This is a genomic window from Paenibacillus sp. J5, from assembly GCF_054955055.1.
Map to the genome: position 1 here is coordinate 57,450 of NZ_JBUEDD010000002.1, position 57,671 is coordinate 115,120.

Here is a 57,671-nt window from a genome sequence, read left to right on the forward strand (position 1 = left end):
CCCCTCCTGCGTAAATCCCTACCAAAAGCAACAGACTGCTGATGAGTTGGTGGTCTGGCATAGAGAATCCCTCCTAATGCTTACTACAAGGATGCCACGTTTGGTCGAGGGCTATACCTGTCTGCTCTTTACAAGCTGCGCCCGACTCGTTATACTGATAAGGATGGTTTTAGTACATTTGGACAAGCTTGAACAACTCGATCATAATTCAATACGTAATTCATGGAGGAGCCTGCCACAAGCGGGCTCTTTTTGTGTATTTTTGTACCTTTAATCAACAATAATGGATAATATTACTTATCCAAGAGGAGGATTGGACTTGTCTTTGCTGCACTTATCTATTCTACTGCCGCTCGCGGGCTCGGCGTGTGTCTTATTGACGCGAAAATGGCGGACACTTCCTCATGCCGGTTGGCTCGTATTCCCAATACCGCTGTTGCTATTTGTCTATTTTTGTTCACAAATAGCATCGGTTCAGAGTGCGCCGACTACAGCTTCTATACCATGGCTGCCCTTCATCGACATTTCGTTTGCTGTTTATCTTGATGGGCTGTCCCTACTTTTTTCGCTGCTCATCAGCGGAATCGGCGCGCTGGTTACGTTGTACTCTATCTTTTATATGGATCGCAACAAGGAGGATGTTCATTCCTTTTATTCGTATTTGCTGTTATTTATGGGTGCGATGTTAGGTGTGGTGCTGTCTGATAATTTGATGATTCTCTACGGATTTTGGGAGCTGACGAGTATCGCTTCCTTTCTGCTGATCGGCTTCTGGCATCACCGCGACCGATCCCGCTATGGAGCGCAGAAGTCGCTGCTGATTACGGTATTTGGCGGTCTGGCGATGTTCGCCGGGTTTGTGCTGCTGTATGTGATGGCTGGCACGTTCAGCGTCCGCGAGATCATCGCTCAGCTTGGCTCGCTGCAGGGGGATGCCCTGTTTGTGCCTTCCCTGGTGCTCGTGCTGCTCGGCGCATGTACCAAGTCTGCCCAATTTCCGTTCCATATCTGGCTGCCGGACGCGATGGAGGCGCCGACGCCGGTTAGTGCCTATCTCCACTCGGCCACGATGGTCAAGGCAGGGCTATATCTGGTTGCCCGTCTCAGCCCGATCTATGCCGCGGAGGCGCTCTGGTTCTGGATCGTCACCACAACGGGGATGATCACGCTCATCCACGGCTCGTATCAGGCGATCAAGCAGAAGGACTTGAAGGCCATGCTCGCTTTCTCGACCATCAGCCAGCTCGGACTTGTCATGTGCCTGCTTGGCCTCGGATCAGCCTCGGCCTTCTTCGCAGATACTGCGACCGCGCTATTCTTCGCCAAGGCCACGACAGCGGGCCTGCTACATCTGTTGAACCATGCGCTGTTCAAGGGAGCGCTGTTCATGGTCGTCGGTATCATCGATCATGAGACCGGCACACGAGATGTACGCAAGCTAGGCGGCTTAATGACGATCATGCCGGTCACCTTCACGGTGGCGCTGCTCGGGACAGCATCTATGGCGGGCTTGCCTCCGCTGGGGGGATTTATAAGCAAGGAGATGTTCTTCACCTCTGTGCTGCAGATTCAGCAGCTCGGGCTGTGGAATATAAAGGGGTGGGGGCTGATCATTCCGGTGATCGCCTGGGTGGCCAGTGTGTTCACCTTCACCTATAGCATGCTCCTGCTCGTGAACACCTTCGGGGGGAAGCTGAAGCCGGACAAGCTGGAGACGCAGCCGCACGAGGCGCCAGCCGGCATGCTGGCTGCCCCGGTCATCCTCGGTCTGCTCGCCCTCATGGCAGGCTTGTTCCCGAATGTGCTGGGCGGGTCGCTTGTGGCACCGGCGATGGCTGCGATTCATCCGTACCTGCTGGCGGCAGGCGAGCAATATGAGGTGCAACTGTCACTGTGGCATGGCCTGACCGCAGAGGTGTGGATGACACTTGGTGTAGTTGCGGCAGGCTCGGCAATCGTCTGGCTGTATCGGAGAAGGCGGCTTGAGTATAAGGAGTGGACGCTGCTTCTCGATCTGAACCGAGGGTATGATAAGGGGCTGGAGCGCTTGCATTCCGCTTCAAGCAAGGTCACCGGCCTCTATATGACCGGCTCGCTGCGGGCGTACTTGCTCTACATTTTCCTATTCATTGCTGCATCGCTTGGCATCACCATGCTAGCTACCTATGGGCTGCCACGGCAGATGGATGATCTGGCTCCGATCTCAATCTATGAAGCAGCCGTTGCGATCGGCCTTGCGCTGCTTGCGCTGGCGATTCCGCTGCTTCGCGGTCGTGTTGCCGCTATCTTGGCAACGGGCGGGGTAGGATACCTGGTTACACTGTTGTTCGTGCTCTACCGCGCTCCCGATCTGGCCTTGACACAGATGATCATTGAGACCGTGTCGGTCGCTTTATTCTTGCTCTGCTTCTATCACCTGCCCAAGCGCAGCATGGAGAAGCCAACAAGGAGCTTCAGGTTCACCAATGCGCTTATTGCAGGAGCGGTAGGGCTAATCGTCACCTTGCTGGCGATTGGCGCGAGCGATGCGCGTCCTTTCGCATCGATCTCGGAATTTTTCATTGCGGAGAGCTACCGACTCGCTGGCGGGAGCAATATGGTCAATGTCATTTTGGTCGATTTTCGCGGCTTTGATACGATGCTGGAGATTACGGTGCTTGGCATTGCCTCGCTCGGTATCTACGCGATGATCCGGCTGCGTCTCGACGAGCAGAGAGCCGCTGGCACGGTGGGACAGAGCGGGAATGGAGCAGGGCGGTATATTCGATTGCCCGACCGATCCAATGATGTGATTTTGAAGACGGTCTCCAAGGTAGCCATTTTTATTATTGTTGCCTTCTCTCTATACCTGTTCTTCGCGGGGCATAACAGTCCGGGAGGCGGCTTTATCGGGGGCCTGATGACCTCGGCGGCTATCGTGCTGCTGGCACTTGCCTTCGGACTGGATGTCATCGAGCAGGTGCTGCCGATCGATTTTACGCGCCTGACGGCGGCGGGGCTGCTCATCGCCGTCTTAACCGGAGCGGGCTCGTTCCTGCTGGGCGCTCCGTTCCTCAGTCATGCCTTTGGCCATTTCTACTTGCCGCTGCTCGGGGATACGGAGCTGGCGACCGCCGTAATATTTGATCTGGGCGTCTATCTCGCTGTCGTAGGCGTGACGATGACCATTATATTATCAATCGGGAGGGAGAAATAAGATGGAACTGCTCATGGCTCTCGTAATTGGCGTTCTGTTCGCAGTAGCGGTCTATCTTATGCTATCCAGAACATTGCTGCGGATCATTATCGGCACGGTAATCTTGTCTCATGGGGTTCACCTGCTGCTCATGACCATGTCACGCCTGAAGCGTGGCGCGGCCCCCATCCTGGAGGAGGGCAATCTGGCCTATACAGATCCGCTGCCGCAGGCACTGATCCTGACCTCGATCGTGATCAGCTTCGGCGTTACCGCGTTTATGCTGGTGCTGGCCTATCGCGCCTATCAATCGCTTGGCACCGATCAGATGGATGAGCTGAAAGGGGAGAAGGAGCATGAATAATGGACTTGTCCTCCCATTGCTGCTGCCGCTGCTGACCGCGATCCTGCTCATCCTCTGCCGTCAGCATCTGAAGCTGCAGCGAATCATTAGCGCTGTAGGCGCCGCGCTGGGTCTAGGTGCGGCGTGCCTGCTGATCTGGCAAGTGAATAAGCATGGCATTCAGACGCTCTATATGGGCGGCTGGGCGCCGCCTTTCGGAATTGTATTTGTTGCTGATATGCTGGCGGCCTTGCTCGTGCTTGTAACATCGCTCATAAGCCTAGCCTGTCTCATCTTCTCCTTCCACAGCATCGGGCGCAAACGTGAGGAAATGTATTATTATCCGCTGTTTCAGTTTTTGTTAACGGGCATCAACGGCTCCTTTTTGACAGGCGATCTATTCAATCTGTTCGTATGCTTTGAGGTGATGCTGATTGCCTCCTATGCACTGCTTGTGCTTGGCGGCACCAGGCTGCAATTGCGCGAGACATTAAAATATGTCATCGTCAACATCTTGTCCTCCGCACTATTCGTAGCGGCCATGGCCTACTTGTATAGTGTAGTCGGGACGCTGAACATGGCGCATCTATCCCAGCGTGTCGCCGAGGTCGGTCAAGGGGGGATGCTGACGACCATCGCGGTGCTGCTGCTGATCGTCTTCTCGCTGAAGGCGGGGCTATTCCTGTTCTTCTGGTTGCCCGGCGCTTACAGCGCGCCTCCGGCGGCGATTCGCGCCCTATTCGGCGGCTTGCTGACGAAGGTCGGACTGTATGCCATCATCCGGGTATTCAGCCTCATATTCTATCATGAGCCTGAAGTGACGCATCTATGGATCGCCGTCATGGCGGGGCTAACGATGGTGCTGGGCAGCATCGGTGCGGTCGCGTATCAGGATGTGACGCGAATCATGAACTATAATGTCATCATCGGTGTCGGATTTATCGCACTCGGCATTGCCACCGCTACTGCAGAAGCATGGGATGGCGTCGTCCTCTACCTACTGCATGATATGGCGGCCAAAGCCTTGTTATTTATATTAGGCGGCCTGCTCATTGTCAGAGCAGGGAGTGATCAGCTCTCCGCCATGGGCGGGCTGATTCACCGCTATCCGTTACTGGGCTGGCTGTTCTTCGGCACGACACTCGCACTTGTGGGCATTCCGCCGCTAAGCGGATTTCCTGGTAAGCTGCTCATTCTGCGTAGCGGCATGGAGGCTCATCATTATGGGCTTGCCGCGATTGGCCTGGCCTCCAGCTTGTTCGTGCTCTACTCGTTAATGAATGTGTATCGCCAGGCCTTCTGGGGCGTTAAGCCGGAAGCTGAAGGAGAGCCATCATCGCCTGGCCGCGGGATGAGTGCTGTGCTGCTGGGGCTGTTCGCTATACTTCTGGGTATGGGCATCGGGGGCGAGTGGCTGTATGGGCTGGTGCAGCAGGCGGGTGAGGTGCTTAGCAACCCGTCAATCTATATTGAAGCCGTAATGAAAGGGTAGATGCAGATGGCCTTCCAAATTGTATTAAATCTCCTATTGTCCATCACCTGGATGTTCCTGAACAACGACTGGAGTATGGCCGGATGGATCATCGGCTATCTGCTCGGATTGTTGATTCTGCTGGCGTTCCGCCGTTTCTTTGCCAGGCCGCTCTATATCCGCAAGCTATGGGCTGTTATCCTGCTTATGCTGCTGTTTGTGAAGGAGCTGTTCCTCTCCAGCTTCGCGGTCGCCAAGCATACGGTATCGCCTCGGCTCTCGTTCCGTCCAGGGATATTCACCTATCGGACGGAGCTGCAGTCAGACTGGGAAATTACGATTCTGGCTTGCCTGATCTGTCTGACACCGGGGACGCTAACACTGGAGGTCTCGCCTGATCAACGGGAGCTGTTCATTCATGCGATGGACATTGAAGATGCGCAGGAGCTGAGCCGCCAGATTCGGACAAGCTTTGAACGAGCGATTGTGGAGGTGAGAGAAGCGTGATGGATTATATTTGGAGCGGTTGCCTCATTGCGCTGGCGGCAGGGATGCTCGCCTGTCTGTACCGGCTGCTGGCTGGACCATCGGTATCTGACCGTATTGCTGCGCTGGATACGCTCGGTATTCATATTCTCGCCGCAATCGCGGTGTACAGTCTGCTCTATCGGACGCAAGTCTATCTGGAGCTCATATTGGTGATCGGCATATTAACCTTTATCGGTACAGCAATGTTTGCGCGTTACATGGAGAGAGGGGTGGTGTTGGAGCATGGAGATCGTGAGTCGGATCGGTGAATATGCACTTGCGGCAGTTATTGTGTTTGGAACGGTGTTCTGTCTGCTCGGCGCCTTCGGGCTGGTCAGATTGCCGGATGTATACCTGCGCTCTCACGCGGCAACCAAAAGCGCGACCTTGGGGGTGCTCTGCGTCTTGACAGGCGTCTTCCTATATATGATGCTCTTCGAACATCATGTTAGCGCCAAGCTGCTCCTGGGCATTGTATTCGTCTTCCTCACCTCCCCTGTAGCCGGTCATCTGAACGGCAGAGCCGCCTACCGCAGTGGCGTTCCCTTGTGGCGGGGAAGCGTGCAGGATGACTTGCAGGATCATATCAAGATTAAGGAAGAACAGAATTGAGAGTACTGCTGCAGGCAGTAGAGGCCGCGCAGGCAGACCTGCGCCTACTGCCTGGAGGCTCGAATCATCGAGATGATGTACACCAGCGTCGTCAGCCCGCCTTCAATGGATAAAGCGATAAAGGGAAACCACATTCCTAAGTATTTGGTAACAAACGGACTTTCATGACCTAATGGCCATGCAGGGCTCAGTAGAATGACGATGCCCAGCGGAACAACCCATTTTCTAGCTGTCGTCGTTCCAAAATACTGTGTGCAGCCCTCTGCGAGGGAGTGGTAGAGTACAGAAATGGTAATGAAGGAGCCGGAGATGAAGATGAGCAGCAACAGCACCTCTACCCGCTCAAATATAATAATCTGCGTGATTCTTGAAAACACATAGATCGGATTCTCGAACCGTCCCGCCATATCCGGTCCCATGACTGCAAGGCTATAGAGCAGATATAGCGTCATAATAAAGGAGCCGAGTACAACAGCGCTGCTCTTGAGCCGGAAGATGCGGCTCGGATTCGTCATGTGCGGCATGAGCATGCCCATCGTGATACAGATGCCGAACCAACTTCCGGGATAGATAGAGCCTCGAATGGCTGGCATCCATCCATCCTCCAGTTGCGGCAGCAGATTCGGCAGATGGACATAGGGGATGGAGCTGATAAACAGGATGATAGATGTGATCAGAATCAGAGCTCCGATCAGTTGGCTGAGCCTTGCAATCGCCTCGATGCCGAACCAGGTTGCAAGTCCGGCACATACCGTCATCGTGATCGACAGGGCGAGCTGTGGCGTCTCCGGCAACAAGGAGCGCGATAGAAAGTCACAATAGACCCACATGGAGGTAATCAGCACCATCAGAAAAAATAATAGAAAGCAAAACCCGGCTACCTTGCCCAGCGCCTTGCCCAAGACGGAGTTGCTATATTGGACAAGCGTCTGGCCTGGATGCTGCAAGCCTAGCTTCGCCAGCAAGAAGGCGACGTAGACATCGATCAGGGTTCCGAGCACCATGGATATCCATAAATCCTGCTTCACTTGCGAGGCCAACTGGTTGGGAACCGAGAAAAAGGTGAGACAGGTGATCGAGACGAAGATTATGAAGAAGAACTGCCGGCCGGTAATTTGCTGCTTGTTCATATTTCATCATCATCCTTTGTTAGAATGCCTTCAATAAGCAAGCCGGACTTGACCAGATCAATGGAAATCTCGGCTGCAATCTCAATCTGAGGCATTTGCTCGGCCCACTCTTGTTTGAGCGACTTCCAGCGGGACGGCGCCTTGCGGTGGATCACCTCCCCGAATCCGATCGCATCCGAACGATAGGTACGGTATAGCTTGGACACCGTCTGCTCGATCTGCTTCTTGAGGCTAGATTGCAGGTTGGAGCGAAGCGCCTGATGAGTGGCTCCATCTGATAAATCCAGCGAATGAGTAGAAGTGATAACACCAGCTTGACCCATCACACGAATACGCATCGTCAATTTGTTGTCTGAGAATTCAGGCTTGATACGGGTGTGCAGCGGCTCCAATCGAAGATTGATCTTGTTGCCGTCATGCTGTATGCTGGTCGTTCCAAAACGAGAGGTTCCGTTTAGCCAATTGACAATCTGCGCTTCCTCGCGGCTGATCCATCCGGTCATCCTGTTGCCGTTAAACACGGCCAATTCATCGATTTCCATAATATTTTCCGAGGCTTTATAGCCTGGTGCTCTGTATAGGCCAGGAGCTGCGGCATTGTAGCCGATCTGCGTGATTCTGGGCAGGAACTGATACAGCTCAACAGCGCCACTGTAATTTTTGTAGTATTTATTACGCAAGAAGGCTTTCCATTCATCCGCGGACACAGCTTGTAATTCTTTGGCCGTAGTGAGCGCTTCTTTGGCGGCTCCCTTGTAAATCAGAATAAAGCTATTGAAGTTTTGAAATTGATTTCTCCAGAAATAATCCATAATGCCATCCAGCCCGCGTCTTGCCAGCTTCTCGCCAATGAGAATCACCCGTGTTTGCGGGAAAAAGATGCTTTTTTTGGCTTGTTGTCGAATAATCTCCAGCGCATCCTCGATCGTCTCCCCCGAAGCGCTATAGGTTGCAAAGCTTCGTCTTTGCTGATTGCCGCCTCCGGCGGAGATGGGCAGCGTAGGATTGACAAGCTGTACAGTTACCTCAAGCTGTTGCTCGTTCGCATCCAGTCCGACCGCGGAGACGACGGTCAATTGATCGAAGTTAATCTGGCTCCAGCAGCCGCTGAGGAGTGTCATCGCCATCATGAGAACTACTATGCTTAGGGCTGGTCGGAAGCGCATCATTTCATCCTCCTGAACGTGGATTTGTTACTGCTTCTTCTTGGTGCGCAGAGAGAACCATGGGACACGAACCAGGGCTCGTACAGCTTCATCCTTCTTAAAGGGTGCGAATGGGGCCAGATAGGGCAATCCAACGGATCGTATCGCACTCAGATGAATGCCTACCATGAACATACCAATGATAATCCCGTACAACCCGAACAAGGAGGCAAACAGCAGCATCACAAACTTTAAGATCCGAATCGACCCGGACAAGGAGACGGACGGGATCGTAAAGGATGCAATCGCTGTACCGGCCACCACGATGACGGAAGGCGAGGAGATGAGACCAGCCTTGACGGCAGACTCGCCAATCACGAGTGCGCCGACGATGCTGATGGCTGAGCCGATCGACCGGGGCATCCGAATGCTTGCTTCCCGCAGCCCCTCAAACGTGAGCTCCATAAGGACGGCCTCCATGAGAACCGGGAAGGGCACGCCGTCACGCGAGGACAATATGCTGCTGAGCAACTGCGGCGGCAGCATCTCAGGGTGAAAGGTCAACACGCCAACATACAAGGAGGGAAACAGCAGTGTGACAAAAAAGCCGACAAAACGTATCCAGCGGATGAAGGTTGCGATCGGATAAGCAAGATACAGGTCCTCAGGCGTCTTCAGCAGATGGAACAGCGTGCAGGGCAGTACGAGAGCAAAGGGAGTGCCATCAACTAAGATAGCGACTTGACCTTCCAGGATCAGCCCGGCTACATCATCCGGGCGCTCAGTGTTATAGACAGTTGGAAATAATGACCATGGGTTGTCCTTGATAATCTCCTCTATGTAATGCGACTCCAACACAGCATCGATCGAGATATGCTCCAGGCGGTGGCGCACCTCATCCAGAGTTGACTGGTGAACCCTCCCCTCCACATAGAGCAGTGCGACTTCAGTATGTGATACTTCTCCGACCTTCTTGCTCTCGACACGCATCATGGAGCTTTTGATCCGGCGGCGTATGAGCGAGATATTAACCGTAAGAGATTCGACAAAGCCATCGCGCGGACCACGGATTACACCAGCCGAGGCCGGCTCTTCGATGCTGCGCGTCTCATAGCCCTGCGTGTTCACAGCAATGAATACGTCAAACCCGTCCAGCATTACAACCGTCCAGCCGTTAAGCAGCTTCGGTATGGCTTGCTGGATCGAATGGATAACGGTCGATTCGGCTGCTGTAATAATGGTGGTGCTCAATAACGTGACTGCTTGCTCATTACTTGGATGGATGTCCATCGACTTTGTATCCAGAAGCGGAGAGATCACATTATTGTTCAAATCAGCGGCGCTTACAATCCCGTTAATCCACATGATGGTGGCAGCGGTTCGCAGCCTGCCAAGCTGGCAATGGCGAAAGAATAAGTCCGAGCTGTTGCCTAGCTCTTGCTTCATAAGCTCGATACGCTCTTGCAGCTTGAGCTGGGCTTCGTTCGTATCCGTGCTGCTATGTTGGTCGTTGTTCATGGGTAGCGGGCCTCCTTGCCGTTCTAGCAGCTCCTGCTGGATGTGGAAAGTCATGGTTCTGCTTAGCCTGCGGCATTGCCGTTCTTTTTATGCAAGATGAGGTGGAATTGCTTCGGGAATAGAAGCGCACTATAATAGATAAATAACTAACTTATCTATCTGATGAGAGGAGGGGATAAAGCGACAATGAATGTGTCTGTTATCGATGATTTAATCGCCGTCTTTCACAGAATGCGCAATCTGAAGCAGCAGGCTCACGCTGGCAATCGTAAGCTGCAGGAGAGGCGACTGCTGATGCTGCTGAAGGATGCCGGCACTTCAGGTGTCAGGGTAGTGGAGCTTAGTCGGGCGCTGAGGGTGACCTCGCCCTTTGTTACGCAGTTGCTTAATAAGCTAGAGTCGGCCGGGCTGATTGTCCGTGTCCGGGAGGAGAGCGACCGCAGAATTGTGCTCGTGCGGCTAACGCCCGAAGGCGAGGATGAAGCGACCGCTATTTTGCAGCATATGCATCAAGTGATGGTCGGCCTGAGCGAGCGGCTCGGCGAGGAGGATTGCAGGACATTGACACGGCTTCTACATGAGACGTTCGATTATTTTGACGAAAAACTTGGGAGCGGGGAATAGGAGGAAGAGCATGATTGGATTGTTAAGGCAGTTGAAGCCCTACCGGGCATGGATCATGCTTGCGCTGGCAGGCATGCTGATCGGTATTCTGCTGGAGCTGTATTTGCCTACGCTAATGGCCAGTCTGGTTGATGTAGGTATCGTTCAGAACGATATGGGATTTATTATACAGACAGGGATATGGATGCTCGTGTGCTCATTGCTGGCAGTAGGGCTGACGATTGGGGTCGCTTATTTGACGACGAAGGTCTCGGCCAGCTTTGGCCGCGATCTGCGCCGGCGTCTTTTTGTGCATATCCAAGGCTTGTCACTCCAGGAATTTGACCGTTTCGGCACCGCTTCACTCATCACACGTACCACCAATGATGTGCGGCAGGTACAGGATGTGACGAATATGATGCTTGGCATGATGACGCGGGCGCCGATTATGCTCATTGGCGGCATTATTTTGGCGGTCTCGCGTGATGCCAAGCTATCGCTTATCTTCGTGGCCTCGCTGCCGCTGCTGGCGGGGCTGATCCTGCTGATTATGAGCAAGGCCATCCCGTTGTTTCGATCGCTCCAGAAGAAAACGGACAGACTGAATCTGCTGCTGCGCGAATCGCTCACCGGCGTGCGCGTCATCCGTGCATTCAATCGGACAGGATATGAGCAGAAACGATTCAACACGGACAATGAGGATTTTCGCGACACGGGCATTAAGGTAAACCGAATCATGGCCTTCCTGTTTCCAGTTATGATGATCGTCATGAATTTTACGAATGTCGCTATCGTCTGGTTTGGCGGGATGCGAATCGATGAAGGCGCGATGCAGATCGGCAATATGATGGCGTTCTTGCAATATGCGATGATGATCCTCATGTCGCTCATTATGCTGTCCATGGCCTTCATAATGATTCCACGCGCGCAAGCCTCGGCTCAACGGATCAACGAAGTGCTGGAGCTGACTTCATCGATTCGCGATAGCAGCAAGCCGGTGGCGGTCCCGTCCCAATCGGGTCAGGTCGAGTTCCGTAACGTAACCTATCGTTATGCCGGAGCGGAAAAGGCAGCCATCGAGAATGTGTCGTTCGTTGCCCGGCCAGGGCAAACGACGGCGATCATCGGCAGTACTGGCTCTGGAAAGACAACGCTGCTTCAACTGATCCCAAGGTTTTACGACGCGGAGTCTGGCAGCATTCTTGTGGATGGCGTCGATGTACGCGAACGGACGCAGCGAGAACTGCGGGAGAACATTGGCTACGTGCCCCAGAAGGCAGCATTGTTCCGCGGCACGATTGCGGACAATATCCGCTTTGGCAACGGCGATATAGAGGAGCAGCGAGTAGCTGACGCTCTGGATATTGCGCAGGCGACGGATTTTGTCCGTTCACGCGACGAGGGGATGCTGGCCTCCCTGGACCAGGGCGGGGGTAATCTATCGGGCGGGCAAAAACAGCGGCTGTCCATTGCGCGGGCACTGGCGAAGCAGCCGTTGATCTATCTGTTCGATGACAGCTTCTCCGCGCTTGATTACAAGACGGATGCCCGGCTGCGGGCGGCGCTGCGCAAGGAGACGGCGAACGCTACGATGATTATCGTCGCCCAGCGGGTGAGCAGTGTCCAGGATGCTGATCAGATTATCGTGCTGGATGAGGGTCGAATCGCGGGTATCGGAACGCATGATGAATTGGCTGCAAGCAACCCGATCTATCAGGAAATTATAGACTCCCAACAGACAGAAGGTGAGAGTGCATGAGCAAGCATGGTGGCCCGGGACGCGGGCCGGGAATGGCGATGGCGGGAGGGCGTCCCAAGGAATTCAAGAGAACGCTGCTGCGTCTCATAAGCTATCTCAAGCCGCATCGTGTTCGGCTCATATCGATCGCATGCATGGCGCTGATCGGTACACTGTTCAATGTGATTAGCCCCAAGCTGCTTGGAGATGCTACGACCTCCTTGTATGACAGCTTCAGCAAGGGGATCGGCGTGGACTTCTCGTTGCTCGGCAAGTTGCTGCTGGGGCTTGTTGTCTTATACACAGCCTCTGCGTTCTTTACGTTCCTGCAGCAATATATGATGGCGGGTGTGTCGCAGCGCACCATTGCCAATATGCGCAGGCAGGTCAATGACAAGCTGACGCGTCTGCCGCTTCGTTACTATGACAAGCATCCGCATGGCGATGTACTGAGTCGCGCGGTCAACGACATTGATAACATTAATAACTCGCTTCAGCAGGCGCTGATGCAGATCATAACCTCCGTCCTGTCGATTGTCGGCATTATCGTCATGATGCTGTATATTAGCCCATGGTTGATGCTGGTCGTGTTTGTCACACTGCCCCTGAGTGCTCTGGTCATTCGCTTCATCGGGACACGATCCCAGAAGCATTTCAAGAATCAGCAGATGGGACTCGGTCAAGTGAACGGACATATCGAGGAGATGTACGGAGGGCATCAGATTGTCAAGGCCTATAATTACGAGGATCAGGCGATTGCAACGTTTGATGAGTTAAATGAACGTCTGTTCCAGACCGGCTGGAAGGCGCAGTTTATATCGGGTCTGATGATGCCGATCATGATGTTTATTGGCAATATCGGTTATGTGTTGGTCAGTATCGCTGGCGGGCTGCTCGTGCTCAGTGGCAATATCCGTATCGGGGATGTGCAGGCCTTCATCCAATACACACAGCAATTGAACCAGCCGATGGTGCAGGCGGCCAGCATTGCCAATATGATTCAATCGGCGCTGGCCTCTGCTGAGCGTGTATTTGCTGTACTGGATGAGGAGGAGGAGCTGCAGCAGCAGCCGAATCACGTTGATGTTGAGCGCTTATCCGGCACCATCGCCTTCCGTGATGCCAGCTTCGGCTATGATGCGGATAAGCCTATTATTCAAGGCTTGAACATCGAGGTGGAGGCAGGACAAAAGATCGCTATTGTCGGACCAACAGGCGCAGGCAAGACGACCATGATCAATCTGTTGATGCGCTTCTATGAACTGAACGGTGGCTTGCTGCAGCTCGGGGGTGTAGACTACCAGGAGCTGAGCCGTGAGCAGGTGCGCAGCCGATTTGCGATGGTTATTCAGGATACGTGGTTGTTTAACGGCACAATCCGCGACAATATTGCCTACGGCAAGGAGGGCGCAACGGAGCAAGAGGTCGTGCGGGCGGCGAAGAGAGCGTATGCCGATGATTTCATCCGCACCCTTCCTGATGGCTATGACACGGTGCTGACTGAGGATGCCTCGAACATCTCGCAGGGACAGCGGCAACTGCTGACCATCGCCCGCGCGATCATCTCGGAGCCACAGATTCTCATTCTGGACGAAGCGACCAGCAGTGTCGATACTCGTACCGAGATGAATATTCAGAAGGCGATGCAAGAGATGATGCAAGGTCGAACCAGCTTTGTCATTGCGCATCGGTTGTCCACGATTAAGGATGCGGATCTCATCCTCGTCATGAATCAGGGGCAAATCATCGAGCAGGGCACCCATCATCAGCTATTGCAGCAGCAGGGCTTCTACGCGGAGCTGCATCATAGCCAGTTCGCTGAAGAGTCTGAGGCGGTATAGCCTGGCGCGCTTCGGTATGAGAGCAGCCGCAGCAACACGTGTCCGGTCGTATGGCGGTATGAAGAGACCTATAGAACCGAAGGGATGGGACTTGCATAATGCGAGCCCCATCCCTTTACTATATTGCCGGGGACATGCATAGGATAGAGCAATGGGCCAGATGCTGCGGGCAGGGAGCGTAGTGAAACGGACAATGATCGGCAGGAGGGATGAAGCGTGAAAATGCAGCGCGAGTGGCATACATTCACAGTTACGGGCATGACCTGCGGGGCATGCGCGACCCGAATCGAGAAGGTGCTGCGGCGAGAAGAAGGCGTGGAGGAGGTACATGTCAATCTGGCTACCGGACTGGCGGCAGTAGGGGGAAGCCAAGGCGAGCTTCACTACGGCCAGCTCGAGCAGAGGGTGCGTCAGCTAGGGTTCGGCGTCCAGCCTGTGCGCCCGCCTCTTGCCGACTCGTCCGCCCCGTCTCGCACAGCATCCTTGACGAGGTTCTGGCTGTCGCTGCTGCTGACGTTTCCCTTAATGCTGCTTATGCTTCATCATGCCGTGCCTGGCTTCCCGCTTTCCCTGCCCCCGCTGTTCATGGAACCGTGGGTACAGCTTGCACTGGCAACACCCGTGCAATTCATAATTGGCTGGCCCTTCTATGCGGCTGCATGGAGAGCGCTGCGCCATGGCGGCGCCAATATGGATGTGCTGATCGTTCTTGGAACCTCCAGCGCTTATTTCTACAGCCTATACCAGATGATCCGGCAGCTTATCGATCCGGCTTCGGAGCCACAATTGTATCTGGAGACGAGCAGCATCATTATTACAATTGTGCTGCTTGGCAGACTGCTGGAATCCTCAGTCCGGCAGCGGTCTATGAGTGCCATCTCCAGGCTGCATCAGTTGCAGCAGCACAAGGTGGAGGCGGAGCGGGGCGGGCGAAGGCTGTCCGTTGCGCACTGCGAGCTGCTGCCGGGAGATCGGCTGGAGGTGCGTCCAGGAGGAAGTATCCCGGTAGATGGCATCGTGCTGGAGGGAGTATCCAGTGTCGATGAAGCGATGATGACGGGGGAGGCGGTTCCTGTTGCGAAGAGCCCTGGAGACCCGGTCATCGCCGGGACGATCAATCAGGAGGGGCGGCTACGGATCGAGGCAGCCAGAGCGGGCAGCGAGTCTTCTGTTGCACAGCTCATCGGACTGCTGGAGACGGCGCAGGGCTCCAAGCCGCCTATTCAACGCCGAGCAGATGAACTGGCTGAGATGTTCGTGCCGCTGCTCTGCGCGCTCGCTGCGGTCACGTTCCTGTTCTGGATCATGCTCATCGAGCCGGGCAATACGGCCGTGGCGATGGAGCGGATGATCAGTGTGCTGGTTGTGGCCTGCCCGTGCGCGATCGGACTGGCTACGCCGATCTCCGTGCTGGTCGGCTCGGGTCGCGCGGCTCAGAAGGGTATTCTGTATAAGGAGGGGCGAATGATCGAAGCGCTGCATCGCGTGACGACCGTGCTGCTGGATAAGACGGGGACACTGACAGAGGGGCGCCCTGTATTGACAGGCTTGTACAGTCTGAATGCAGGAAGGGACGAGCGAGAACTGCTAGAGCTGCTAGAGCTGGCAGCGGCTGCCGAGCGCCATTCCGAGCATCCGCTCGCAAGGGCTATCGTGCAGGCAGCCGCTGCCCATGGGGGGAGCAAACGGCCTGTCCGCGGCTTTAAGGCTGTGCCTGGATACGGCATCCAGGCGATCGTCGGCGATACTCGCATTAGCATTGGCTCCTGGAGAATGATGCGCGAGCATGACGGCCATGAGCGCAGGAAGGCGGACATCGTGAAGCCGCATGTTGCGCAGCGTCTGGAGGCAGAAGGTCACACGGTATTGTACATGGTCTTAGATGGTCAATTGTCTGCCGTACTGGCGGTGCGGGATGTGCTCCGTCTCTCGGCCAAGGAGGGCATAGCAGAGATAGCCAAGCTGGGACTTACGACTGCGCTCATAACTGGCGATCATGCCCGAACGGCGAAGCGGATTGCGGAGGAAGCAGGGGTTGCCCACTCTTATGCGGAGGCGCTGCCAGGCGGGAAGCTGGAGATCGTGCGGGAGCTTCAGCGTCAAGGCGAGCGGGTGCTGATGGTTGGCGACGGCATGAATGATGCGCCTGCGCTAGCCGCATCGGATGTCGGGATGGCGTTAGCCAGCGGAACCGATCTGTCCAAGGAAGCAGCAGATATTTGCCTGCTGGGGGGCAATCTGCGCGCTGTTGCAGAGGCGATCCGCATGAGCCGCAGAACGATGGCTAATATCCATCAGAATCTGACCTTTGCGCTGGTATATAACGGACTTGCTATTCCATTCGCAGCGCTCGGTTGGCTGGAGCCGTGGATGGCCTGCACAGCGATGGCGCTCAGCTCGCTAACAGTTGTCGGTAATGCCCTGCGGCTGCAGCGTATGTAGCTCGGATCGTTTGCACCTGCCGATTCTTGCCCTCCTTCCTTGACATCCGGTACAATACATAGAGGCATAGAGCTGGAAGAGACAGGTTGTGAAGGGGAGCGATACGATGAAGCTAAGGGCTGCGGCTGCGGCAGGAGGTGTGATCCTTCTGCTGATAGGCGGGATGCCGCTGTCCGTGGGGACGAGCGCTGCTGAGTCGGTGGGGGTGGAGCGAGCAGCTCTGCTGCGTGCGGGCGAGCTGGTTCGCAAGGCGGGGGCAGCAGGTCTTCAATCGGGCGCAGTCGTTGCGATCCGCGTCGGCCCGACCATAGAGAAGAAGCGGCAGTTGGCTAATGGCTTTGTCTATCTCGATGAAGCGGCGCCCACGGTACAGTATGAGCTGCGCTATTACGGCAGCAATAACTTTGTCGGCACGCGCATCGATGGCTATAACGCGCCGTTTGCAGTGATGACACAAGAAGCTGCTCAGGCGTTAGGACGGGCTAGCAAGCAGCTTGCCAAGCAAGGGTATGGGCTCAAGGTGTATGATGCCTATCGTCCAGCCAAGGCGGTCAAGCATTTCATAGCCTGGTCGAAGGATGAAGCAGATTTGAAGATGAAGGAGCACTATTACCCGGATCTGGACAAGCCCGAGTTATTCAAGCAAGGCTATCTGTCTAGCCGTTCGGCGCATTCCCGGGGAAGTACCATTGATCTGACACTGGTAGACAGAGAGACGAGCGAGGAGATCGATATGGGGAGTCCGTATGATTACCTCGGTGAAATCTCTCATCATGGAACCAAGCGGATCAGCAAGGAGCAGACAGAGCATCGCCATCTCTTGAAGCAGGCGATGGAGCGTGCCGGGTTTCGTGCATACAGTAAGGAATGGTGGCATTATACGTTAAACAATGAGCCGTTCCCGCGCACTTATTTCGATTTTGATATTGAGTAAGCTTGACTACATGGATACAAAAGGAGAACCCGTGGAGTGAGATCATACTCATCGGGTTCTCCCTTTATATTTGCCGCTATGAATTAACTTGACCTTAACCTTCACCTCGCGGATCATCTGGTCATTCATTGCCAGCTTGCCGCTTTCTTGGAGATGCTCCCATTGCTGTGGATGTTTTTTGTATAACGAGTAGAGCAGGTTGAGTGTATCCGTCTGATGCGGCAGTCCTTGCTGGAAAGTGAAGCGGATCTGCTGCTCAACCACCGCCTCGGCTTCGGCCTCCAGCTCGCGGCGTGTGAGGTTAGTAATTAATTGGTCGACAAAACCATGAGCTTGCACCTCAATATCAAACTTCACCTCGCCATTGTCCAGCACCGGCTTGATCTTGTGTGAGGGCTTTGTAAGCACTAGCGTTGCATGAGGCTTGCCATGATCCGGTACGTTGATGATCACGCGCTTGGTGCTGTGCTGCAGCCAACGGGCACCTTTCAATTGCTCGGCGGAGTACCAGCCCTTCCATTGCTGCCCGGCGAACATGGAGGCGCCCTCCACCAGAAACATGGACTTGGGCGATGTATCCTCCATCCAAGTACCCTGTTGGATCGTGATAGAGGGCAACATTGCAGTACGAGCGGGCTCGTTCAGCTCGGCAATCAATTTGAAGCCGTATTGCGGCTTGAGGCGAGATAGCTGATTGTAGCTCTCCTCCGGCCGATCCAGCAGAGAGTCCAATGCCGACATGTTCAATAGCGCCTTTTGCGAGAAGATCTGCGGAATCGGCTGCTTCGTACCGTAGACAATAACATTGTACCGCACCTCACGGTAACGATTGATCGCCTCGTAGGCTTCGTGAAGTATGGTCCCGTTCTTCAGCAGACGTTCGCTGCATACGATGGATTTAACATGACCCCAGAACAGCCGCAGTTGCGAGGTGGGATAGATGGAGGTGATGGAGTCGTTGACGGTACGTCCAACCCCCTTGCCAATCCATACGGGCACATTCTTGCCAATATCGATTTGCTCGGTCTTCGCTACATCGATGAAATTCAGAACTTGCACATAGGCGATGTATTGGCCATCGACATAGTCCAGTCCGATGGCGGTGACATAGGCGAGGTTCTGGATAGATTTGGTGTTGTTGGAGCAGCCCCCAAGCAGCAGCAACAGCAGGCACACCCGTAGCAGCTTGAGCTTAACTCTTCTCATGTTCCTCCCCCCTCGCGCTTATGGTCATTATCGTGGTTATGCAGCGTTACGGGCCGCTTCGTCATCCAGCGCCACGGCACCCGTACAATTGACTTGAGGATGTCCGCCGGGGCGAATGGGGAAAGCGGAGCCAGATAGGGAACGCCAAAGGAGCGCAGCGTGCTTAAATACCCAATCAGTAGTAGAATACCTAGCAACAGACCGAACATGCCCAGGAAAGCCGAGATGAAAAACAGAAAAAAGCGGATCACACTGACACTGCCGCTGAGAGATTGATTCACGAGCGTTACACTCGTAACGGCTGTGATGGCGCCAACAACGACTACGCTCGGGGACACCAGTCCGGCACGAATCGAGGCATCCCCGATGATCAACCCGCCGACGACGGTCAACGTCTGGCCGATGGAGCTAGGAAGCCGCAGGCCAGCCTCGCGAAAAATTTCCAGCAGCACCAGCAATATAAGCAGCTCGATCTGTCCAGTAAATGGCAGGCCGATCCGTCCAGATGCCACGGTCGCCATCAGGCGATACGGCAGTTGATCGGGGTGAAAGGACGAGAGAGCTGTCCAGGCTCCAGGAAGCAGCATCGAAATGATAAGGCTAAATAAACGAATCATCCGGGCAAAGGAGATGTATTGAAAGTTGAAATACAGATCCTCGGGCGACTTCATAAGCAGAGACAGATTGCCAGGGCCGATCAATACCATGGGGTTTCCATCCAATATAACAATGAATCGTCCAGCTAACAGACTGGCGACCACCTTGTCCGGTCTCCCGGTAAAATCGAGCAGCGGGAAGAGGGAGTATTTCTGATCTACAAGCCATTCTTCCAATTGATTGATGCTATACAAACCATCCACATCGATTCGTTGCAGACGGGAGCGAAGCTCTTCCACTATAGGAGGAGAGATAATGTCCTCTATGTACAGGATCGCTGTCTTGGTGCGGGTTCTTCGCCCCAGCGTCATCATCTCCACCGCAAGCGACTCACTGCGCAGCCTTTTGCGAATCAGGGCAATGTTCACCATCAGCTCCTCAATAAAGCCGTCTTTGGGTCCCTTAATCGAAATTTCCGTGCTGGATTCCTCCGGATTGCGACCAGGCCGGTTGGACAGGCCGATGCGGAACAAGCTACCAGTACAGCAGATACGCAGCAGCAGGTCGCCCTGAAACAGCCATTCCGACAGTTGGGCATCCGTCGCATCCTCCGGTATGGGATTCAGCGGCAGCCAGCCGTATACTCCCTCGGACTGTAGCTTGCTCAGCCCAATCGTCTTCTCCAGCTTCTCTAGCTCTGGCAAAATGACGCGGTTGAATTCGGCTGTATCGCATAATCCCTCGCTATAGGTAACGATAATGTGTGAGGAGTCTTGCTCCGTCAGGAAATAACTGTGATGAGCGACATCGGCACAATGCTGGAACAATCTTTCCAGTCGATCGTTGCATCTCTCTACTTGCGAACTACTCCCATGAGCCATCATGAAGCCTTCACCTCCGATTTGTCTGGGAGCAAGCAGAGCAGCACATACCACGCTGTCATCGCCAGCGCTGCTACCAGGGAGTAAGGAACATAGTAACGATACATATACAGGTAAAACGTATAGGCGTCTAGCGGAATAAGTGACAATAGTGTATAGCTCAGTGTAATCGCGCCGACCAGCAGTCCGCGGCGAAGGCCGCTCGCTGCCCAGGGCATCAGCTCGGCTAGCAGGAATATTGATAGGCTGATACGTATAACCGCACCGGCAAGCCACTGGAAGACAGACAGAAAATCGACATGCTCCAAATCATAGCCCAGTCTGACGAGACGCCACTGTTCATAGGGCGACTCCATCTGCTTGGCGGCCTCGACCGGGCCGAATTCAGTAATAGCCCCAATCACTGGCCCGAGTGTTATAGAGGCGAGCAGAGCACCGAGAAGAACCAGTTGCCAACCGCGTATAGGCTGTCTGATCCGATGCTGCAGCGCAAAGAGGAGGATCAACTCTGAGAAGCCCCCAACTGCGTACAGCGTGCCGTGCCAGACTGGCCGCCAGCCATTCTCCAGCACGGGCCGCAGCAGCTCCATGTCTTTCAAGTCATTATTGGCGAACGAGACAAAAAAACCGAGCGCGACCACGACGGGAAGCATGAGCCCAGCGCTAATGGCTATCGTTCTCAAGCCGGTGCAGGCGTAATAGAAACAGACTATACACAGGCTGAGAGCCAGTATAAATACCGGCGTATCAGGTAAGTAGTTGGTGAGCGTCCAGCCTGAGGTATGCAGCACTGTGGTGCCGCCCATCAGGTAGAGCTGGAGGCTAAATGGCAGAACGATCAGCCAGGAGAGAAACGATCCGACCCGCGTGGCCAGCCAAGGCTGCAGCTTCTGCTGCCCTGACCGTCTCATGCACCAGGCGATCAGGGCGCACCAGGGCAGAATGAGCATCGTTGCTGCGATTACTGCCAGCCAGGCGTCACGTTGCGAGGCCTCCAGCAGCATGGGATTGATAATGACATGGCTCATAAGCCCGTTGACGAGCATCACGATCATTACAAGCTGAATATAGCTGAGATGTCCAGTGGATTGCTGTGTCATAATTAGCTTCACCCGATCATTATGAGTTGTCTAGAAACTATAGCATTCCAACCTCTCCCTGTCCTTATGCGCCCATCATAAGCCGCAACATGACAATATAGGAGGACTAGCAATAAAGAATAAATAAAAAATTGAAACCATGGAACGGCTGTCATCGTAGTAAAAAGATGCTAAGATAAGCTATACACATTTTATGAAATCACGGAGGTGAATCCCTCGATTGAGGGAACGAATTGGACTTATCCATCGCAATTAATCTGTTTTTAGTAGCATTGTTGATTGTAATGACTGCGTTTTTTGTCGGAGCGGAGTTTGCGGCGGTCAAGGTACGGGTATCGAGGCTGGATCAGTTGATTGCTGAAGGCAATAAGCAGGCGGTAGCCGCGAAGAAGCTGGTATCTGACCTGGATTACTATCTGTCAGCCTGTCAGCTTGGTATTACCGTAACGGCACTCGGATTGGGAACGCTCGGCGAGCCGACGGTGGAGAAGATATTGCATCCGCTGTTCAATGAGCTTTCGATTCCGGCAGCCTGGAGCACCTTTATCTCCTACGCGCTCGCATTGTCGATCATGACCTTCCTGCACGTCGTGCTTGGAGAGCTGGCTCCCAAGACGCTCGCTATTCAATACTCCGAGCGCATGACCTTGCTGCTCGCCCGCCCGTTGGTCGGCTTTGGCAAGCTGCTGTTCCCGTTCATCTATATCTTGAACGGTGCTGCCCGGCTGTTCCTGAGAATGTTCGGTGTCAAGCCTGCTGGACATGAACAGGCTCACTCGGAGGAAGAGTTGAAGATCATCATGACGCAGAGCTATCAGAGCGGGGAGATCAATCAGACAGAGCTGTCTTATGTGCAGAACATCTTCGCCTTCGATGAGCGGATCGCCAAGGACATTATGGTGCCGCGCACGCAGATGATTACAATTGACCAATCGATGGATAGGCAACACATCCTGCAGCTTATCGATGAATATCGCTATACCCGTTATCCGGTGACGCGCGACGGGAGCAAGGATGATATTATCGGCTCCTTGAACGCCAAGGAGATGGTGACCCATCTGGCGATGGGGCGCGAGCCATCAATCAAGGATCATTTACACGCCATTCATATTATTCATGAAGCAACACCGCTCAAGGATGTGCTGCTGAAGATGCAGCGGGAGCGGGTTCATATGGCGCTTGTTATCGACGAGTACGGCGGTACGGCTGGCATCATTACGATGGAGGACATCCTCGAGGAGATCGTAGGCGATATTCGTGACGAGTTCGACGAGGACGAGCAGCCAGATATTGTCGAGCTGGGTGAGAAGGAATATCTCATTAATGGTCGGGTACTGCTGGAGGAGCTGGAAGCACGCTTCGGCTTGAAATTCGGCACCGACCTTGAAGTGGATACGATCGGCGGATGGATACAGGTACAGACCATGACGCAGGGGACAAAGAGCAAGGATTTTCGTCATGATGGCCATTGCTGGATACTGGCCGAGGTGGAAAACCGGCAGATTTTGCGGGTTCGACTGAAGCTGGATGCCTATCCGGCTCATGAAGATCAGGAAACAGGTGTTTAATACATGCTGCGCGAAGGGCCGCCCTACAGGGGCGGTCTTTGTGCTCGTGATGGAGTAATGATCATTGCAGAGGGGGACCATGGAGGTCTCACTGTAAAAGCGGCAATAGTAATCATGGGGTGGGTGTGGTATACTCTAACATAGTGTTAGCAACTTACTTTTTCGCGTATAGCGTCATATAGGAGGAAGAATATAGATGGAGATTGGTATTAGTACTTTCGTGGAAACGTCGCCAGATGTTCAGACAGGTGAAGTGATCAGCCATGCTCAACGGCTGCGTGAGGTGGTCGAGGAGATCAAGCTTGCTGACCAGGTGGGATTGGATGTCTACGGGGTAGGCGAGCATCATCGTAAGGATTACGCCGCATCAGCGCCCGCTATTGTGCTGGCGGCAGCAGCAACACAGACGAAGCGTATTCGACTGTCAAGTGCTGTGACCGTGCTTTCCTCGGATGACCCGGTGCGGGTGTTTCAGGATTTTGCCACGTTGGATGGGCTATCGAATGGCCGCGCCGAGATAATGGCAGGCCGCGGCTCGTTTATCGAATCCTTCCCCTTGTTTGGCTATGACCTGAACGATTACAATGAGCTGTTTGATGAGAATCTGGAGCTGCTGCTGGCGCTCCGTCAATCCGAGAAGGTAAGCTGGCGCGGTGGCCATCGTCCGGCCTTCAATAATCTGGGCATCTACCCTCGTCCGGTACAAGATCCGCTTCCAGTCTGGATTGCGAGCGGCGGGACGCCGGAGTCTGCTGTACGCGCAGGCATGCTGGGACTGCCATTGGTGCTGGCGATTATTGGCGGCAGCCCGTTCCACTTTGCGCCGATCGTTGATTTGTACAAGCGAGCGGCAGCCAAGGCAGGCCATGATCCACAAGTGCTTCCTGTTGCATCGCATTCGCATGGATTTTTGGCCGATACCGATGAGGAGGCTGCGGAGAAGTTCTTCCCTAGCACTCAGGCTGTAATGAATGCGATCGGTCGAGAACGAGGCTGGGGGCATTACAGCCGGGCAACCTACGATCAGGCGCGCAGCTTTGAGGGAGCACTTTATGTGGGTTCCCCAGAGACAGTTGCGAAAAAGATTATTCATCTGCGCAAGCATGTCGGCGTGACCCGGTTCTTCCTGCATATGCCGCTTGGCACGATGCCTCATGAGGAGGTCATGCATGGAATCGAGCTACTCGGCACGAAGGTTGCTCCGATGGTGCGGGAAGAGATAGCAGCTTGGGAATCGCAGACCGCAACGGAATAAGAGGAGGACATTCGATGAGTACGAGGAGTACGAGAGTGGAATGGGCGGCAGGCAAGTGGACGGTAGCGCCCGTCTCGGTACGTGAGGAGCAGGGGGATATGCATGTCACCCCCTGCAAGGGCAGCGATTTCTGGGAGAAGACATTGTACGGCTTCGAGCATCGCGATGGTCACGCCTTGCTGGCTCCATGGTCGGCCGAGGAAGGGATCGAGGTGTCCTTCCGGCTTGCAGGACTGACTGAGCTGTATGATCAGGCTGGACTGATGCTGTGGACAGGGGAGCGCCAATGGATCAAGGCGGGCATCGAGCTGAATGATGGCGTTCCTCACCTGGCTGTCGTTGCGACAGATGAGTATTCCGACTGGTCGCTCAGCCCTGTACCTGAATGGGCGGGCCTGGAGGTCACGGTGAGGGCATCACAGCTTAAGGATGCGGTTATTATTCGTGCCCGCGCTGGCCATGGCAACTGGAGAACCATTCGAGTCGTCCGCTTCCCTGAGCACGCAGGCAGACAGGCAGGGCCGTTCGTCTGCGCACCGACCCGTGCCGGGCTAGAGGTGGTCTTTACCCGCTGGGCGAAGACGGCTGCTGACACCGATCTGCATCAGGACCCCCCATTGCCGGAGCTTGGGTAAAGCCAGGGCGTGCTTACACGCTGGAATTTGAGCAAGCATGGAATCCGTACTAACAGCATCCCGTCCCGGAGGGGGCTAAGATGCTTGTGATGCACGCAAGACTGGATGTGTTCGGTGGAACCTTGATGTTCTCGGATACCTTCCCGGGCATGCCTTATGCTCAAGGGGATAATATTAGTCTATCGTTGACAAGCAACGATAAGGGCGCTCTGGAAGCCGCATATGAGCAGTTGAAGGTAGGCGGCAGGGTGACCATGGAGCCGCAGGAGACGTTCTGGAGCAAATATTACGGCAGTGTCACAGACAAGTTCGGCATCCAATGGCAATTCAGCTTGGAGGAGAGCAGTCCTTCATAACCTCGTGGTAGAAGGGTTGGTAAGATACAGGGGGACAGAATGCTCCCCATACGGCAACAGGTGGTTCTATTCCTGTTATCGTATGGGGAGTTTTTTTATTCATTATATTTCTTCTTTTCTCAGCTAATGCTAAACTAAGTTCTGGTCTGGTGGCAATCTGAAGTCGCCTAAGAATCCCATCTTACTTGAGAAACAGCAAAGGCGGTTTATTTATGAAAAACATTTGGAGCATTTACAAAAAGGATTGGCTACATATTTTACGAGTGCCTACCGGTATCTTTCTTATTATCGCGATCATATTCATCCCCGGTGTGTATGCCTGGGTTAATATTAAGTCGGTGTGGGACCCGTACAGCAATACGCAAGGGATCAGAATTGCAGTCACAAGCCTCGATAAGGGGGCGCTCGTTCAGGACAAGACGATAAATATCGGTAACGAATTAGTGACCAGTCTGCAAAATAACAAGAAGCTGGGCTGGACGTTTGTAGATGAGGAGGAAGCGAGGACTGGGGTGGGGCAAGGGGATTATTATGCCAGTCTGCTCATACCGACGGACTTCAGCGCGAAGATTACCGGCATTATCGAAGGCAAAATCGATCGGCCGGAGGTGATCTATACCGTCAATGAAAAGGTGAATGCGATCGCGCCGAAAATAACCGGCTCCGGCGTCTCTGCTATCACAAAGCAAATTAATGAAGGCTTTACAGAGGCGGTCAGCGAGGCTGTACTGACGAAGCTGAAGGAAGCAGGCGTCGTAATCGAGGCGGAGCTGCCGACCATTCGCAAGGTAGAGAATGGGATTTTTAATCTGGAAACTCATCTGCCCGACATCGAAGCGGCTGGACAGAAGGTACTGGACATCGAACGTATGCTGCCCGAAATCAATGAGAAGGCGCATCGAATAATCGAGCTTCAGCAGAAGCTGCCAGAGATCAATAAAGCAGCACAGTATGTGCTCAAGCTGCAGCAATATTGGCCAAGGATCAGCGATGCAGCAGGGGAGGTGCTCCTTATTCAAGAGAAGCTTCCGCAGATTCAGCAGGCGGCACAGCGCATCCAGGAGGTCGATGCTCATTTTGACCGTGTGAGCGGAGTCGTCGAGACCGCGCTGGATAAGACCAATACCGCCCTGGGTATTGTGACAACGGCTCAGGAGCAACTGCCTAAGCTTGAGGCGTTAGGGGGAGATGCGATCGCCTTCGCGGACAGACTGAACGAGTTTCTCGTTCGGAGCGAGGAGGCGTTGCAGACGATTAGCCCGACGCTGCAGCAAAATTTGCTGCTGGTGAAGCAAATCGCGGATGCCGCCGAGCTGCTGACAGCAAGGCTGCAGGGAGCCGATCTTAGCCAATTGCCGACTGCGGCAGAAATCCAGGCCCTCTCCGATCGGCTCAGCAAGGCAGCAGGCGTAATCAGCAGCATGACGAAGGTGCTGCAGACCATGAACAATTATGTGCCGGATGGACAGCTAAATGGAATCATCGAGAGGTTGAATGGTCTTAGCGACAAACTGAATACGCAAATTAAGCTGCTGGCCGTCATTAAGGATGCGATCAATGGGGGAACTGTCCCAGCACAGGAAATGGTGGCGCGGCTGAATGTGTTAACGGGGCAGGTGAGCCGGGATATTGCTTATGTGCTGGAGCATTACGACAGTGATATTGTACCTGCAATCTCCCAGGGCTTACATCGATTGATGGAGCTAGGAGCGGCATCGACCGATGTTCTCCAGACGGCACAGAGTAAGCTGCCTGATATTGCCGAGCTGCTGCGGGCAGCAGATGAAGGATTGACATTCGGACAGCAGGAATTGACCCGCATTCAGGGAGACTTGCCCGATATTCGCGCGCGAGTGCATGATATCGCCACGACATTACAGAGCAAGACAGACGCATTTGTCGATGCGATTAACAGGGCGGCACCATTCATTCGCCATGACCTGCCAGCGATCGGTCAAAAGATCGACGCAGCCGCCGCTTTTGTCCAGAACGATCTGCCTGAGGCGGAGAACGAGCTGGCGAAGCTGGCGGATTTCGTTCAAACTCAGCTTCCTGGGCTTGCAGAGAATGTGAAGCGTGTTGCTGGGCTTGTGCGTGATGACTTGCCGCAGCTCGAGGAGGCTATTCGCAAGGCGGCAGACAAGCTGCGTGAAGTGAAGGATGACCATAGCTTTGCAGAGCTTGCGAAGCTGCTGCGGGGGGATATTGAGAAGGAAAGCGAGTTTCTGGCCAGCCCTGTACGGATAAAGGAAAACCAGCTATATGCGATTCCGAACTACGGCTCGGCAATGTCGCCCTTTTACGTGGTGCTGTCCCTTTGGGTTGGAGCCACGCTGCTCATCTCGATGCTGCGCTCTGAGGCGGAAAATCCAACTGGGAGCTATCGCAGCTATGAGCTCTATCTGGGTCGCCTCGGAACCTTTTTAACCATTGGTGTGCTGCAGGCACTCTGTGTAACGCTGGGGAACCTGTTGATATTAGGCACCTACGTTGCCAATAAACTGTGGTTTGTATGCTTCGCGATGCTCGTCAGCATCGTATTTGTCACCTTGATGTATATGCTGCTGTCTGTATTCGGCAACGCGGGCAAGGGAATTGCCATTATTTTTATGGTGTTTCAATTTTCCAGCTCAGGAGGAACCTTCCCGATCAGTATGACACCGCCCTTCTTCCAGGCGCTCAATCCGTTCATGCCGTTTACGTATGCGATCAGCTTGCTGCGCGAATCGGTTGGCGGGATTTTGTGGAGTACCGTGCTGAAGGATGTTCTGTTCCTGCTCGGCTTTATTGCCATGAGCCTGTTCATTGCCCTCGTGCTCAAGCGACCGCTCAGCGGGATCATCAAGCGGTCGTCGGACAATGCCAAGAAGACGAAGATTATCGCTTAGGCCTAGAGTCAGGTGAGCAGGGAATGCGACTGATGCCGCGGGAGACTATCAATCCCGCGGCATCGTTGCGCTTGTATACTCTGTAGCGATCACAGGAGCGATGAACTGGCGAAATACGTCGAAGGGGGCTTTGCCCCGCTTCATCCGATCATTGGAGATGACTATCACCAGCTCCAGCTCAGGCACAATGACGATATTTTGCCCACCATATCCATAGGCGTGGACATAGTGGAACGAGGACGGCTGCTGACCGTGCGCTCCTGCTTCGCTGCCATCCTGTCTGCCATCATAATGATCTGCCCACCAGTGCCAGCCATAACGTTCGCGGCGCGGAGGCTCGGCATCTATCGCCGGTGCTGTTGACCTGGCGACAAGCTCTGCACTGATCAGTTGCTCCTGGTTCCATCTCCCCTTGTACATATAGAGCTCTCCGAATTTCAACATGTCCACTGGACGCATCCGCATTCCGAACCCGCCTGTATGAACCCCCTGCGGGTCTTGCTCCCACTCATATTGTGTGATTCCCAGCGGGCCGAACAACCAGCGATCGGCAAACTGCGCGCAGGATATGCCGCTGGCCTGTACAAGCATCGTCGCAAGCATCTGCGACAGACCCGAATTATACTCCATTCGCTGCCCTGGGAGGTCGGCAAGCGGCTGCTCCAGCACAAAGTCAATCCAGTTTCCGGTTCTCGTCATGCGTGGAAATGACTGCTGTCCGCCGAATTCTGTCCAATTCAAGCCGGCAGTCATCGTAAGAAGCTGCTCGATCGTAATCTCTCGCTTGCGTACATCGGAAGCATGGGCCAACTGCGGGAAGAAAGTGGCTGCAAGCTCACCCGGCCCTGGCAGCAGTTGCTTGTCCATCGCAATACAGATGAGTGCAGACAGAATGCTCTTGGTGCAGGAGTTGATCTTGGCCAGCTCGGTTTCCGTTCGTTCGTTGCGATAATGCTCTATTATGCGCTTGCCTCGGTAAGAGATGAGGCAACTGCGCAAGTCCAGCGGCTCCAGCACCGGCAGTAATGTAGTCAGATTCATCCCTCTATTCCTCCTGTTCTTTTCCAGAACCATGCCTTCGATTATAAGCTTGCAGGCCGAAAGATACAACACGACTTCTTTGCCGCGAATGGATATGTGCAAGGCTTGGCGGGATGTCCCATTGATAACGCGATGGCAATATCCGGTTGACAAAGTAATAATCAGTTGTTATATATGAAAAATATAATTTATATATAAATGATAGCAAGGAGCAAACATGATGGGGGAGCAACGCAGAGATTACAAGGTGCCCGCATTGGAGAAAGGGCTGGATATATTGGAGCTGCTTGCGGCGGCACAGGAGCCGATGTCGCTGACGTCGATGGGACAAGCACTTGGACGGGGGAGCAGCGAGCTGTTTCGAATGGTAGGTTATCTGGTCGAACGAGGCTACCTCGCCCGTGATGCATCAGGGATGTACCGACTGTCGTTAAAGCTGTACGAGCTGGCGCATCGCCAATCGCCTATCGAGCAATTGATAAAAGCAGCGGAGAGCCCGATGAGGAGGCTGGCTGCGCAGGTGCGGGAGTCATGCCATTTGAGCATGTTGCTCGATGGGGAGCTGATGGTAGTGTACCAGCAGAAAAGCCCGGAGAACTATCGTTTCTCCGTCGAGGTTGGCGCGCGCCATGATCTGCTCGGCTCCGTATCCGGCCGGATTGTGCTGGCTCATCTGCCGCGGCGTGAGCGCGAGGAGCTGCTGCGGCGTAACGACACGTACAATTCATTGTCGCAGCCGGAACGACTGAAGCTGGTTGGCAGGCTGGAGGAGGCTGCGCTGCTCGGCTTCAGCTACATGCAGAGTGAAACATATGTCGCTGTGGAGGAGGTAGCGGTGCTTGTGGGCAATCCGCAGCTCGGTGTGGTTGGTGCGATCTGTATCCCCAAGCTGCTCCGTACAACCGACACCACATCGTATATGGCTCTGCTTGCCCCCTTACAAGAATGCGCGCGCAGCATATCACAGGCAGCAGGACTTAGTTATGAATGAGTGAGTTGATATTTTATATATGTAATAATATTTCATATCGAGAGGTGGGATAGTCAGATGGAAACATGCAGAATACTGGTCGCGGATGATGACCGGGAAATCCGTGAGCTGCTGGCCATGTATTTGCGAAAGGAACGGTACGAGGTGGATACGGCAGCCGATGGAGACGAAGCCATCAGGCTGTTCGGACAAGCGAGATATAATCTCGTCGTACTGGACATCATGATGCCAGGCATCGACGGGATCGAGGTATGCCGCAGGCTGCGTGAGCATACGAATGTGCCGATAATGATGCTTACTGCCAAGGATCAGGAGATTGACAAGGTGCTGGGCCTCACGATTGGCGCCGACGACTATATGACGAAGCCGTTCGGAATTCACGAGCTGCTGGCTCGCATCAAAGCGCAAATCAGGCGGTTTCATGTGCTCGGGAGCGGAGCAGCCGCAAGGCAGGAGGCGGAGCTGCGCTATAAGGGACTCGTTATCGACCGCAAGCACCATAATGTCATTCGGGACGGCCATCAGGTGATGCTGACTGCCAAGGAGTTCGAGCTGCTCTATTACTTCGCGTCCCATCCGATGCAGGTATTTACGAAAATACAACTGTTTCGTCAGGTGTGGGACAGCGATTATTTGGAGGATGATAACACGGTTATGGTTCATATTCGCAAATTGCGCAAAAAAATCGAGCGGGACCCGTCTTCGCCGCAGCTCATCCAGACTGTGTGGGGGATCGGCTATCGCTTTGCAGGGGAGAAGGAGGATGCGTAGCGCCAATCTGTGGCTGGCTCTGCTTCAACTGCTGTCGCTGGCTGCGCTGGGGTACTTCCTGATAGCGGGGGAAGCGCAGCCGTGGCTGCTTGCTGTACTGCTCGCTCTGATTGCCTTGCCCACGCTTGCTCTTGTGCATCGGCAATGGCAATTGCGGGCGCAGCTTCGCACGTTGGTGAGCGAGCTAGCACGGGCGGCGGATGGCAACTATACGATGCGGCTGCTGGCTCAGCATGACAGTGAGCTACAGGAGGCTGTCTTCAGCATGAATGAACTACTCGCACAGCTTGCGGCGCTTCAGGGACGTACCATACGGTCGGAGGCAGCTCGTAAGACGCTGCTCTCCAATATATCCCATGACATTCGGACGCCATTAACCTCGATTATCGGCTATATCGATGTGCTGCGGGACGACCTGGAAGCTTCGCCCGCGCAGAAGGCACAGTATGTACAGATTGTGGGGGAGAAGGCGGCCGCCCTGAAGCGGCTCATCGACGATCTGTTTCAGCTTGCCAAGCTGGATGCGGATGAGCTAACGCTGCAACCGGAGCGGCTTGATCTTGCCGAGCTGGCAAGGGAAGCCGTCATTGCCCGGCTGCCTGAATTGGATCAGGCTGGTGTACAATTACGAGCTGATATTCCTGACGCGGTCTGTGCGGTCGATGCAGATCGGCTCAGCCTTCAACGAATTATGGACAATCTGCTGCTTAACGCGCTGCAGCACGGTGCATCCGGTGGTGTGCTGGGCGTGCGGCTCACATCCGGCATGGATGCGGATCAAGAGTGCTGGGTACTCAATATATGGGATCGCGGGTCAGGCATCGCGCCAGAGGAGAGTGAGCGCATCTTCGAGCGGACATACCGGGCCGACCGCTCGCGCAGACAGAGCCAAAGCGGCAGTGGTCTGGGGCTAGCGATCGCCCGTGAGCTCGCCATTTTGCATGGCGGGAGACTGGAGGTGCAGAGCGAGCCGGGGGTCAAGACGGTATTTACGCTCACGCTTGCGCAAGCCAAGAGTTAAGAAACGGTTAATAACTCGTTAAGAGGCAATTAAAATCCACTGCTTATGATAGAGCTTGTCCGGCAGTATATATCCTAAGGCTACACCATGCATCAGCAGGAGGAGAGCATGCAAACGATCATTAAAACAACCGACTTAACGAAGCAATATGGTACGCACAAAGCGGTCGACAGCTTGAACCTGAATGTAAACAAAGGGCAAATCTACGGCTTTCTAGGGCAGAACGGGGCGGGCAAGACGACGACGATCCGCATGCTGCTCGGGCTCATCCGCCCGACATCGGGCAGGATGGAGCTATTTGGGGAGCGAATCGATACCGGGCCAGGGCAGCTACTGAAGCGGATCGGATCGATGATTGAATTTTCCGGCTTCTATGAGAACTTGACAGCTCGGGAAAACCTGCAGATTAATGCCAGGCTGCTCGGCATTCACAAACCGGAGGCATTGCAGGAGGCGCTGGAAATTGTCAGCCTTCATCAGGAAACGAAAAAGCTGGTCGGGAGCTATTCGCTCGGGATGAAGCAGCGGCTTGGCATCGCGCGGGCGATCATGCATCACCCGGAGCTGCTCATCCTGGATGAGCCGACGAACGGGCTGGACCCTGTGGGCATTAAGGAGATGCGCGGCCTGATCCGAACCTTGGCGAAGGAGCGGCAGATGACGATTCTGATTTCAAGCCATATATTGCCTGAGGTGGAGCAATTGGCAGATCGAATCGGAATTGTGCATCAGGGGAGGCTGCTGGAGGAAATCTCGATGGACGAGCTGCGCGCCCAAAATCGCCACTACATGGAGTTTCAGGTGTCTGACGATAACAAGGCCGTCTTGCTGCTGGAGCAGCGACTGGGCATAACTGATTATGTGGCAAGGGGTGGCGGCATATTGCGCATCTATTCACATCTCGGCCAGCAGGCGCAGTTGAATCGACTGTTTGTCGAGCAAGGAATTGACGTCTCGCGGATCGATGTGAAGGGCGAGCGGCTTGAGGATTATTTTGTCCGTCTGATCGGGGGTGGCACCTTTGGTTAATCTGCTGTATGCTGAGCTGCTCAAGCTGAAGCGGGCGAAGATGCTGCTTGTCAGCCTGATCGGAGCGGCTTCCGCACCACTGATGGTGTTTATCGGCTATCTGAATCTGCAAGCCAAAAAGCCGCAGGAGCCGATCTATTTCCAGGAAGCCTTCGGCGAGACGAATCTATACTTGACCATGCTGCTTGGCACGATGCTGTATGGTGTCATTACAGCCTATCTGTTCCAGCGAGAGTATGCAGAGGATACGCTGAAGCATATGCTGACCATTCCCATCTCCCGCCTTCGTCTGCTGCTGAGCAAGCTGCTGCTGCTTTTTCTGTGGATCACGCTGCTGACACTATTCTGCTGGCTATCCATTCTGCTGCTTGGTACAATCGCCGGATATGACGGGCTCAGTCTCAAGGTAATGTATCATGCGCTCAAGCAATATGTAGCGGGAGGCTGGCTGATGTTTTTGCTTACCGCGCCGACGATGCTCGTTACACTATGGTTCAAAAATTATGTGCCGACGATTATTTTTACCGCGGCGCTCACGATGGGCAATGTAGCGATTATCAATAACGAGTATGTCGTCCTCTATCCGTGGTCGGTGCCTTATGTCATCGCTACGGGCAGCTTCAATGACGTCTATCCGCCGCTGTATTCCTATGTGTCGATAGCGGTGGTGTCGATCTTTTCCTTGATCCTGGCTGCCATCTATTTCAAACGGTCGGATATTCACTGAACACGCCTGGCGTGTGCGCCTCACATGATAGCGGCTGCCGGACCATCCGTAATGATCATAAGAGGGGGATTCGCAGCCGATGGAACAGCTTTGGTTGAATGTAAAATACGCACTGCTCGGCTTGCTCCAAGGGGTGACAGAGCCGATACCGGTATCCTCCAGCGGACATCTCATTATCGCCCAGCGGCTATTTGGCCTGCAGATCGAGGGGTTGTCCTTTGAAGTGCTCGTCAATTTTGCCTCGCTGCTGGCCGTACTGCTGATCTACAGAGCAGATATTAGTCGTCTTGCTGTCGGAAGCTGGTCATACCTTGTTCATCGCCAGGAGGAAGGACGGTCAGATTTCAAGATGGTCGTCTACCTGATCATTGCCACGATCCCTGCGGGGATAGCAGGTGTCTTGTTCAAGGATGCCATCGCCGAGGCGTTCAAAGGAATGACGGCTATCGGCGTGACACTGCTGGTAACAGGAGCTGCGCTCTGGCTGATCCGCAATCTGCGGGGCCGCAGGCAAGATGCGCAGTTGACTGCCAAGGACGCGCTGCTGATTGGCCTGGCGCAGGTCGTGGCGCTTATTCCAGGGATCAGCCGCTCCGGCGCCACGCTGATTGCCGGACTTGGGCTGGGACTCAGACAGTCCCATGCGCTTCGTTTTTCCTTTCTGATGTATATTCCGATCAGTGCAGGCGGGATGATCCTTGAAGTTAAGGAGCTGGCAAATGACCCTGAGCTTGGGCGCCTGGCTATTCCGTATGTACTGGCATTCCTCTGCGCTTTTGTAGCAACCTACTACGCTTTTCGCTGGTTTGTGGGTGTGATGGAACGGGGGCGTCTCATTTATTTTTCATTTTACTGCTTTGCTGTTGGTGCATTGGTGTTGATGTTCTTGGCTTGAGGACAGGGAATATTTACTATTTTAGTTCATTTATAGTATGCTGAAGAGGGTTCCATTACGGGAAGGAGTGATGTGGGATGAGAACGACTAAGGTGAAGGTGAATGCTACGATAGCTTGGGTGAATGCGTAGAGGAGTTCATATTCCTCTGCGAGGTCATTAGGAGAGGAATGAGATCGATGGAAGTGATGTTGAAGCCGGTGACAGTCGATAACTGGTATGCTTGCAGCCGACTGAAGGTGAAGGAGGAGCAGCTTGCGGTGTTTCCCGCACCCGTGGTGAACTGGATTGCCGAAGCTAAATATGTACATGAATTTGAGTTGATTGCCATATATTTCAAGGAAGAGCTTGTAGGATTCATCGTGTATTGTCCTGAGCCGGATCAGGAAGGGAATTGCTGGATTCCGGCTGTGATGATCGATGGCGAGCATCAGGGCAAGGGCTATGCCAGGGCTGCGCTGAAGCAGCTTATTGACCTGATGAGCCCGGCATCCGGGCGTATCATGATTGGTCATCGCCCGGAGAATCATGCGGCCGCTGCCCTGTATGAGTCGTTAGGGTTCAAGAAAGTGAGTGAAGAGCTGATAGACGGCGAGATCGTCCGACTGCTGCAGGTTGGGTAAGCGAGGAGTCACACTGAGGTGACACGCTAACGTGAGATGGCTCTATGACATCCTGAGGAGACTACGGCGCAAAGCCCTGCTGGCTGACGCGCAGTTGTTCGTCTGAGAACACCTCGCGAAGTCGCTCATAGACCAGACGCCAGGCGTCCTTGCTGTACCAGTCCTCCAGGCCAAGCTCCCGATACAGCGCCGCCGTACCATTTCGCTCTGTGCGCTTGCCGCCGCTGCTATCACCCATATAGTAATCATCCACGCAGACATGCTGGAGTGGAAGCGTGTTCAGCAGTTGCGGGAATCGCTCGCTGCTGGGCAGGACGGGAGCAATCGTGGCCTGGACGGCAATGCCTGCCTCTGCCAATTCGCGGATGGCTCGGAGCCTTGCGGCGATGGGCGGGGCGTAGGGGGTGAAATGCTTGCGTATCTCTTCCAGATCGGTCTCGACGGTCATGCTGACACGCACCTTGCTTCCAAGCTGCTGCAGTAGATCGATGTCACGGCTGACGAGCGGGCTGCGTGTTTGAATGAGCAGGAAATCAGGCGGCTGCTCTGTCATCGCCTCCAGCAAGGAACGGGTAATCTGTTCCTTATGCTCGATCGGCTGGTACGGGTCTGTGCTGGAGGACATGAAGATGGTGACCGCCCCCTTGGCTGCGGCGCGCTGGTATTCCTTGCGGAAGAGAGACGCTGCACCCCGTTTTATATCGACCCAGCTTCCCCATGACGCCTGACGGAAGAGAGCCACAGGCATCTGCTTCACGTAGCAATAGGAGCAGGCAAAGGAGCAGCCGACATACGGATTAAGCGTATGGCTATAGCCAGTCAGGTAGCCGCTTCCTTTGTTCAACAGTGATTTGGGGGAGGTATCGGTATATACGGGCTTCATGGACATCACGGGATCAGGCTCCTTTATGAGTAAGTAGCTGACTGGCATGCAGTTGCTCTGTTCGCTTGCCTATTGCGCTAGAGCTTGCTTCGAGTCTATATTATGGGTGAAGTATACTACACATGAACAACGTATGCTAGCCGTCTCCCAGAACCGTCCGAAATGAATATTCTGAAGCGAAAGGATGATCCAGATGAGTGTTGAATGTCCTTGGTGTGCGGAGGAAGTCATATTAACTGCTGATTCGATCTGCCCGCTATGTATGCACGAGGTACTCCCCGAGCATGTTATCGTTGCAGGCGAGGGGGCTGGCGCGAACGATGAGCCTTCTTCATCAGTCATCGAGCAGGCACACATCAGGCAGAGTGCTGCGCTCGAGCTGGTGGCTCATCGCTTCCGCTGCCCCTCCTGCGGCGGTGGCGAATGCAGCATCCAGGAGACGGCTCTGGTTGCCACGGCGCAGGATGCGCTGTCCGGGCCAAGCACGAGGATGTATCTGCTGGCTTCCTGCAAGGGATGCGGACGGGTGGAGACCTATGATCCGGCTATGCTTGGAGCAGGGGGAGACGGTTGATTCCAGTCTTAACTATAGCTGTGGATGCAGATCTGCAGCAATGTATTGCCAAAAAGGTTCGCTTTCGGTATAGTAGAGCTAACTTCATATGGAGTACGGGTGCTGGATTGAGTCCGGCTGAGATAGAAGCCTTATGCTTCTGACCGTTAATCTGAACCAGGTAATGCTGGCGTAGAGAACGTATCGAATTGTAAACCATTCGTCTATTCTCGAATGGTTTTTTTATATTTCTACGTGAAACGGAGCTGCCAAGCTGCTCCTATGCTGCGCCTGCAAGCACAAAGGAGGAACGTGGCAGTAATGACAGAGGCAAGGATTGCGAGGCTGCAGCAAGCTGTGGATGAGCGACCTCGGGAGCTGATCGCCCTGCTGGCCGAGCTGATCGGCTTTCCGACAGTCAGCCCGCCTGCGCGCAATACGCATGAAGCGCAGCAGTTCGTACAGGCACAGCTAGAAGCGATCGGCTTCGAGGCTGAGCTGTGGGAGGTGTTCCCCGGCGATCCGAATGTGACGGCGGTGAAACGAGGTACAGATAGTGACGGTTATTGCAGCCTGCTGCTGAACGGTCATATCGATGTGGCCGAGGTAGGGGACACGGCGCAGTGGGCGCGTGACCCGTTCAAGCTGGAGCTGGCAGACGGCCGATTGTACGGGCGCGGAACAGCCGACATGAAGGGCGGAATGGCAGCGCTGCTGTTCGCCCTGAAGCTGCTGCATGAGGACGGCGTAGAGCTGCGGGGCGATGTCCTGTTCCAGTCGGTCATAGGCGAGGAAGCCGGAGAGGCGGGCACCTTATCCTGTACCGAGCGCGGATGTTATGCCGACTTTGCAGTCGTCGCTGACACCAGCTCGATGCATATTCAAGGACAGGGCGGCGTCATTACCGGCTGGATTACAGTGCAAAGTCCAGTCACCTTCCATGATGGCATGCGCAGTCGCATGATTCATGCGGGTGGCGGCGTGATGGGCGCGAGTGCCATCGAGAAGATGGCCAAGCTGATCGGGTCGTTGCAGGAGCTGGAACGGCACTGGGCGGTTACCAAGGCTTACCCCGGTTTCCCGCCTGGCTCCAATACGATTAACCCGGCCGTGATTGAGGGCGGCCGTCATGCGGCCTTTGTGGCTGATAGCTGCTCGCTGTGGATCACGGTGCATTTCTATCCCGACGAGGATTATGAATCGGTTGCGGCTGAGGTGGAGGAGCATCTATTGCGCGCCGCAGCCGCAGATCCGTGGCTGCGCGAGCATCCGCCGAGCTTTCGCTGGGGCGGCCGTTCGATGCTGGAGGAACGCGGCGAGATCTTCCCGTCGCTGGAGCTTGACCCCGGCCACCCTGGCCTTCAAGCCTTGTCCGCTGCGCATGAACAGTTGCTTGGCGCTGCGCCTACGGTCGGCATGAGTCCGACCGTGACTGATGCGGGCTGGCTTGGGAGGGTCGGCATACCGACGGTGATCTACGGGCCGGGAGAGCTGGCCAAGGCACATGCGGTGGATGAGAGCATCAGCCTGCAGGAGCTGCTGGAGTATACGAAGGTGATGATCGGTTTTATCGCGCAGTGGTGCAATCAGCCGAGGCGGCAGAAACAGACAGAGAGGAGAAATACAGATGGAGCGTTTTAGTGAGAGATTATACCGGTCGGTGGCAGAGATTTGGGGGCGTTGCCATGCGCACCCGTTTCTGACAGAGCTGCGGGACGGCACGCTTGATCCGCAGCGGTTCATATATTATATGAAGCAGGATTATGTGTATTTGATCGATTATGCCAAGGTATTTGCGTATGGCAGCTTGAAGGCTCGTGACCTGGAGACGATCACCAAGTTCGCGGAGCTGTTGTATTCCACGCTGAATGTCGAGATGGAGCTGCACCGCCAATACGCGGAGCGCTTCGGCATCTCGCGTGCGGAGCTGGAGGCGACACGACCGACCCAGACGACGATCGCCTATACCAAATATATGCTGGACACTGCAGCTAACGGCTCGCTGGCCGAGGTCGTTGCGGCTTTGCTGCCTTGCATGTGGAGCTATCGCGAGATTGGCACGACGTTTGCCAGAATTCCGGGCAGCCTGGATCACCCGCTCTATAAGGAGTGGATTCTGATGTACAGCTCGCCAGAATTTGGCGAACTGACCGACTGGACGATCGGGCTGATGGACAGGCTGGCGGAAGGGCTGCCCGAGCGCGAGCTGGCGAGACTGGAGGAGCATTTCGTGATCACCTCCAAGTTCGAATATCTGTTCTGGGATGTGGCCTATAAACAAGAGGATTGGCCAATTTGAGCGCGCCGGGCTGGAAAGCTGCCAATGTGAGCACTGCGGACTCCAGCACTGCGGCTTCTAGCGCCTCAGGCTCTAGCGCGGCGGCTCGCAGCGGGAGCAGGACGTCTCTGGCGGTGCACAGCTTGAGCTATGCCTTCAAGGGAGGCCCTGCCCTGTTCGACTCACTGAGCTTCGAGGTGCGCGCCGGCGAATTCGTGGCGCTGCTCGCCCCAAGCGGTGTCGGCAAGACGACGCTGTTCCGGCTGCTCGCCGGTCTCCTGGAGCCTCAAGCGGGCAGCATCGTGCTTGCTGGCGAAGACGGCGATGGCGACAACGCTGTCACCAGCAAGCGTCAGGTGCGTCGCATCGGCTATATGCCGCAGCGCGATTGCCTGATGCCGTGGCGCAGCGTCATCGATAATGCAGCGCTGGGCCTGGAGCTCGCCGGTGTGCCGCGCAGGGAAGCGCGCAGACAGGTGAGCGAGCTGTTGCCTAGCTTCGGCCTGGAGGGAGCGGGGGATAAGCGTCCGCATGAGCTATCTGGCGGGATGCGGCAGCGGGTGTCCTTCCTGCGCTCGCTCTTGTCTGGCGGCGATCCGCTATTGCTGGATGAGCCATTCAGTGCGCTTGACGCGATGACGCGGACGGGCATGCAGGAGTGGCTGCTGCAAATCTGGGAGCAGCACCGCAAGACCGTGCTGTTCATTACTCATGATGTCGATGAGGCGTTGCTGCTCTCGGATCGCGTCCTGGTCGCATCCGCGTCACCGATCTCGCGCTTGAGCGAATTTGTGGTGGACGTGCCGCGGCCGCGCACTTATAGCGCCGTGCTGGAGCCTTCCTTTCTCCAATTGAAGCGGGCGATACTGGAGCAGCTCGGGCACGCATCGGCTGTCAGGGGAGGGGAAGGCTGATGGGCAGGCGAATGAAGGAGGCTGTGCCGGTTGTGCTGTTCCTGCTGCTGCTGGCAGTGGCATGGGAAGCGGCGACAACTGTTTTTGCGGTGCCTCATTATATTATACCGCGCTTATCGGCTGTTCTCGGCTCGATGGCGGAGAACGGGCCGTTGCTATGGCGCCATGCGATGATTACGCTAGGCGAAGCGCTGCTGGGACTGGGTCTGTCCGTTCTGCTGGGCGTGCTGATGGCGGTCTGGATCGAGGGATCGAGGCTGGCGAAGCGGACGCTGTATCCACTGGTCGTTGCATCGCAGACGATACCGATTATCGCTTTGTCGCCAATCATGGTCATGTGGTTTGGCTACGAGATATGGAGCAAGGTGTCTGTCGTGATGCTGTTCACCTTCTTCCCGATCGCGGTCAATACGGCGGATGGCTTTCGCACGGCAGATGCGGGCATCGGAGAGCTGATGCGCTCGATGGGCGCGCGCAAGCAGGAGCTGTTTCTCAAGTGGAAGCTGCCATCGGCGCTGCCTGGCTTCTTCACCGGCTTGAAGATGGCAGCGACGATCAGCGTAGGCGGGGCAACGCTCGGTGAATGGCTGGGCGGCGAAGCAGGGCTCGGTGCCTATACGAAGCGTGCATCCAATATGCTGCGCGGCGAGGCGGTATTCTCCGGTGTGCTGCTGCTGTCGCTGATGGGCATCGCCATGTTCCTGGCTGCCAGCATGCTGGAGCGGGCGGTGCTCAAGCGGCGCGGGCCTGGGGCGAGAGAATAGCCGGTGAGAGGATGCTCCTAATGAGCGGTGCTTGCGCTGCATGAAGGCAGTCGTTTGAACCTGGACAGGCATCCAGCATATGAGGTTGAAGTACTGGATCGATATAGATGATAAGGATAAGGGGATGGGGTACATGAAACAATCTTGGTTCAAGTTCAAGCGCACAGGGCTGCTGCTGGCTCTAATGACGATCATGACGGCGGCAGGATGCTCGTCAGGCGATAGCTCGACGCCGCAGCAGAGCGGTCTGACTGCACCGGATACGGCGCAGGTGGAGCAGGAGACCGAGCTGACGGTACTGCTGGACTGGTATCCGAATGCCGTTCACTCCTTCTTGTTTGCTGCGGAGGAGCAGGGGTATTTCAAGGAAGCGGGTCTCAAGGTCAAGCTGCAGACGCCAGCGGACACGAATGACGCACTGAAGCTGGTTGCAACAGGCAAGGCTGATCTGGCGATCAGCTATCAGATGCAGGTGGCCATCTCACGCTCCGAGGGCATCCCCATCGTATCGGTGGGCTCGATCGTGCGTCATCCGTTGAACCAGTTGTTTGTCCTGGCTGACTCCGGCGTGAACAGTCCCAAGGATCTGGAGAGCAAGATGATCGGCTATCCATCGATTCCGCTCGATGAATCGATCGTCAATACGATGGTAGAGAGCGATGGCGGCGACAGCTCGAAGCTGAAGTATGTCGATATTGGCTGGGATCTTATTCCGGCGATGACGACCAAGCGTGTGGACGCGATCATTGGCGGCTATATCAACCATGAGAAGCTGCTGCTGGAGAAGGAGGGCATTCGGCTGCAGGTGTTCGACCCGTCGAAGTATGGCGTGCCGGATTATTATGAGCTGGTATTTACGGCAAGTGAAGAGGGGCTGTCCAAGAACAGTGAGGCGATCCGCAAGTTTCTGGCGGCAGCGGCCAAAGGCCAGGCGTATACGGCCGATCATCCAGAAGCCTCTCTTGCGAATCTGCTGAACAAGCAGAACGCCGATTTCCCGTTGGACCCCGAGATTGAGAAGCTGAGCCTAGAGACACTGCTGCCGCTGATGGATGCCGGTGATGCAGGCTTCGGGAGTCAGACGGCCGAATCGTGGCAAGCGGTGATTGATTGGCTGAAGGAAAAAGGGCAACTGCGCAATGATGTCGATGCGGCCTCAGCGTTCCGCAACCTGTAAGGCATAAGTGTCAGTCCATACGATGAGGCAGGGCAGAGGTCATTGTGAGGGCGCGGTATGCTCGGGCGGTCGCTGTCGGGCTGTCGGGCAACGGCTCGCACCTGGGAGCTGGGTGCGAGGTGAGGCGTAATCTTGAGGCGCAATCCGTGCTAGATGTGCCGAAGCCGCAGAATATAAACAGAAGCTGAATACAGGAAGGAGCGGTCGGTTCGATGGATCAAAGGCCGGAGCAAAAGGGGCTGCTTCATGAGCGCTACTCGCGCCAACTGCTGTTCGCCCCGATCGGGGAGCAGGGACAGCGCAGGCTGTTGGATAGCAAGGTGTGTATTGTCGGCATGGGTGCGCTCGGCACGGTGCTGGCCAACCATATGGTACGTGCTGGAGTCGGGTACGTGCGGCTGGTGGATCGCGACTATGTCGAGGCGAGCAATCTGCAGCGCCAGATGCTGTACGACGAGCGGGATGTGCTGGAGATGTATCCGAAGGCGGTCGCAGCAGAGCGCAAGCTGCGGCAGATCAATTCGTCGGTGCACATCGAGGCGGTGGTTACGGATGTGACGCTGAGCAATGTGGATACGCTGCTGGATGGCATGGATCTGGTGCTCGACGGAACAGACAACTTCCGTACCCGCTTCCTGCTCAATGATGCCTGCTATCGCGCTGGCATTCCATTCACCTATGGAGGAGCGGTCAGCTCGCGCGGCATGAGTGCGCTGTTCGTTCCGGGCCGCACGCCCTGTCTGCGCTGCTTTATCCAGTCAGGGGACAGCGCCGGCGAAACCTGCGATACGATCGGAGTGATCGGCCCGGTCGTGGACATCGTCGCCTCCTATCAGGCCGTCGAGGCGATGAAGCTGCTGGTGGGTGACGAAGCGCATCGCCGGAGCAGCCTGGTGACGTTCGATATCTGGCATAACCGCTTCTATGAGCTTAGCTTTGGCGAGCCGCTGGCGGATTGCCCGTGCTGTCAGCTTCGCCACTATCCGGCACTGGAGTGGCAGAGCGAGGAGCAGGCGGTGTCGCTCTGCGGACGCGATACGGTGCAGATTGCTAGCTACGGCAAGCCGCTCGATCTGGAGCTGTGGCGCAGCAGGCTGGAGCGGGTAGCTGTCACAGTGACGAGCAACCCGTTCCTGCTGCGTGTGGAGCTGCCGGAGGGCGAGCGGCTAGTGCTGTTTGCCGAGGGGCGAGTGCTTGTGCAGGGAACGAGCGATGCGGTGCGAGCCAAATCGCTGTATGCCAGATATATCGGCAATTAATATTATTCCGAGTGGCAAACAGTAATCCGGCTGTGATGGAGCAAAGAGCCAGGAGTGATGAACGCAGCAAGGCTGTTCGTGTTAGAGCTCATAAGGAGGGAACAAGCACATGAAGGATTTTCGATTATATGCGATTACTGGCGAGTCATTCCACCCTGGGCGCGATCTGATCGAGGTGATGGAGCAGGCAATATTAGGTGGTGTTGATATTATCCAGCTACGGGACAAGACCGGCAGCAAGGACGAGGTATTGCAGAAGGCGAAGGCGCTGCGGGCGTTGACCCGCAAGTATAATGTGACCTTTATCGTCAATGACGACATCGATATTGCGCTGGAGGCGGAGGCGGACGGCGTCCATCTCGGTCAGGGCGATGTGCAGTTGCAGGAGGCAAGACGTCTGGTTGGAGACAAGATCATCGGCATCTCCACTCATGCGATCGAGGAGGCATTGCTGGCGCAGGAGCAGGGTGCAGATTATATCGGTGTAGGCCCCGTCTTCCCCACGAAGACGAAGGCCGATGTGGTTGACCCGGTTACTGTACGCTATGTACGTGAGGTGAGTGAGCAGATTACGATTCCGTTCGTGGCGATAGGCGGTATTAAGCTGCACAACGTGGATGAGGTGCTGGCCGCGGGTGCAACACGCATCTGTGCGATTAGCGAGATTGTAGGCAGCGACGATGTCAAGGGAACGTGCGAGGCGTTTATTCGCAAGCTGGAGAGAGGGAAATGAGCATGGAATTGATCATTAATGGACAGCCGCGCCAGTTGGAGCAGGTGCAGCATGTGGAAGATGTGGTGAGGGAGCTGGGATTGCTGGGCAAGCCGCTCGTCGCTGAGGTGGAGGGCAAGGTGCTGACGGCTCAGCAATGGGCGTCGGTACCGGTGCAGCTGGGGATGAAGATTGAGCTGGTGCATTTTGTAGGAGGAGGCTGAACGGGATGAGTCAGGACAAATTGATGATTGGCGGCAAGGAGCTGTCCTCGCGTCTGTTTATTGGGACAGGGCTATTTCCGAATCCCTATGTGCAAAAGGAGGCGGTCCGCGCTTCCGGCTCGGAGGTGCTGACCTTCGCCATCCGTCGCATCAATCTGGATGCGACGGAGGATGATTCGATCCTCCAGCATATCGAGGAGGGCAGCTATACGTATCTGCCTAATACATCCGGTGCGAGAACGGCTGACGAGGCTGTGCGCATCGCCAGGCTGGCCCGCGCATCGGGACTGAGCGACTGGATCAAGGTCGAGATTAGCGCCAATGAGCGCACGCTGCTTCCTGACCCGATCGAGACACTCAAGGCGACAGAGATTCTGGTGAAGGAGGGCTTCACGGTCCTCCCCTATACATCCGATGATCCGATCCTGTGCAAGCGGCTGGAGGAGGCGGGCGCCGCGGCGGTGATGCCGGGCGCAGCTCCGATCGGTACAGGACTTGGATTGCTGAATCCATACCATATCGGTCTGATCGTTGAGGAGGCGGGCGTGCCGATCATCGTGGATGCTGGACTGGGCTCTGCCGGAGATGTGGCACAGGCAATGGAGCTGGGCGTGAGCGGCGTGCTCATGAATACACCGATTGCCAAGGCGAAGGACCCGGTTAGGATGGCAGGAGCGATGAAGCTGGCGGTAGAGGCGGGTCGCCTGTCCTACCTGTCGGGACGGATTGCGAAGAAGAAATATGCTACGGCGAGCAGTGGGCTGGAGCAATATATGATCCGGTAAGCGGCTGTCATGCTGGCATTCGCGGCATTTAAGTGAGCAAGATGGCGACGTGCAACGGCGCAATTCGATGAAAAGAGATGAGAGCGCATGAAGGAAACAGTCATTGTATTGGGTGGAGGCATCATCGGACTAAGCTGTGCCCTGGAGCTGCAGCGCCGGGGACATCAGGCGATTGTGCTGGAGACGGGGCGCTGCGGAGGGCAGGCGTCGGGTGCAGCAGCCGGCATGCTGGCTCCCTATTCGGAAAATGTAGAAGGCCCGGACGAGTTTTTTCAGTTGTGCCGGGAAAGTCTGGCTCTCTATCCGAGCTGGCAGCACGCTGTCCGCGAGGTATCTGGCGCAAGCTTCGAGTATACCGAGTCGGGCAGCCTCTATGTGGCGAGCCATGCCGCCGATCTGCTGGTGCTGGAGGGGCGGCTGTTATGGCAACGCGAGCACGGCTCCTCGGGCAGACTAGTCGAGGGAGAGGAGCTGCGCAGGCTGGAGCCGATGCTGTCGCCGACTATTCAGGCCGCACTATATACACCGGAGGAAAGCCACGTCTACGCACCGGACTTTGTGAAGGCGCTGGAGGCGGGCTGCCGCAAGCTGGGTGTGCAGATTCATGAGCAGTTGGAGCAGCTCACGAGTAGCGTTATCGGGGGGGAAGTGGTGGTGACGGCGGCGAGCGGCGCCGTCTTCTCGGGCAGCCTGCTGCTTGTCTGCTCAGGGGCTTGGGCACAGGAGCTGGAGGAGGCGCTGGATGTTCGCCTCCCGATCTATCCGATCCGCGGGCAGATCTGCGCCTATGAGATGGAGCCGGGCGAGCCGGTGCGCCATATGGTGTTCGGACCGCAGGGCTATCTGGTTGCCAAAGCGAACGGAACGCTCGTCTGCGGCGCCTCCGAGGATGTCGCGGGGTTCGATACGACAGTGACGGAGCGCGGCATCGAGCGGCTGCGCAAGTGGAACAAGCAGTTATTTCCCCATCTGGCTGAACGAACGCCATTCCACCGCTGGGCGGGTCTGCGCCCGGCAACACAGGATGGCCTGCCATTGATCGGCCGTGTGCCGGGGAGAGAGCGGGTTATCCTGGCAGCAGGACACTACCGCAACGGCATCCTGCTTAGTCCGGCTACAGCGATGCTTGCGGCGGATATAATTGAAGGCAAGGGGTATGCGGCTTTCAAGCAAGCCTTTGAGCCGGGACGCTTCGGCGCGCCGGTGCTGCGATAGCCAGATACCAGGGCGTGTCCTCTAGCCCGCTCAAGGGTAGCGTTCACCGCCTTCTCGCCCTCTACTGGGTTATGCTTTCTTGACATGCCCGATTACAATAGAATGAACCGAATGAAGGAGGTGGGCTTATGACTATTCAGCATAGGGTGGCCAGACCGCCCAGAGCGCTGACCATAGCTGGCTCTGACAGCGGGGGCGGGGCAGGGATTCAAGCCGATCTGAAAACCTTTCAGGAGCTGGATGTATACGGCATGTCTGCACTGACCGCCATCACCGCCCAGAATACAACAGGGGTGCAGGGCGTCTACTCGCTGCCGCCAGAGGCAGTGGCCGAGCAGATTCGCTCGATCGGCAGCGACATCGGGGTCGATGCGCTCAAGACGGGCATGTTATTCAGCAGCGAGATTATTCATGTGGTCGCAGATTCGATCCGGGAGCAAGGCTGGACGAAGCTGGTCGTCGATCCGGTGATGATCGCCAAGGGAGGAGCTTCGCTGCTGCAGGCCGAGGCGATCGAGGCGATGCGGCGCGAGCTGTTCCCGCTGGCTGAGATCATCACGCCCAACATTCCAGAGGCAGAGACGCTGACAGGACGAACGATCGTCACGGAGTCGGATCTGCGTGATGCAGCCAGGCAGCTCGCCGATTATGGGGCGCGCCATATCATTATCAAGGGTGGGCACGCTTCCGGGTCGGAGGCAGTTGATCTGCTGTATGATGGCCATAGCTTCACCGAGATTGCCGGCCGTCGCATCGAGACAGCAAGAACGCATGGCACCGGCTGCACCTTCTCTGCCGCACTGGCTGCGGGACTGGCACAGGGGCTTGCGATCCCTGCTGTACTGGAGCAGGCCAAGTCATTCATTCAAGCGGCGATTGAGGATGGCATCCAGATCGGAGCGGGTCATGGCCCGACCAATCACTGGGCATACCGGAATCGCAGGCTGCAGCGCTAACATGTCGGCTCATGCAGGGCATGACAGACTAGTACAGACTAGCACAGACTAACGCTTCATGCTTGTTTCATGCGTTGTGGCAGCAGCCACCTCCCTTGCAAGCTTGTATGAAGGCGGATGTGGAAGACCAGCAGGCTTGTGACAGGGTTCGTCTGTGGCAAGGGCAGCCGGGACAGGAGCATTCGTGTGAGTCGGAGCATAGCGCGAATAGGTATGGCTCAAGGAGGAACACATATGACAACCAATGAGACAGCTTGGCTGGATAGCCATGCAAGGCTGCTGTGGAGCAGCTACAAGCGATGGACAGGCCGTGACCTGGTCGAGCTGCAGCCGGGAATATCGCTTCGTGAGCAGTTGGATACGGCACCCTGCATCATCCTATCGCATGGTACGGAGGCGGACCCTGTGCTCAATTATGGTAATGAGGCTGCGAAGAGGCTGTGGGAGATGGATGAGGAGCAGTTCACCAAGACGCCCTCCCGCTTGACAGCGGAACCGATGGAGCGCGAGGAGCGGGAACTCTTCCTCGAGCAGGTGACGACGAGCGGCTATGTAGATGATTATACCGGCATCCGTATATCCCGAACAGGCAAGCGCTTCTACATTAAGCAGGCGACAGTCTGGAACCTTATTGGCGACGATGGCATCTATCATGGACAAGCAGCTACCTTTAGGTCGTACACGTATATATAGCTTTTATTAATAGATGGCCGCAGGCAAAGGGCAGAGGGCAGAGGAAACTGCTCAGGCCATCTGCCTCATCCGATGTCGAGCTATGCATCTGCAGCGCGTTGCAGGTGCATAGTTCTTTTTATGTGGTTCGACTCGACTCCTATAGGATGACGGAGCTTGAAGAGCATAGTCTGGAGAGCATCGGCGCTAGGCTGCAAGCGCTACGATTATGGTATAATTCCATATAACACCAACAACTACCGACTACGCTTCGTGGCAGCGATAGACACCGCAGGGGTGAATGGATGGATAGCACAAACAGGGTGATATACAGGAGTGAACGAACAGGAGGAAGAGCGTACAGAGCGGGATGCCCGAGGAGAGGAGAACAGGGATGCGATCAAGTGTAGTATTGGATCAATGGAGGTTCAAGGCTTGTGACCAGGAAGGATGGCTTCCGGCGAAGGTGCCGGGCTGCGTGCATACGGATTTGCTGCGTAATGAGCAGATACCTGCTCCATTCTATGGCACCAACGAACAGGAGCTCCAATGGATTGACAAGCAGGATTGGGAATATGAGACTCGCTTTGTAGCAGGGGATGAATGGCTGTCCCATTCAAGGCTGGAGCTTGTACTGGAAGGTTTGGATACCTATGCCGAGGTGTCGCTTAACGGCGTATGTCTACTGCAGACAGACAATATGTTTCGTACCTGGCGCGCGGATGTGAAGCGTCTGCTGCAGAGCGGCAGCAATCACCTCCATATCCGCTTTCGTTCGCCAGTGAAGGAGGATCTGCCCAAGCTGGAGCAGCTCGGCTACAGCTTGCCAGCTACGAACGACCAATCAGAGGCCGGAGGGCTTGGTAATCGCAAGATCAGTGTGTTTGCGCGCAAGGCGCCGTATCATTATGGCTGGGATTGGGGGCCGAGATTTGTAACGAGCGGCATCTGGCGTCCGGTACGGCTCGAGGCATGGAGCGGCTGGCGCATGCGTGATGTATATATCCAGCAACAGAAGGTGACGGAGCAGGAGGCCAAGCTGTGCGCCGTGGTCGAGATCGAAGCCGAGCAGCCAGAGGAGGTGCAACTGAGGCTGAGCGGTGGCGGGCAGGTATGGGAGCAGACGGTTTCTCTTGCTGCTGGCGAGAATACGGTGCGGCTGGAGGCGGTCATTGCAGAGCCGCGCCTGTGGTGGTGTCGCAGCCTTGGCGAGCCCGCGCTGTATACATTCACTGCAGAGCTTCTGGCTGGCGGGACGGTTGTTGCAGAACGATCTGTGCGCACGGGGCTGCGTCAGGTGAGACTGGTGCGGGAGAAGGATACATACGGCAGCACCTTTTATATCGAGTTGAACGGAGTTCCGGTATTTGCGAAGGGAGCTAATCATATTCCGAATGACAGCTTCCTAACCGAGGTGACGGAGGAGCGCTACCGTCATGAGATTGCTTCCGCAGTGGAAGCCAACATGAACATGCTGCGTGTCTGGGGCGGCGGCGTCTATGAGGATGACCGTTTCTACGAATTATGCGATGAGTATGGCGTGCTGGTATGGCAGGATTTCATGTTTGCGTGCAGTATGTACCCGGGCGGAGCGGCCTTCCAGAGCAATGTGCGCGAGGAAGCGGTGCAAAATGTGAAGCGCCTGCGCAATCACCCGTCGATTGTGCTATGGTGCGGGAACAATGAGATTGATATTGCCTGGTCTCAGTACGATGATGAGCGGGGCTGGGGCTGGAGAAGAGCGTACAGTCCAGAGCTGCAGGCTCGAATCTGGGCAGATTACGAGGCGATCTTCCATCGGATATTGCCGGAAGCGGTAGAGCAATATGCGCCAGGCACGGATTATTGGCCGTCCTCTCCGATGGTAGAGCTGACCGGCGACATCCGCCAGCATGCGACCAACAGCACGACAGGCGGAGATATACATTACTGGGGCGTCTGGCATGCCGTTGAGCCGTTTGCGAATTACAATATTCATATTGGACGGTTCATGAGCGAATACGGCTTTCAATCCTTCCCTGAATATCGTTCCGTGCGAGCTTATGCCGAGGAGGGGGATATGGAGCTGGAGTCACCTGTCATGCTATCCCATCAGAAGAACGGTCATGGCAACCGGCTGATTAAGGAGTATATGGAGCTGTATATGAAGGAAGCGAAGGATTTCCCCTCCTTCCTGTATATGAGCCAGGTGCTGCAGGCAGAAGCGATGAAGATAGCGATTGAGGCTCATCGCCGCCGCAAACCCTATTGCATGGGAACATTATATTGGCAAATGAATGACTGCTGGCCAGTAGCCTCTTGGGCAAGCATGGATTATTATGGACGCTGGAAAGCGACCCAGTATGCGGTGAAGCGCAGCTTTGAGGATATACTGCTCTCGATGGACGACACACTCGGGGGCATGGTCGGTATCCATCTGGTATCCGATCGGTTAGAGCCAGTGAGCGGAACATTGCAGGTAAGGCTGCTGAATTTTGCGGGTAATGTGCTCAAGACATGGTCTGCGCCCGCAGCAATCGGCGGCAACACGGCTGGATGCACGCTGACGCTGTCAACGGGCAGTATACTGGCAGAGCTTGATCCCAAGGAGGTGGTGCTTATGGCGGAGCTGCATACAGAAGAAGGGATCATTGCCCGTGCATCGCATTATTTTGTACCATCCAAGCAATTGAAGCTGTCGCGTCCATCGATTACGGTTACACGGTGCGAGCTGGACGGAGGCATAGCGCTCCTGCTTGAGACGGATGTGCTAGCCAAGCATGTATGGCTCTCATCGGAGGCGGAAGGTATCTTCTCGGATAACAATTTCGACTTGTTGCCGGGGCAGCCTGCGACCATCCTCTTCAAGGCGCGCTCGGACGGGAACCAGCCGTTCCTTCCCGCTGATCCGGGCAAGGTTGTGGTGCGTTCTATGGCGGATTTTGTGAAGGAGGACACGCTAAGCTAGGACAAATACACCTTTTGGGGTATGGATTCATGGAGCGGTTCATTTTACCATGGGGTATGCTGCTGTTGATGTTAGAATCGATCTGACTTGAGGAGAATGCACACATGAGAATCTTATTGCGTCAACTGAGCCTGGCTCTAACCGTGGTCGCGCTGGCGACCGGTCTGTTCGTCGGGGTATGGGGCACATCGGCCGAGGCGGTTGCAGGCAAGCCGGTAGCCAGTTATGTATCACCTGAACGAATCCAGTTTGTCAGCTACAGCAAGCAGTGGGATCAGCGGAAGCTGAAGGCGCTGTATAGCGAGCTGATGAAGAACATGCATGGCGAGGAGCTCGCGTATCTGGGCAAGGTTATCTTGTCTAATGAGAGCAATGATGAGGAAATGGGCGTCGCGAATATGAGCTATTCGTGGACGGAGGATGATCTGTCCGACATCGTTATGGATGAGCCGACAGAGATTGTCTTATACGGTGCGGATCAGCTTACAACGGTAGAGAGCATGGCAACAACATTGAGCCACGAGTACGGCCATCATTTTACTTATTATTGGCTCCTCAAAAAAGAACATAAGCTGCCAAGCGATCCAACGACGAAATGGACATCAATCCGGGGGATCAAAGGCCAACCGGTCGTATTTACAGATGATGTGGAAGACCCGGACTACTCCCATTATTGGGATGCGGGCGAGATTATGGCTGATGACTACATGGCCTTGTTTGGCTCGCCAACAGCTAAGCTCAGCATGGTGAACTCCTTGCAGACGGAACATGGAATGGGCTTCTACGGCGAGATTGAGAACGAGGAGCTGCCGCCAGTTACGACACTGGCTGCGGTACGCAGCTATTGGCTGAAGCTTAGCGGCATCAAGGACCCGCTGCCGCTCGTGTTCAAGGAGCCCAAGCTCCAACGAATTGAGACGGTGAAGAAGAAGGATGGAAGTGTCGATCATAAGCTTATCTTTGGCGCAGGCTCTGCCAATGCCGATGTAGCGTCAAGATTGCAATATAGCGTGTATTGGGAGAACGAGGAGGAGGAGCTGTTCGATTTCACGGATATGCAGACAGGCAAGCAATCGATTGTTGTTCGTGGCGGGCTCCCTGAGACAGAGCTGACCATCAAGGTCTATGCGTATGACCCCAAAACGAAGCAATATGTGTATGCCAGGCCCATCGTCTACGATCTGAGCAACCCGTATGCGCCTGCTCTTGTTAGCCCCTATGCACAAGCTAGCTAGAATGGCTACGTACCCCCGCAGAAAGTGGCGGGCTCGTCGCCAGAGGATGGGTGAGCTAGCTTCACGGACTTCACTTAACGGTGTAATAATGTGCAATGCTGGAGCAGCCTTTGTAGAGGCTGCTCTTTGCTGTGTTACCGTCAGGCGAGGCATGGGCAGTGGGCGATTGCCGATAGATTAGCTCGTTTACAGCGGCGCTATTGTGCAGTAATCTAGATATACAGCGAGGTGACGGTCATACCTGCAGGGTACAGCCTGGGCTGGAACGGCTGCAAATAGCCGAGGATCGATGCTGTCCTGTTACTGCTGATACAATTATAAGGAGAGATAGACGGTTGAGTCTGGTTCGGAAGATTGGTGGTTATCTGGCTAGCTTCAAGGGAGTCAGCGCAGTATTCGTCCTCTGCATGCTGCTGGAGGTCGCGTATGCGACAATCTCGCCCCTTAGCTTGAAATACCTGGTGGATGAGGCGTTCACGCCGCGGAATATGCAAGCGTTCATCATCATTGTTGCCTTGTTGCTGGCAGGGGGAACGATCAGCATCGCGGCAAGCATCGGCGGCGACTACGCGCTGGGAAGAATGAGCGGGGAGCTGATCCGGCGTCTGCGGCTGGAGCTGTTCGAGCATGTGCAGCGGCAGCCATTGTCCTTCTACGAAAAGTTTCGCACGGGCGACCTGGTGACCCGCTTCGGCCCGGACATGAATTCGATCGAGCAGGTGGTGCGCTTTGCCAGCCCGCTGCTTATTCGCGAAACGCTGGCCGTTGGGCTCGGACTGGTCTTGCTGCTGCTGCTGGAGTGGAAGCTGACACTGGTCATAGCGGCCGGTTCAGCCGTTCTGATGTGGCTGCCGCGGTTGCTGCAGCGTCGTGCCGAAGCAGACAATGAGGCTTACAAGGAGGCGCTGGAGCGCTTTACGGATACGATTGATGAGATGGTCAAGGGGCACAAGACGATTAAGGGCTTGCATCAGCAAGCAGCCTTCCACGAGCGGGCTGCACGCCAGGTGCGGCACCTGTTCGCTACGGGCTTTCGGCTGCATCGCACCTCCTCCTTGATGGAACGGCTGCCGCTCTCCGCATTGCTATTGCTTAATGGAGTCATGATGGGATATGGCGGCTATCTGATCTTCCAGGAACGACTGAGCGTAGGCGATTTTATTGCCTTTTTCACCTTGTTCATGACGATCGGCCAGTCTGTGTCCAATCTGAGCTATCTGGTTCCTGGCTTGGTCGAATCGGGCATCAGCTTTCGTCGGATCGGCGAGGTGCTGGCGCAAGAGGCGACTTCCTCTGCAGAGAAAGGCAAGACAGAGCTGGCAGAGCCAGTGAGGGAGCTGAGCATGGAGCAGGTTTCCTTCGGCTATAAGGAGGGCGCTTATCAGTTGCAGGAGGTGAACCTGCGGATTGCTGCCGGCAGCTATGAGGCCTTTGTCGGGCCGAGCGGCTCTGGCAAGAGTACAGCGCTGCAATTGCTCGCAAGCTTCTATGAGCCGCAGCAAGGAACAGTGGCTGTCAATGGCCATGATCTGCGTGCGATAAGCGAGGATTCGCTGCGCCGATTGCTACTTATCGTCACACAGGAGACCTTTCTGTTTCACGGTAGCGTGAGAGAGAATCTGCTCCTGGACCGTTCAGCCAAGCTATCGGTTGAGGAGATGGTGGACGCTGCGCGCCAGGTGGGGATTCATGATGCTGTGCTCCGATGGCCGCAGGGCTATGAGACCGAGATTCATCAAGGTGGGGGCACGATGTCGGGGGGCGAGCGGCAACGCCTCGCGCTGGCGAGGGCGCTGCTTCGCAAGCCGCAGGTGCTGCTGCTCGATGAGGTCACCTCAGCGCTCGATCCAGCAACCGAGTCCGCTATGAACGAGCTGCTGCTGAGGCTGAAGGGGCAGCATACGATCATTTCGGTTACCCACCGACTGGCCTCTGTGGTGCAAGCTGACCGCATTCATGTATTCGATTCGGGGCGGATCGTCGAGTCCGGCACTCATCAGGAACTGCTGGCACAGCGCGGGCTATATGCCAGCTTATGGGAGAAGCAGCATGGCTTCCAACTGTCACAGGATGGCCTCCATGCCGAGGTGGACGCGGACTGGCTGGGACAGCTACCGTTCTTCGCCGGACTGGAGCGGGAGGAGCTGCGCTCGATCGCCGGGCTGTTCAACACAGAGTCGTGCCGGGAAGGCGAGCGTGTTGTGCATGAGGGTGAAGAGGGCGACAAGTTCTACATTATTGTACGCGGGCGCTTTGAGATTATGAAGCGGGTGCCTGGCGATCTTCAGCAGCGCGTGGCTGTATTGGATGACGGTGATTACTTCGGGGAGATCGCGCTGCTCAGGGGAATCCCCCGCACAGCTACGGTGCAGGCTATGGGACATGGAGTGCTGCTGTCTGTAAGGCGCGCAGATTTCCTCATGTTGCTGCAGCAGCAACCCCAGATTGGCACGAGACTGGAGGCGGCGCTGGCCTCGCGGTTATAGCTGTATCCGGGCGAGAGGACAGCGCGAATGCAGAGGCCGTGCGCCCCTGATTATGCCCAGGAGCATTGAGCGGCCACGTGCCGCTGCAGGAATTGGAGGAGGCTTAGATGAATATCGAATGCAAACGATGCGAAACAGATCAGGAGAGAGCCCAGGTCAGCTTATTTCTGCTGAAGAACAGACGTGATTTCCATCCTTCATTTACAGTTCAGGACATCATGGACTTAATCTATTCGTATATGACAGAGGGCCATGTTATCTATATTGCCGATGACCAGGGCGCAGTGCTTGGCGTGTGCGCCTACTATATCGGCACTCGTGAGCAGCAGTTCGCTGACCGGGAACGGGCGTTTCTCGATATGGGGCTTTCTCATCGCTCTGTTCGAGGGACGCGGGCGTTTGTTAAGGGGCTGATCTATCTGATCGACCAGCTTGAGGAGCAGCATGACGGCATTCAGGAGGTGTGCTTCCGAACGCTGACGGAGAAGCGTGATTTGACCAGAATGTATGCCAAGTTTGCCCGGCTGGTCGGAACGATGGAGGGGCCGCTTGGCGAGGAGAGCTGCTTCGCGGAAAGCCTGCCGGAACTCAAGGCGAACCTGGATAAATTCAGACGTTTTAGCTGATGCCGCGGCTAATGGAACAAGAGGCAGCCAGATGAAGCAGGGAGGAGTGCGCTAGTCTATGTCGGAATTTTTGTTTCGTTCCATTACTCATTTGGAGATGGATGAAGAGAGGTATCTGGAGTACATTCTGTCGAATTACGGCGATCTCGGCTTGGACTACAGCTTTCCTGTAGCGCTGAGCTTTATGCATAGCCCGCTTCTTGCCGGGGGAGGGCTGATTGTTTTTGGCGAGGATTCGTATATTCCGGTTGGGGTGGCTGGATATGTGATTGGAACAGGCAGTAATGAATTCCAGGATAGGGACGTCTGCCAGATCGAAATTATACATCTGCTCGAACCATACCGGGGAACCCGGCTGTTCCTGCAGCTATTCATGCAACTGCTGGAGAATCTACGCGATCATGAGCCTCAGGTGCAGCGGGTACAATTCTGGGTGAAGCCGACGGAACCGCGGATGCTGAGGCTGCTTGCCCGTATGCTGCGGCTACCGGGCGGGCAATGTGACCAACGGAGTCATCTGGCGCTCTATTCGGTGCCTTACGAGTCGCTGTGGAACTATGGTCAAGCACTGACGAGATCATGGCATCGTTAGAGCAGCTTCAAGCGGTGGAATAGGCAGGCGTTAGACTTGCACGTAGAAAAATGCTAGAATAGACAGCAGTAAAGATGGGTGCAGCATAAGAATTACATGACAGAAGGAAGCGCGCTGCGGGGAATCGCCCCCGCAGCGCGTACTAAATTAGGCGGCTCTCTGTAGGGGGGGGGCCGTGCAACAAGGATTGATGGCAATGATAAATAGGAAGAAGATGAATTCTCGCAGCATGATGGGGTATGTACTGCCGTTGCTAGGGCTGCCCTTCCTGACACTCGCGATGACGGAGATGACACAGCGCTCCAGTCTGAGCAGCTTCGCAATCTGGCTCGGGCAATATCCGGCCCAATGGTTCTCCGGCTATCTGCTGCTGCTGGCGGTCATGCTAATCCTCCTGTTGATAGTGAAGCGGATCTACTGGGCATTCATTCTCTTGAATACTGCCAGTATCGGGGTCGCCACAGTCAGTCAGATGAAGCTGAAGTATCGCGGCGAGCCGCTGCTTCCCTGGGATTTCAAGCTGGGAGGGGAGGCTATGGATGTTTCGGCATTTTTCTCCGTCGGAGCCCTGGCGAGCGCGCTGCTTCCACTTGCGATCGCTACGGCGCTCGGCGTGCTGATGGCCCTGAAGCTTCGGGCGCCGAATTATCGCCTCCTGCCGCGCGTGCTGCTGGGGGTCGTTGGCTGTGTGCTGGTGCTTGGACTGTTCGGAGGGACGATGAAGGCTCGAACGGTGTTCGCGCTGGAGGCGATTAACTGGGATCAAAAGCTGAACTATGAACAGAATGGAATGATGGTTGGCCTGCTGCTTAGCGCGCAATGGATGGATGTGCAGCAGCCAGGCGGGTATACCAAAGGAAATGTGCAAAGCATCTCGATTCCTCCCGGACAAGCTGGACAGCAAGCCGGGAGGTCGGCGCAGCCCGTACAGGCGCCCAATATTATTATCGTCATGAGCGAGGCCTTCTGGGACCCTACCCGGCTGGAGCACGTTCAGTTCAGCAGAGACCCGTTGCCGTTCTTCCACGAGCTGTCCCGTCAGGCTACCTCGGGCAGACTGCTGGTACCGGTGTATGGCGGCGGCACGGTCAACACCGAGTTTGAAGTGCTGACAAGTCTCTCGACACAACTGCTGCCCACAGGCTCCATCGCTTATGCCAACTATGTGAGAAAACCGTTGGATTCTCTCGCCTCGATCCTGAAGGGGCAAGGCTATGATACGGCGGCTGTGCATACGTATCATAACTGGTTCTATCGTCGGAATGAGGTCTATCGGCTGCTGGGCTTCAATCGGTTCGTCAGCGGGGAATTCTTCAGCAATCCAGAGCTGCGAAGCGGATATATCGCGGATCAGGAGCTGTCGAAGCGCATTATTGATGAGGTGAATCGATCAGAGCAGCCCTCCTTCATCTATGCGGTCTCTATGGAGAATCATGGCCCGTACAGACTGGGCAAGAACAAGGAAAACACCGTGAAGGTTAGCGGGCTCGGCGAGGAGTCAACCGCGATACTGGAGACGTACACGCAGGCCCTAACGGATGCGGATGAGTCGCTAAAAATGCTTGTCGAGGCCTTCAAGGACAGCAGCGAGCCTACGATGATTGTATTTTTTGGCGATCATCTGCCAATGCTGGGCGAGGACTACAGCGTCTATAAGGAAGCCGGGTACTTCGAGGATAGTGTGAAGTATGAAGATTACCTGAATATGTTCAATGTGCCGTTTGTCATCTGGGATAATTTTACCTCAGGGGAGCAGGGGAGCTATAATGACACCTATATTAGCGCCTTTGAGCTTGGCCCGCTGGTACTTGACCGTGCCGGAGTGCAAGGCAATGAATTGACCCGTTATGTAGACGGGATGTTCAGGAAGGGGCTGACCTTCCTCCCGCGGCAGGATTTCTATGCACAGGCAGGTATAGACGAGCGACTGCTGGATGGCTATTCCCTGCTCCATTACGACCGTCTGTTCGGCGAAGGCTACAGCTATTCCCAGCGGCCAGCAGCAAGCGAGCCCTATTGGCTGGGCAGCGGACCGATTGAAATTGATCGGGTCGAGCCGCTGAACCCGGATGGCGGAGAGGCGGATAAGACGGTGCTTGTCCAAATTAAAGGGAAGAACTTCGTCTCACAGGGGATCGTCTATGCGAATGGAGAGCCAGTGGAGACAACCTTCGTCAGCGGCAATGAAGTGCAGGCCAGGTTGCCAAGACCACAGCCAGACATGCCGGTGCAGGTTGTCATTCAAGTGAATGATTCGCTGAATCGAGTCATCTCATCCTCTGATACGTATACATTTGAGGTTTTGCAATAATTGTAGTGAATCATGCGCA

51 protein-coding genes and 1 riboswitch (1 of these 52 only partly in view) are annotated in these 57,671 nt (G+C 55.3%); of the genes, 42 read left to right on the forward strand and 9 right to left on the reverse strand.

The features are described 5' to 3' along the window. Positions 1–61, reverse strand: partial view of a hypothetical protein gene (locus ACY1JZ_RS02995; protein WP_462628010.1) — the 5' end (the start) only. It extends 167 nt beyond the left edge of the window; 61 of the gene's 228 nt are visible here — the first part of the coding sequence; its start codon is at positions 59–61; its stop codon lies off the left edge, out of view. Positions 62–319: 258 nt separating this feature from the next. On the opposite strand from ACY1JZ_RS02995, the gene ACY1JZ_RS03000 reads away from it, so the two are divergent. The 6 genes from ACY1JZ_RS03000 to mnhG are packed head-to-tail and all read left to right on the forward strand — an operon-like array spanning position 320 to position 6,129. Then, positions 320–3,196 carry a Na+/H+ antiporter subunit A gene (locus tag ACY1JZ_RS03000; RefSeq protein ID WP_462628011.1) on the forward strand — a complete coding sequence of 959 codons (2,877 nt, stop codon included), beginning with the start codon at positions 320–322 and terminating at the stop codon, positions 3,194–3,196. Between the two features lies 1 nt (position 3,197). After that, positions 3,198–3,539, forward strand: a complete 342-nt coding sequence (locus ACY1JZ_RS03005; protein WP_462628012.1) for a Na(+)/H(+) antiporter subunit C — start codon at positions 3,198–3,200, stop codon at positions 3,537–3,539. Beyond that, positions 3,532–5,010 (forward strand): Na+/H+ antiporter subunit D, encoded by a 1,479-nt coding sequence (locus ACY1JZ_RS03010; protein ID WP_462628013.1) that lies wholly within the window; start codon positions 3,532–3,534, stop codon positions 5,008–5,010. The genes ACY1JZ_RS03005 and ACY1JZ_RS03010 overlap by 8 nt, the downstream gene beginning before the upstream one ends. 6 nt (positions 5,011–5,016) lie before the next feature. Continuing rightward, the gene (locus ACY1JZ_RS03015; protein ID WP_462628014.1) at positions 5,017–5,496 is read left to right on the forward strand and encodes a Na+/H+ antiporter subunit E; all 480 of its coding nucleotides are present in this window, start codon (positions 5,017–5,019) and stop codon (positions 5,494–5,496) included. Continuing rightward, positions 5,496–5,786, forward strand: a complete 291-nt coding sequence (locus tag ACY1JZ_RS03020; RefSeq protein ID WP_462628361.1) for a Na(+)/H(+) antiporter subunit F1 — start codon at positions 5,496–5,498, stop codon at positions 5,784–5,786. Before ACY1JZ_RS03015 ends, ACY1JZ_RS03020 begins: the two co-directional genes overlap by 1 nt. Then, a complete protein-coding gene (gene mnhG / locus ACY1JZ_RS03025; RefSeq protein ID WP_462628015.1) occupies positions 5,761–6,129 on the forward strand; it encodes a monovalent cation/H(+) antiporter subunit G in 369 nt (122 codons plus the stop codon). Before ACY1JZ_RS03020 ends, mnhG begins: the two co-directional genes overlap by 26 nt. Before the next feature lie 44 nt (positions 6,130–6,173). On the opposite strand, the gene ACY1JZ_RS03030 is transcribed toward mnhG, so the two are convergent. The 3 genes from ACY1JZ_RS03030 to ACY1JZ_RS03040 are packed head-to-tail and all read right to left on the reverse strand — an operon-like array spanning position 6,174 to position 9,922. Continuing rightward, positions 6,174–7,259: a GerAB/ArcD/ProY family transporter gene (locus ACY1JZ_RS03030; RefSeq protein WP_462628016.1), complete on the reverse strand. Its 1,086-nt coding sequence runs from the start codon at positions 7,257–7,259 to the stop codon at positions 6,174–6,176. Further along, entirely contained in the window at positions 7,256–8,428 is a 1,173-nt protein-coding gene (locus tag ACY1JZ_RS03035) for a Ger(x)C family spore germination protein (protein WP_462628017.1), read from the reverse strand. The genes ACY1JZ_RS03030 and ACY1JZ_RS03035 overlap by 4 nt, the downstream gene beginning before the upstream one ends. Positions 8,429–8,452: 24 nt before the next feature. After that, positions 8,453–9,922, reverse strand: a complete 1,470-nt coding sequence (locus tag ACY1JZ_RS03040; protein WP_462628018.1) for a spore germination protein — start codon at positions 9,920–9,922, stop codon at positions 8,453–8,455. Positions 9,923–10,108: 186 nt separating this feature from the next. On the opposite strand from ACY1JZ_RS03040, the gene ACY1JZ_RS03045 reads away from it, so the two are divergent. The 5 genes from ACY1JZ_RS03045 (at position 10,109) to ACY1JZ_RS03065 (ending at position 17,480) form a co-directional block, all read left to right on the forward strand. Next, on the forward strand, positions 10,109–10,546 hold the full coding sequence (locus ACY1JZ_RS03045; protein ID WP_462628019.1) for a MarR family winged helix-turn-helix transcriptional regulator: 438 nt from the start codon (positions 10,109–10,111) through the stop codon (positions 10,544–10,546). Positions 10,547–10,556: 10 nt separating this feature from the next. Next, positions 10,557–12,284: an ABC transporter ATP-binding protein gene (locus ACY1JZ_RS03050; protein WP_462628020.1), complete on the forward strand. Its 1,728-nt coding sequence runs from the start codon at positions 10,557–10,559 to the stop codon at positions 12,282–12,284. Then, the gene (locus ACY1JZ_RS03055) at positions 12,281–14,104 is read left to right on the forward strand and encodes an ABC transporter ATP-binding protein (protein ID WP_462628021.1); all 1,824 of its coding nucleotides are present in this window, start codon (positions 12,281–12,283) and stop codon (positions 14,102–14,104) included. Before ACY1JZ_RS03050 ends, ACY1JZ_RS03055 begins: the two co-directional genes overlap by 4 nt. A gap of 222 nt (positions 14,105–14,326) precedes the next feature. Beyond that, positions 14,327–16,546, forward strand: a complete 2,220-nt coding sequence (locus tag ACY1JZ_RS03060) for a heavy metal translocating P-type ATPase (RefSeq protein ID WP_462628362.1) — start codon at positions 14,327–14,329, stop codon at positions 16,544–16,546. A gap of 106 nt (positions 16,547–16,652) precedes the next feature. Continuing rightward, positions 16,653–17,480, forward strand: a complete 828-nt coding sequence (locus ACY1JZ_RS03065; protein WP_462628022.1) for a M15 family metallopeptidase — start codon at positions 16,653–16,655, stop codon at positions 17,478–17,480. A gap of 48 nt (positions 17,481–17,528) precedes the next feature. Here the strand turns inward: ACY1JZ_RS03065 and ACY1JZ_RS03070 are convergent, their stop codons facing one another. From ACY1JZ_RS03070 to ACY1JZ_RS03080, 3 genes are read right to left on the reverse strand one after another with little or no spacing between them, the layout of a single operon-like run. Beyond that, positions 17,529–18,686 (reverse strand): Ger(x)C family spore germination protein, encoded by a 1,158-nt coding sequence (locus tag ACY1JZ_RS03070; RefSeq protein ID WP_462628023.1) that lies wholly within the window; start codon positions 18,684–18,686, stop codon positions 17,529–17,531. Further along, a complete protein-coding gene (locus ACY1JZ_RS03075; RefSeq protein WP_462628024.1) occupies positions 18,683–20,167 on the reverse strand; it encodes a spore germination protein in 1,485 nt (494 codons plus the stop codon). Before ACY1JZ_RS03075 ends, ACY1JZ_RS03070 begins: the two co-directional genes overlap by 4 nt. After that, a complete protein-coding gene (locus tag ACY1JZ_RS03080) occupies positions 20,164–21,264 on the reverse strand; it encodes an endospore germination permease (RefSeq protein WP_462628025.1) in 1,101 nt (366 codons plus the stop codon). Before ACY1JZ_RS03080 ends, ACY1JZ_RS03075 begins: the two co-directional genes overlap by 4 nt. A gap of 233 nt (positions 21,265–21,497) precedes the next feature. Here ACY1JZ_RS03080 and ACY1JZ_RS03085 point away from each other — a divergent pair, with 233 nt between their 5' ends. From ACY1JZ_RS03085 to ACY1JZ_RS03105, 5 genes are all read left to right on the forward strand, one after another. Next, on the forward strand, positions 21,498–22,832 hold the full coding sequence (locus ACY1JZ_RS03085; protein ID WP_270171201.1) for a hemolysin family protein: 1,335 nt from the start codon (positions 21,498–21,500) through the stop codon (positions 22,830–22,832). A gap of 196 nt (positions 22,833–23,028) precedes the next feature. Then, positions 23,029–24,087: an LLM class flavin-dependent oxidoreductase gene (locus ACY1JZ_RS03090; protein ID WP_462628026.1), complete on the forward strand. Its 1,059-nt coding sequence runs from the start codon at positions 23,029–23,031 to the stop codon at positions 24,085–24,087. A gap of 14 nt (positions 24,088–24,101) precedes the next feature. Beyond that, the gene (locus tag ACY1JZ_RS03095; protein WP_462628027.1) at positions 24,102–24,722 is read left to right on the forward strand and encodes a DUF1349 domain-containing protein; all 621 of its coding nucleotides are present in this window, start codon (positions 24,102–24,104) and stop codon (positions 24,720–24,722) included. An 80-nt stretch (positions 24,723–24,802) separates the two neighbouring features. Then, on the forward strand, positions 24,803–25,078 hold the full coding sequence (locus tag ACY1JZ_RS03100; RefSeq protein ID WP_462628028.1) for a VOC family protein: 276 nt from the start codon (positions 24,803–24,805) through the stop codon (positions 25,076–25,078). A gap of 212 nt (positions 25,079–25,290) precedes the next feature. Beyond that, positions 25,291–27,966 carry a YhgE/Pip domain-containing protein gene (locus ACY1JZ_RS03105; RefSeq protein ID WP_462628029.1) on the forward strand — a complete coding sequence of 892 codons (2,676 nt, stop codon included), beginning with the start codon at positions 25,291–25,293 and terminating at the stop codon, positions 27,964–27,966. Positions 27,967–28,014: 48 nt separating this feature from the next. Here the strand turns inward: ACY1JZ_RS03105 and ACY1JZ_RS03110 are convergent, their stop codons facing one another. After that, on the reverse strand, positions 28,015–29,007 hold the full coding sequence (locus ACY1JZ_RS03110; protein ID WP_462628030.1) for a serine hydrolase domain-containing protein: 993 nt from the start codon (positions 29,005–29,007) through the stop codon (positions 28,015–28,017). Positions 29,008–29,227: 220 nt separating this feature from the next. Here ACY1JZ_RS03110 and ACY1JZ_RS03115 point away from each other — a divergent pair, with 220 nt between their 5' ends. The 7 genes from ACY1JZ_RS03115 (at position 29,228) to ACY1JZ_RS03145 (ending at position 35,063) form a co-directional block, all read left to right on the forward strand. Beyond that, positions 29,228–29,998, forward strand: a complete 771-nt coding sequence (locus tag ACY1JZ_RS03115; protein WP_462628031.1) for an IclR family transcriptional regulator — start codon at positions 29,228–29,230, stop codon at positions 29,996–29,998. 57 nt (positions 29,999–30,055) lie between these two features. Then, complete coding sequence (locus ACY1JZ_RS03120; protein ID WP_462628032.1) at positions 30,056–30,769, forward strand: response regulator; 714 nt, start codon at positions 30,056–30,058, stop codon at positions 30,767–30,769. Further along, positions 30,762–31,790, forward strand: coding sequence for a sensor histidine kinase (locus tag ACY1JZ_RS03125; protein ID WP_462628033.1), 1,029 nt, complete (start codon positions 30,762–30,764; stop codon positions 31,788–31,790). The genes ACY1JZ_RS03120 and ACY1JZ_RS03125 overlap by 8 nt, the downstream gene beginning before the upstream one ends. Positions 31,791–31,898: 108 nt before the next feature. Further along, on the forward strand, positions 31,899–32,819 hold the full coding sequence (locus ACY1JZ_RS03130; protein WP_462628034.1) for an ABC transporter ATP-binding protein: 921 nt from the start codon (positions 31,899–31,901) through the stop codon (positions 32,817–32,819). After that, a complete protein-coding gene (locus tag ACY1JZ_RS03135) occupies positions 32,812–33,546 on the forward strand; it encodes an ABC transporter permease (protein WP_462628035.1) in 735 nt (244 codons plus the stop codon). Before ACY1JZ_RS03130 ends, ACY1JZ_RS03135 begins: the two co-directional genes overlap by 8 nt. Before the next feature lie 79 nt (positions 33,547–33,625). Further along, positions 33,626–34,441, forward strand: coding sequence for an undecaprenyl-diphosphate phosphatase (locus ACY1JZ_RS03140; protein ID WP_462628036.1), 816 nt, complete (start codon positions 33,626–33,628; stop codon positions 34,439–34,441). A gap of 178 nt (positions 34,442–34,619) precedes the next feature. Then, on the forward strand, positions 34,620–35,063 hold the full coding sequence (locus tag ACY1JZ_RS03145) for a GNAT family N-acetyltransferase (protein WP_462628037.1): 444 nt from the start codon (positions 34,620–34,622) through the stop codon (positions 35,061–35,063). Between the two features lie 61 nt (positions 35,064–35,124). Here the strand turns inward: ACY1JZ_RS03145 and ACY1JZ_RS03150 are convergent, their stop codons facing one another. Continuing rightward, entirely contained in the window at positions 35,125–35,946 is an 822-nt protein-coding gene (locus ACY1JZ_RS03150; protein WP_462628363.1) for an SPL family radical SAM protein, read from the reverse strand. 193 nt (positions 35,947–36,139) lie between these two features. Between ACY1JZ_RS03150 and ACY1JZ_RS03155 the strand changes: the two genes are divergently transcribed. From ACY1JZ_RS03155 to ACY1JZ_RS03245, 19 genes are all read left to right on the forward strand, one after another. Further along, entirely contained in the window at positions 36,140–36,520 is a 381-nt protein-coding gene (locus tag ACY1JZ_RS03155; RefSeq protein ID WP_270171175.1) for a zinc ribbon domain-containing protein, read from the forward strand. Between the two features lie 85 nt (positions 36,521–36,605). Then, positions 36,606–36,715: riboswitch (TPP riboswitch) on the forward strand. Between the two features lie 105 nt (positions 36,716–36,820). Next, positions 36,821–38,140 (forward strand): acetylornithine deacetylase, encoded by a 1,320-nt coding sequence (locus ACY1JZ_RS03160; protein WP_462628038.1) that lies wholly within the window; start codon positions 36,821–36,823, stop codon positions 38,138–38,140. Beyond that, positions 38,127–38,798 carry a thiaminase II gene (gene tenA, locus ACY1JZ_RS03165; RefSeq protein WP_270171173.1) on the forward strand — a complete coding sequence of 224 codons (672 nt, stop codon included), beginning with the start codon at positions 38,127–38,129 and terminating at the stop codon, positions 38,796–38,798. Before ACY1JZ_RS03160 ends, tenA begins: the two co-directional genes overlap by 14 nt. Continuing rightward, positions 38,795–39,691: an ABC transporter ATP-binding protein gene (locus tag ACY1JZ_RS03170; protein ID WP_462628039.1), complete on the forward strand. Its 897-nt coding sequence runs from the start codon at positions 38,795–38,797 to the stop codon at positions 39,689–39,691. The genes tenA and ACY1JZ_RS03170 overlap by 4 nt, the downstream gene beginning before the upstream one ends. After that, on the forward strand, positions 39,691–40,455 hold the full coding sequence (locus ACY1JZ_RS03175) for an ABC transporter permease (RefSeq protein ID WP_270171169.1): 765 nt from the start codon (positions 39,691–39,693) through the stop codon (positions 40,453–40,455). Before ACY1JZ_RS03170 ends, ACY1JZ_RS03175 begins: the two co-directional genes overlap by 1 nt. 133 nt (positions 40,456–40,588) lie before the next feature. After that, positions 40,589–41,632, forward strand: coding sequence for an ABC transporter substrate-binding protein (locus ACY1JZ_RS03180; protein WP_462628040.1), 1,044 nt, complete (start codon positions 40,589–40,591; stop codon positions 41,630–41,632). Positions 41,633–41,844: 212 nt separating this feature from the next. Then, positions 41,845–42,891 (forward strand): ThiF family adenylyltransferase, encoded by a 1,047-nt coding sequence (locus tag ACY1JZ_RS03185; protein WP_462628041.1) that lies wholly within the window; start codon positions 41,845–41,847, stop codon positions 42,889–42,891. 109 nt (positions 42,892–43,000) lie between these two features. Then, entirely contained in the window at positions 43,001–43,624 is a 624-nt protein-coding gene (thiE, locus tag ACY1JZ_RS03190) for a thiamine phosphate synthase (RefSeq protein ID WP_270171162.1), read from the forward strand. Next, positions 43,621–43,827, forward strand: coding sequence for a sulfur carrier protein ThiS (thiS, locus tag ACY1JZ_RS03195; RefSeq protein ID WP_462628042.1), 207 nt, complete (start codon positions 43,621–43,623; stop codon positions 43,825–43,827). The genes thiE and thiS overlap by 4 nt, the downstream gene beginning before the upstream one ends. A 5-nt stretch (positions 43,828–43,832) precedes the next feature. Next, positions 43,833–44,612 (forward strand): thiazole synthase, encoded by a 780-nt coding sequence (locus ACY1JZ_RS03200; protein WP_462628043.1) that lies wholly within the window; start codon positions 43,833–43,835, stop codon positions 44,610–44,612. A gap of 87 nt (positions 44,613–44,699) precedes the next feature. Next, complete coding sequence (gene thiO / locus ACY1JZ_RS03205) at positions 44,700–45,827, forward strand: glycine oxidase ThiO (protein ID WP_462628044.1); 1,128 nt, start codon at positions 44,700–44,702, stop codon at positions 45,825–45,827. Positions 45,828–45,955: 128 nt separating this feature from the next. Then, positions 45,956–46,783 (forward strand): bifunctional hydroxymethylpyrimidine kinase/phosphomethylpyrimidine kinase, encoded by an 828-nt coding sequence (gene thiD, locus ACY1JZ_RS03210; RefSeq protein WP_270171154.1) that lies wholly within the window; start codon positions 45,956–45,958, stop codon positions 46,781–46,783. Positions 46,784–47,017: 234 nt separating this feature from the next. After that, entirely contained in the window at positions 47,018–47,476 is a 459-nt protein-coding gene (locus ACY1JZ_RS03215; RefSeq protein ID WP_462628045.1) for an MEKHLA domain-containing protein, read from the forward strand. A gap of 373 nt (positions 47,477–47,849) precedes the next feature. Beyond that, a complete protein-coding gene (locus tag ACY1JZ_RS03220) occupies positions 47,850–50,402 on the forward strand; it encodes a beta-mannosidase (RefSeq protein ID WP_462628046.1) in 2,553 nt (850 codons plus the stop codon). Positions 50,403–50,506: 104 nt separating this feature from the next. Beyond that, on the forward strand, positions 50,507–51,637 hold the full coding sequence (locus ACY1JZ_RS03225; RefSeq protein ID WP_462628047.1) for a hypothetical protein: 1,131 nt from the start codon (positions 50,507–50,509) through the stop codon (positions 51,635–51,637). Positions 51,638–51,972: 335 nt separating this feature from the next. After that, the gene (locus ACY1JZ_RS03230; protein WP_462628048.1) at positions 51,973–54,123 is read left to right on the forward strand and encodes an ABC transporter transmembrane domain-containing protein; all 2,151 of its coding nucleotides are present in this window, start codon (positions 51,973–51,975) and stop codon (positions 54,121–54,123) included. 107 nt (positions 54,124–54,230) lie between these two features. Then, positions 54,231–54,749 carry a hypothetical protein gene (locus tag ACY1JZ_RS03235; RefSeq protein WP_462628049.1) on the forward strand — a complete coding sequence of 173 codons (519 nt, stop codon included), beginning with the start codon at positions 54,231–54,233 and terminating at the stop codon, positions 54,747–54,749. A 58-nt stretch (positions 54,750–54,807) separates the two neighbouring features. Next, positions 54,808–55,341, forward strand: coding sequence for a hypothetical protein (locus ACY1JZ_RS03240; protein ID WP_462628050.1), 534 nt, complete (start codon positions 54,808–54,810; stop codon positions 55,339–55,341). Positions 55,342–55,537: 196 nt separating this feature from the next. Beyond that, a complete protein-coding gene (locus ACY1JZ_RS03245; protein ID WP_462628051.1) occupies positions 55,538–57,652 on the forward strand; it encodes a sulfatase-like hydrolase/transferase in 2,115 nt (704 codons plus the stop codon). The last annotated feature ends 19 nt before the right edge of the window (positions 57,653–57,671 follow it).

Excerpts from the sequence above, each read along its gene's own strand:
- ACY1JZ_RS03175 (WP_270171169.1), top strand. The coding sequence starts at position 39,691 with ATGGGCAGGCGAATGAAGGAGGCTGTGCCGGTTGTGCTGTTCCTGCTG.
- mnhG (WP_462628015.1), top strand. The coding sequence starts at position 5,761 with ATGGAGATCGTGAGTCGGATCGGTGAATATGCACTTGCGGCAGTTATT.
- ACY1JZ_RS03065 (WP_462628022.1), top strand. The coding sequence starts at position 16,653 with ATGAAGCTAAGGGCTGCGGCTGCGGCAGGAGGTGTGATCCTTCTGCTG.
- ACY1JZ_RS03215 (WP_462628045.1), top strand. The coding sequence starts at position 47,018 with ATGACAACCAATGAGACAGCTTGGCTGGATAGCCATGCAAGGCTGCTG.
- ACY1JZ_RS03090 (WP_462628026.1), top strand. The coding sequence starts at position 23,029 with ATGGAGATTGGTATTAGTACTTTCGTGGAAACGTCGCCAGATGTTCAG.
- ACY1JZ_RS03120 (WP_462628032.1), top strand. The coding sequence starts at position 30,056 with ATGGAAACATGCAGAATACTGGTCGCGGATGATGACCGGGAAATCCGT.
- thiD (WP_270171154.1), top strand. The coding sequence starts at position 45,956 with ATGACTATTCAGCATAGGGTGGCCAGACCGCCCAGAGCGCTGACCATA.
- ACY1JZ_RS03045 (WP_462628019.1), top strand. The coding sequence starts at position 10,109 with ATGAATGTGTCTGTTATCGATGATTTAATCGCCGTCTTTCACAGAATG.
- thiS (WP_462628042.1), top strand. The coding sequence starts at position 43,621 with ATGAGCATGGAATTGATCATTAATGGACAGCCGCGCCAGTTGGAGCAG.
- ACY1JZ_RS03140 (WP_462628036.1), top strand. The coding sequence starts at position 33,626 with ATGGAACAGCTTTGGTTGAATGTAAAATACGCACTGCTCGGCTTGCTC.
- ACY1JZ_RS03110 (WP_462628030.1), bottom strand. The coding sequence starts at position 29,007 with ATGAATCTGACTACATTACTGCCGGTGCTGGAGCCGCTGGACTTGCGC.
- ACY1JZ_RS03145 (WP_462628037.1), top strand. The coding sequence starts at position 34,620 with ATGGAAGTGATGTTGAAGCCGGTGACAGTCGATAACTGGTATGCTTGC.
- ACY1JZ_RS03150 (WP_462628363.1), bottom strand. The coding sequence starts at position 35,946 with ATGAAGCCCGTATATACCGATACCTCCCCCAAATCACTGTTGAACAAA.
- ACY1JZ_RS03115 (WP_462628031.1), top strand. The coding sequence starts at position 29,228 with ATGGGGGAGCAACGCAGAGATTACAAGGTGCCCGCATTGGAGAAAGGG.
- ACY1JZ_RS03055 (WP_462628021.1), top strand. The coding sequence starts at position 12,281 with ATGAGCAAGCATGGTGGCCCGGGACGCGGGCCGGGAATGGCGATGGCG.
- ACY1JZ_RS03105 (WP_462628029.1), top strand. The coding sequence starts at position 25,291 with ATGAAAAACATTTGGAGCATTTACAAAAAGGATTGGCTACATATTTTA.
- ACY1JZ_RS03075 (WP_462628024.1), bottom strand. The coding sequence starts at position 20,167 with ATGATGGCTCATGGGAGTAGTTCGCAAGTAGAGAGATGCAACGATCGA.
- thiE (WP_270171162.1), top strand. The coding sequence starts at position 43,001 with ATGAAGGATTTTCGATTATATGCGATTACTGGCGAGTCATTCCACCCT.
- ACY1JZ_RS03005 (WP_462628012.1), top strand. The coding sequence starts at position 3,198 with ATGGAACTGCTCATGGCTCTCGTAATTGGCGTTCTGTTCGCAGTAGCG.
- ACY1JZ_RS03015 (WP_462628014.1), top strand. The coding sequence starts at position 5,017 with ATGGCCTTCCAAATTGTATTAAATCTCCTATTGTCCATCACCTGGATG.
- ACY1JZ_RS03010 (WP_462628013.1), top strand. The coding sequence starts at position 3,532 with ATGAATAATGGACTTGTCCTCCCATTGCTGCTGCCGCTGCTGACCGCG.
- tenA (WP_270171173.1), top strand. The coding sequence starts at position 38,127 with ATGGAGCGTTTTAGTGAGAGATTATACCGGTCGGTGGCAGAGATTTGG.
- thiO (WP_462628044.1), top strand. The coding sequence starts at position 44,700 with ATGAAGGAAACAGTCATTGTATTGGGTGGAGGCATCATCGGACTAAGC.
- ACY1JZ_RS03080 (WP_462628025.1), bottom strand. The coding sequence starts at position 21,264 with ATGACACAGCAATCCACTGGACATCTCAGCTATATTCAGCTTGTAATG.
- ACY1JZ_RS03100 (WP_462628028.1), top strand. The coding sequence starts at position 24,803 with ATGCTTGTGATGCACGCAAGACTGGATGTGTTCGGTGGAACCTTGATG.
- ACY1JZ_RS03130 (WP_462628034.1), top strand. The coding sequence starts at position 31,899 with ATGCAAACGATCATTAAAACAACCGACTTAACGAAGCAATATGGTACG.
- ACY1JZ_RS03160 (WP_462628038.1), top strand. The coding sequence starts at position 36,821 with ATGACAGAGGCAAGGATTGCGAGGCTGCAGCAAGCTGTGGATGAGCGA.
- ACY1JZ_RS03030 (WP_462628016.1), bottom strand. The coding sequence starts at position 7,259 with ATGAACAAGCAGCAAATTACCGGCCGGCAGTTCTTCTTCATAATCTTC.
- ACY1JZ_RS03060 (WP_462628362.1), top strand. The coding sequence starts at position 14,327 with ATGCAGCGCGAGTGGCATACATTCACAGTTACGGGCATGACCTGCGGG.
- ACY1JZ_RS03040 (WP_462628018.1), bottom strand. The coding sequence starts at position 9,922 with ATGAACAACGACCAACATAGCAGCACGGATACGAACGAAGCCCAGCTC.
- ACY1JZ_RS03225 (WP_462628047.1), top strand. The coding sequence starts at position 50,507 with ATGAGAATCTTATTGCGTCAACTGAGCCTGGCTCTAACCGTGGTCGCG.
- ACY1JZ_RS03050 (WP_462628020.1), top strand. The coding sequence starts at position 10,557 with ATGATTGGATTGTTAAGGCAGTTGAAGCCCTACCGGGCATGGATCATG.
- ACY1JZ_RS03185 (WP_462628041.1), top strand. The coding sequence starts at position 41,845 with ATGGATCAAAGGCCGGAGCAAAAGGGGCTGCTTCATGAGCGCTACTCG.
- ACY1JZ_RS03125 (WP_462628033.1), top strand. The coding sequence starts at position 30,762 with ATGCGTAGCGCCAATCTGTGGCTGGCTCTGCTTCAACTGCTGTCGCTG.
- ACY1JZ_RS03235 (WP_462628049.1), top strand. The coding sequence starts at position 54,231 with ATGAATATCGAATGCAAACGATGCGAAACAGATCAGGAGAGAGCCCAG.
- ACY1JZ_RS03035 (WP_462628017.1), bottom strand. The coding sequence starts at position 8,428 with ATGATGCGCTTCCGACCAGCCCTAAGCATAGTAGTTCTCATGATGGCG.
- ACY1JZ_RS03095 (WP_462628027.1), top strand. The coding sequence starts at position 24,102 with ATGAGTACGAGGAGTACGAGAGTGGAATGGGCGGCAGGCAAGTGGACG.
- ACY1JZ_RS03220 (WP_462628046.1), top strand. The coding sequence starts at position 47,850 with ATGCGATCAAGTGTAGTATTGGATCAATGGAGGTTCAAGGCTTGTGAC.
- ACY1JZ_RS03020 (WP_462628361.1), top strand. The coding sequence starts at position 5,496 with ATGGATTATATTTGGAGCGGTTGCCTCATTGCGCTGGCGGCAGGGATG.
- ACY1JZ_RS03155 (WP_270171175.1), top strand. The coding sequence starts at position 36,140 with ATGAGTGTTGAATGTCCTTGGTGTGCGGAGGAAGTCATATTAACTGCT.
- ACY1JZ_RS03240 (WP_462628050.1), top strand. The coding sequence starts at position 54,808 with ATGTCGGAATTTTTGTTTCGTTCCATTACTCATTTGGAGATGGATGAA.
- ACY1JZ_RS03180 (WP_462628040.1), top strand. The coding sequence starts at position 40,589 with ATGAAACAATCTTGGTTCAAGTTCAAGCGCACAGGGCTGCTGCTGGCT.
- ACY1JZ_RS03070 (WP_462628023.1), bottom strand. The coding sequence starts at position 18,686 with ATGAGAAGAGTTAAGCTCAAGCTGCTACGGGTGTGCCTGCTGTTGCTG.
- ACY1JZ_RS03200 (WP_462628043.1), top strand. The coding sequence starts at position 43,833 with ATGAGTCAGGACAAATTGATGATTGGCGGCAAGGAGCTGTCCTCGCGT.
- ACY1JZ_RS03245 (WP_462628051.1), top strand. The coding sequence starts at position 55,538 with ATGATAAATAGGAAGAAGATGAATTCTCGCAGCATGATGGGGTATGTA.